Below are 57,671 nucleotides of genomic sequence, written 5' to 3' on the forward strand. Positions count from 1 at the left end.
TGGCCATCGTGGGCTCCTGCCGTTGATGGACGCGGACTTTACTGACTCCCGACGCTTGCTGGGTTCAAATGAGTTTCAGATGATTTCGTACAGAGCCTAAAAATTCTTCGGATCAACCTTGCGGAACAAACCCCTGTTTACTAGTCTGAAATTCGCACATGGCATGTTGCTACTAAACAACCCAATGGAAGGCCAAGGATGAGCACATTCGTACGTTCCCTTACCATCGAAATCTTCAATGCAAGCGGCGCTGACATCACCGTCAACTACGGCCTCCTGACTGGCGGAGAGTGGGCGTCGGCGCCGGTTCCCGGCACGGTGATTGAAGCAACTACCCAGCAATCCTACGTTAACGGTGTACCCAACACCCTGACGGCTCTCGGAGGCCAGCTCTTACTGACTCCAGCCGCTGGGGGCACCATCACTCCAACCTGGAACTGGCCGTCGGGCTCCCCAGTCTCCGGTAGCGTGAGCAACACGGCGACTGATCTGGCTGTCAGTAATCAGATCATCAACGCCCAGACCAATAATCCCACTCTTCAAGTGATCATCTCCAATGCAAGTACGAGCGCCAGGATCGTAGCAGCAGTCAAGAGCGGCGATTTCTGATCGTCTCTGAAGAGGAGAGGGCCGACACTGAAGTGTCGCCCTCTCTGCGCTGTGGGGAGGATCAGGATCATGCCGATTGAGCAAGCGGACGGCGTTTATGTCGTTCAAGTCGCGATACAAAATTCAAGTGACACCGCCTTAACGCTGACCTTTGGAATGCTGACGTACGGAAGCTGGGTTCCTCAGGAGGGGAATGGCATACCTCTACCGGGCACGATTCTCGCGCCAGCAGGAGCGCTTACTTACTTCAACGCGGCAGTAAATGCCTTGTCCTCCGTGGGTGGAAGTATTTCCTTCTTGCCCGCCAATGGTGGATCGCTGGTTGTTTCTTGGGAGCGAGAGCAGGGGGCTGCCTTGACCGTAAACGTATCGATCACCAGCGATACCCTCACGGCGCAATGTAGCAGCATCAATGTCGGGACACTGAGCCCAACCGCTCAATACCTCGTCACTAATATCAGCAGTTGAGCAGGGAAAGGTACGCGAATGGCTACCAGCTCTTACAGTTTTTCGAACGCACTACCCCCCACTACATCCACTGGGACCGAGGGGCCGTTCCTGATTCCACCTATAACCGTGGGAACGCCGGATTATACCAAGCCGCTATTAATCTACGTCATCTCGGTGTGTGCACAGAACACCACGACGGCAACACCGGGCATCACCAGTTCACAGAACTCGGTGTTCACGCTCTCGTTTGTTCAATCGAGTTACTCGAGTACGACGTTTCTTGCCTTGGTCAGCGTGACCGCTGCGTCGGTATATAGCCAGGATCCAGCCACCAGAACCCAGATGCTGGCGGCCTTCAAACAGTTTCGCCAGCAAGTTGAAGTGCTTGAAGTTTCTGCTGCATCGGCAAGTGGCGGACTTCTGCCGGGCGCAGCTGTGACGCTACTCAATCGTGTGGCATTGTCCATGCCTCTAAGGATCGATGAGGTGCTCCCATACCTCTACAGTTTCGATCCGGTCAATCAGCTTGTCGACCTCGCCCCAGGAATGAACTTGCGAGTTGAATGGGCAGGGTATCAATACTGCGATCCACCTGGCGGACCAGGCTATGGATTCAACGCCTTCGCCAACACCGGTATGAGCCGGCTTCGTGTGGTCCAGAGACCCGATCTTTCTCTCTCGTTGGATGCGTTTGCTGGCGCCTTCGCCCCGGGATACGGGACTAATCCAGCGGCGACCTGCCCGATATTGGCGGCCGGTCCGCTCGATCTGTGCCTGGGTGGCAATACCCGCCGCCATCTGAGAGTGATCCTCCCGACGATAATCACCGGTTCGGCCTCACTGGATAATAGCGGCTCGCAGCAGCAGCTCAGTTCATGGTTGATCGGAGCCGACACATTTGCCGATCTCGAAGCCGCCACGACCGACATTATGAAGGGGGGGACCGGCTGCGGCAGGCAAGCGAGCGGAAACCCGATTGTAAGCATCAGTTTTACCGGCAGAGTGATGCTGGTCCCCGAGATTACCGTGCTGCTGAACGGCAATCCGATGTCCGTGCCATTGGGGACCACGATAAAAAACCTGGTTGCAGAATATGCAGACCCGACATCGGCCCAGTACCGGAGCAGCAACAATATCAATTCCGACTTGAATCTTGGAATGAACCGGCGACTGCAGAATACCGGGGCGCCGAGCGCGGCGGCGACCACCAAGTATTATCAAGCCAACTTTATCTTTCTTCCGACTAATTCGGCACAGCCTCCGGTCTATTTGGGCAAAGCCGGGGATCAGTATGACTCGCCACTTCTCAAGGGCGACTCTATAAATATCACCTGAAGGGGTGGAATTATGCTTCGGCAGTTGAGCGTTTCCCTCTCGGCCTGGGTTGTTGCGCTGTTTCTGATCGCCAACGCACATGCAGCTGATCTGACGGTAGGCTCTTTGAATGCGCTGCATCTTGGATGGGGAGCGACGGCAACCACAAAGAGCAAATGCGATCAAATAAAAGTGCTAATGGCTACAGTGGATATATTGTTTTTACAGGAGACAATGCAGACGTCCGTACCCTGTACTGGGCTGGGTACCGGAGTTCAGCAAGATTGCTCTGGGATGAAGGGGGCCAGCTCTTATAAGGAGGCTTATTGCTATGTTTACAAATCCAGCAAAATAACAGTAGTAGCCTATATCAACGCGCCAAGCGCTTCGTTCAGTCGCCCTCCCTACGCGATACTCACAAAAATAAAGGTGACGGGTAAGGCAGATAAATATGCATGGTTTGCCAATATCCATTCTGTTTTCGGTAAAACGGTGAAACCACGTCAGGACGAGGCCACGGCAGCGGGTGCGTTTTTCAAGAGCCTCACCACGACGACCTACGGAACAATAACGGTTCCGCCCAAAGGCTTTCCAGTGATCATCGGCGGCGACTGGAACCTCGCGGTGACCAGCAAGAAAAACGTCTATCAGACAGGCTTTAAATGGGTTGACCCAGTCGCGAATCCAACCACCGCTCCGCAGGCTTGCCCGGATAATGATCCGACCAGCCTGACCACCAAGGGGGCTCCGTCCAGTCCTTATGATCACCTCATAATCACCGGCGTCTCCCTGACGGGTGATCCCTCTTGCTACCTCACCACCAATAGCCTGTCCGGGCTCGGTTGGCGGCAAAATGTATCCGATCATATGGCGATATATTGGGGGGTGACATTCAAATGAACCGCTGCCTTGCATTATTAACCATTGCTTTCATATTTCTGTCACCTCGACTGTACGCGGATACAGACTTCATTATTCCGGAACAATGTATTCAGGGCGCAACTGGAGCAGCTTCCGACGATTTGGCAACAGGAGGGGACCAGCCGATCGTGGAAGTTTACAGGTTGTTCACGTCAACACCAGACAAATACGCGACGGTAACCAATGTATACGCAGACGGCAGTAAGAACTGGTACGTTGAATTCGACGCCCCGCAATATGACCTTTATGCCATCAAAACATCATACACCCCGTTCTTAACCACTTATCAGTCGGCTTCTTATTATCAGGGGGCGTCTGGCAAGGTCGCCCTTGCTCTGCCTGTAGGCAATGCGCTGAGTCGTATCTGGGAGTATTACAATATAAAACTCGGAAGCGCTTTGGGCGGCGCTTTTATCGAATTTGCGCCAGACGTTGTCGCGGATGATCCATTTACCATGCAGGTAGATGCTGACGGCGACATCACGGTGTATTGCTATCAAGAAGTTTTCGGCGGTCAGGCCGTAACGGTTTATGACAAAGATCACGAGTTTTATGGCACTGGAATTATACAAAGCGACGGCTCTATCCGTTGGGACCAGTCACAGCAATAGTCCTATTACGAGGCAAGAAAATGTCAGCCCTTTGTCAATATCCGTCGCAGACCAGCTTATATGTGCCAGACACCTTATCGCCAGGTGATAGCGTGTGGATGGCGTACCTGCTGCCGGCGGGTGTGACGGGGCCGCAAACGTTGAGCTTGTCCGATGCCATCTCCTCAGGGGGTTGGTTCATCGTTGTCCCTGGACTGGTACCGGCTCAAATAGACAGTTTTGTTGCAGCCGCTCAAGTCTATTTTGCCAACAGCGCCAGAGCGGGCGCGTTCGCCGCGTGGTTTCAAAACATTGAAAATCCTGCGGTCGGGCTAAGTGGAATGGTGGTCTATGCGACCCGCTCCAGCGCGCAGGCTGTCGTAATCCGGTCGGCGCAGATTCAGGGGGCGAATTTATCCATCAATATCGACAGTGGTTCCATTTTTGCCGTTTCCGAAGATGGATTGAGCTTGTCCATCTCCGGAAACGGCAATAGCTGGTCGGTGACGCCATTCGGCTCTCGCCAGCCTTATCAATTGCCCTGGCTGAGCGGCGGAGCTATCAATGTGCTTGGTCCAAGTCCCACCTCGGGTTGCTTTCAGTTCTCGGTGTCCGTCACAGAGGCCGCAGCCGAACAGTTGGATATCGGTCTGCGTTCCTATACCGCGCCGGTTGGCGGCGGTTACGCTCAAAGCGCGAGCCACAGGTTTCTGGTTTTCGGCACCTCTGGCCTCTCACTGGACATGACGCTCGACCCATTGGCACCGCTCGACCATCTGCGCAGTTTCGCAGGGTTTATCTCCAGTCAGTCGCCACTGGCCTCAACCTACCGCACAGCCGTTGGCGAAACGGTCAACCTTGCACCCGCAGCCAATGCCTCGTTGGTATTCACAGATCGCCTCCTTGCGGTTGATGCCAGCGGCAACCCTGTCGTTCTGGCAGGCAACAAGACTGTCGCCATGACGCCCAGCGGGGATTTCACGGTATCGCTGTCTGCGACCGGGAAGGCGTCGCTGCCCGGTTCCGCACCCGATCTCAGCGCAACACTGATGTGTGGCTTATCGGCGGTGGAGTACTTGGGTGTCAACGCGTCAGCGACGCTGAATTTTGTTCCGGATCAACCGGCGTTCGCAGCGACGCTCAGAGCCGCCACCGGCACCGGAGCCAGTGACACGAGGCGCGTCTTTGGGCCACTCACTGGAGCAGGCCGGACTTCATGGGCCTACCTGTCCGTAGACGATGGCTCGACCTACTTCGCGCAACCCGACAGCTCGGTGTTGCACAATGGACCGGGGGACGCGTCCTCTCCATTCTTGAACTATCTGCCAGTGGAACTCGGGGCCCTTGCACCTTCAGCGCTCCGCGCCAACGCGCTTGAAGATGAGCAGGGTAGTTATCCGCTATTGCCTTACGCCGGTGTGACGGTCGGTGTCGGCTTGACCACCGAAGACCTCTCACAGTTCGAAATGCAAGCCTGGGCGCCCAAGCGCAAGGCGCTGATCCAGCAGATGATCAATCTCAGCACGAGCGGCTTCACCGCATCCACGGCAACGCTGCCCTCACCGCCGTTTGGTACGACCCCCCAAGGTCTGCTGCTCGAGTTCAACCAGGCCGGGAGCGAATTGGGTTGGGCGCACCTGACGCTCGGTAACTCTCCTTCAGTCGTGCCGATGTATCGCAGTAACACCGTCGTGCTCAGTTCCGTCGATGGCCCATTGAAGGACGCGCTGCAAACAAACCAGTTGGCGCTCATCATGTCCGCGGGTGATCGCTTCGCGGCCTGTGGCAGCTTCCCCTATGTCCTGACGCAGGAACGCTATCTGACCCTGACAAATGTCATCACGGATTCGGCAGTGACGACGGCGATCGCCCCTTTGGTGGTGGGCGTCAGCCCCGGTTCTGGCATGTGGCCGGATGAAGCCGCGCTGAACATTTCGCTGCAAGGTGTCCTGACGGCCGCTCAGTACGACACCTGGGCCCAGACAATCCGTTCCTATACCGGCGATTTAAGCCTCTTCGTCGCGGATTGGGAGTTTGACTTGTCCCCATGGCGCTGGGCGGATCACAACTCCATCGTCATTTTTAAGTTCTGCAATAAGCAGTTGGTACAAATCGTTGCAGATACCGCCCAATGGACTGAGGGCGACGCCTTCAATACGTCGACGGCGGCGACCCAAAAGATCATCTCAGACATTTTCGATGAGGCGATAACCCGGCTGGAAGCAGGCGATACCGACCTCAGCTATTTCGTCAATACGGTGATGCTGAGCGCCAACTGGAACGGCATACTTGTGTTGAATGGAGAGGTTCCCCTTTCCGGACTGCCGCCGCAGTTGGAAGGTCTTGCCGCAGGCATCGACGCGTCAAAGTTCCAGGCCCACCATTTAGGCATCACCGTCACTCCGGTCGTCACCGGTGCCGCGGAGTACGTGACGACAGCGAGCTCAGCGTTCGGCCTTATCGACTATAACTCGCTTGAGCCTTTGACCAGCACCCAGGCCTATGACTACAAGGTGCTGTCACTGAAGGTCGGGATCGCCAATTCAGAAATCATTTCGTTTTCCAGTTCGATCGAACTGATGATCAATGAACTCTTCGGCGAACAATCGACCCAGGAAAACGCGTCCGATAACAATCTGGTCTTGTACGGTACTTACCAGAAGAGCGGTGGGGTAGGGACCTACTCCTTCACCAGCAATGGTTCCACATCCTATAGCATGTCGAGCAGCACGCTCTACATGGTCAACATTCAGACCGCGTCCTTCATCACCGTTACCAGTGATGACGATGATCCAGGCGACACCACGGTCAACTCTCTTTTCCAGCTAAGCGGGTCGGTTTCGTTCCTGCCGCAGACCGGATTCGATCTTTTCTCCTATGGTCCAGAGCAGGCTGTCATCGATCTCGGCGGAGTAGGGGGCGGCCTGGTCTATTCGGCGTTGTCGATAGACATGACCTTCGATCAAGCGTCGCCCACTTATCGAACGTTTGTGTTCGATGCGACAAAAATCTTGCTCGACCAGGGCGCCAGCGAAGTTCGAGTACTCAGTCTGGCCGCCCATTTTCCGATGAGACTCACGGGGTTGGTTCAGGGGACAGGGCAGGCGACGCCAGACTCGATGGGCTTCATGCCTGTTGATTCTCCGATTCAGGGCAGCGTGCTCACGGCCCCATGGTTCGGCCTGGAGTTCGAGCTCGATCTCGGTTCTCTGGGCGCTCTCGCTGCGCAGGCGGGTTTTACCGCATCGCTGATGCTGGGATGGGCGCCCAATGTGAACGGCGTTAGCAACTATGTAGGCCTCAGCATGCCTGGCGTCAGCGGCGGTGATCGGGCGATCTCGCTGCAAGGTGTGCTCAAGTTGGCGTTCGGTGATGTTTCGTTCCTGGTCCAGCCACCGACCTACATTCTTCAGCTCAAAGACATCGCGTTGAAGTTCTTGAGTCTCAGTTTCCCGCCGAACGGGCAGATCAACATGCTGATGTTCGGCAATCCGGACGCCCCGACCAGCGGCGCCCTGGGCTGGTACGCCGCGTACCTGAAAAACGGCGCGGGTGGTAACGCTGGCACAGGCAACAATGCTGCCAGCCGTCTCAAGGCCACCAGGCACGGAAATACGGTGCTGATCGCGCCGCAACACGAGATCAAAAGGCAGGGAGCCAAGCAATGAACATCCAGGATCTTTGGACCAGCCTCCACACCAATGACTACCTGAACGCTTCAAATACGAGACTGGCGCTTCCGGCCAACAATGAGCTGGGATCGGCACCGGTCACAGCGCTGCTCAGTGATACCACGCTGTTTCCAGGCGCCAGTCTCGAAATGGCGCTCTCAAGTGCAACGCCGCCGGGCGAGGTCATCACACTGGCTGGCACGCTGGCCGGAACCTTCATGGGATTCGCGATGCCGGCCGCCACCGCAGTGTTCAGTGTCGACAGCAATGGCGTGGCGCAGCTATCCCTCGCGGTCACGTTGGGTGACGGGCAGGTGCTGGGTATCGCATTCCCCAAGATCGCCAATGATGTTCCGGGCCAATATGATTTCACAGGGGCCAGCCTGACTGCGGCGTCAGCCGCATCGGGCAGCACGCTGACTTTTTCAGGCGTGCCGGTTCCTCCAAAGACCTATGCCAAACTCTGGAGCGGTGCCATTTCCCCGGTGACCGGCTCCATCACAAGCTGGGCGGACCCCAGCACGGCATGTCCCGTTTTCTCGCTCTCAAACAAGCTGGCCACCACCGCCGCGCAGGCCGGGCTGCTCACTTTCAAGGCGCAAATTTCGCTGACGAGTTCGTCTTCCGGTGGCGCGGGCCAATTGGTGGGTGAGATCCCTGCCGGGCAATTGGCAGTGAGTGCCGTACCGATGTCGAGCGTCTTGCCTGTCAACGATGGGACCGGTCCGGTTTTCGGCACCTCGGATGGCTGGAAGCTCGGTATTCCGGATCTTTCGAGCCTTGCGGCGCTGTTCGTCGGTACACAGCTCGCCGCTTATGTCCCGCCACGTTTTCCCCTCGGAAGCGCACTCAACGTTACCCGCATTTCGTTGTCGCTGACCTATGGCGGAGCCACATCGTCGGTCATGACGACGAAAGTGGTCGAGGACACGTCTGTCTCGCTATTGCCCCTCAATGCGGCGAACCTCGATAGCATCGAGTTCTCGTTCTCCATGGTGCTCTCCAATGTATTGAGCTTGAGCATTGGCGTCGGAGGCAATTTCCATTTCTTCGGTAACGTGGCCCTTAGCTTCTACGCAGGTGTATCCGTCCCCTCATTGATCGGCCGGTTCTACAACAACAACGTTATCGATGTTTCCGACCTGCTTTCGGTTGTCGGTATAACGGGCATCCCGCAAAGCGGCTGTGTGTTCGAGACGCTCAGCGCTACGGTGGATGTCAACAACGGCTACTACGCGTTCAATGGTCAAGCGCTCTTTACCGGGGCTGATTGGTCAATCAATCTGGGTAGCGGGCTGACACTGATCGAGATTGACAGTCTTGGCCTGGCGATCGACAAGTCGGCGGCGAAAACAACCGCTCAACTCTCGACTTCATTTGTGTTCCTGGGCTCTGAGTTTTACGCAACGGCCTATAACAGCTCCGGTTCGGCAGGGTGGGTGCTAACCGGTACGATGTCGCCAGACACACCGATGAAGATCGCCGATGTCGCTCGTCAGCTCCTGCCCTGGATCGCCGACGCCGTACCGGACATCGCCATCAACTACCTGCAATGCCAGTTCGACACCAGCAACAACACCTACATGGTCAACGTTCAGGTGATGTGGAAACTGGATATTTTGCCAGTGTCCATCACGGCCGAATTCATGCTGCGATCCAGCCGCGTGACCTCCACTGATCCGGCACAGTATTCCGGTTATGTGCGGGGCATCGTCGATATCAATGGCATGCTCCTGGGTGTGGCATACGTCTTCGATCCCACCACCACTGACATCATCTTCAGCTACAAGAGTCTGTCGGTCACTTATCACAAAGACAACAACGTCGCCGCCAACACCTACGTTGCAGTCAGTTTGAATAACAGCACTGTCGGCGACCTGTTCAGCTTCCTGCTGGAGTTCGCCGATCCCGGTCGGAACATCTCGCTCTCTTCGCCTTGGGACGTGCTGGAAAAGATCGGCTTGCCGAACCTGACGGTCAAGGTCTATCTCCAGACCAAAAACATTGAAGTCGATATGGATCTCAGCGTTGATCTGGGCTTCATGAAACTCACTAAATTTGTCCTGAAGTACACCAAGCAGTATGGCAAGTCGAAGTTCGACCTTCAGCTCAGTGGAAACTTCCTGGGGCAGGATTACGGCCAGAACGGTGCCGCACCACTCAGTTGGGACCCCCTGAACCAGGCACCGCCGGTTGTGCCCGGCGCCGGCACCCAAAGCTTCGATCTGGAATACCTTGGCCTTGGTCAGCGCATGGCGCTGCGCGGGACACCACCGGCAACCATGGATGGCGTCATCAAGGCCCTTGAGAAAGCGTTGGTTCCCACGGGCAACCCACAGCAAAATCCGGCCACACAATTACCGGGGCTGTCGTATGACGCGGGCTCCAACTGGCTGATCGGAACCCGTTTTACCGCGATGTCGACGGTACAACTCAGCGTCGTCTTCAACGACCCCAATCTCTATGGTCTGCTGATCCAGCTTTCCGGCACCCGGGCGGGTTCATTGGCCGGCCTTCGCTTCGAAATCCTGTACCGCAAGATCAGCGACACCATCGGCGTCTACCACATCGAACTGACGCTGCCCGATGCCATGCGACACATCGAAATGGGCGAAGTCTCGATTACATTGCCCATCGTCACCCTGGATATCTATACCAACGGAAACTTCCGTGTAGACGTTGGTTTTCCGCCAAGCCTCACTGATTTTTCCAGATCCGGCTCGGTCCAGGTTTTCCCGTTCATCGGCTACGGTGGCTTTTACTTTGCCGTGCTCAACGGGACGACCTCGACCAATGTGCCGGTTATCTCGAACGGCAATTTCTCGCCGGTGCTCGAATTCGGCCTGGCACTCCAGATCGGTGTCGGAAAAACCATCTCACTGGGCATTCTGTCCGGTGGCATCAGTATTACCGTCGGTGGTCAGCTTCAGGGGGTACTTGCCTGGTTCAATCCGACCTCGCCCAGTCTGTCGCCGGAGCGTTACCTCCATCTGCGCGGAACAGTGGCGGTGGTCGGTATTGTCTATGCGACCGTCGACTTCGGAATCATCCAGGCCAGTGTCAACCTGACCGTCTATGCCTCTGTTTCTCTGAACATGGAAAGCTACAAGGCCATCCTGCTTGAGATCAGTGCGGGTGTACGCGTCAGTGTCTCGATCAAGATCGTCTTTATCCGCATTCGTTTTTCCTTCTCGGCGACAATCACCGAGAGCTTCACCCTAGGCTCAGACTCCAGCACTCCCTGGCTTATCGCCTCGAGCTCAAATCCTCAGAACGTCCTGCGTGGTTCCTACCGGCCCCAGGCGCTTGTGCCGCGCCAGCGGCCCTACGCGAAGCTTCGCAGCCGACCCGCACGCAGCCTCCAAAAGCGCGGGATGCTGCTGCGCCGCTCCGCACTCAACCTGATGGCGACAACGACGGTCAACCTGACGGCGATCCCGTTGATTTCCCAGGCATTGCCCAGCGACTTCAGTTTCCCGGGTGCACCGACTTTTCCTGGCACCAGCATGAACCCGGTCCTAGCCCTGTTGCTGGGCATGGAGACGTCGACGGATCCCCGTTCGGGTACCAACCAGTTCCTGACATTCGTCACCGAATGGATCACTGATTCTATCGGTCACACTCACGAGACCCTTTCGGCTGCGCTGATCGATGAAATTCTGGACGCTCTCTCCCTGAACGATGTGGCGTCCACGATCTTTACCTACAGCGCATTGGAGACGTTGTTCACCAGCAACAACATCCAGTTTTCGATCGCGGCCCGGCCGACCACGGATCCCGGCACAGAGATCCCCATGGCCTTGATGGCCATGATTCCCGAACTGACGATGTCGACCCCTGATTTCTCCATCAACTTCTTGTCTGACCGAGTGCCGGAAGGCGACTACGAACAGACGATCCAACAGTATTTTGCCGACCTGGCCGCTCAGTTCGCGGCCCGTGATACAGGCTCAACCCTGCGAGCCGCGGAGTTGATGGAAACGCCGGACTCCATGGCGACCATCATATTCCGCTACTACTTCCAGATGCTGACCAAGGGCCTGATGCAGCAGGCCAAGAGTCTGCTGGCCGATTTTGACCTGAAACTCGACGAGTCCCAGACCGCAACCGCCTTGCTGACATCGATCGCCAACCGCTTTACCAACAACTACACGGTACGTCCCGGCGATACGCTGGCCTCGATAGGCAACCTGTTTGGCGTGAGCGGAGCGGATCTCAGGGCAGCCAACCCGGACTACCAGAACGCTGAACCGACTGTCGGCCAGACTGTGTTCATCCCGACGACTACGGTCACGTACACCAGTCAGACCCGCGATACGCTGGCTGGGCTCGCGGCATGCTTTGGCGTCTCCGAGGCCGATCTTCAGGCCGCCAATCCTGGTGTGGATTTCAATAATCTACAGGTCGGAACCGCACTCACGATTCCGGCGATGCGCATCCTGCACACGGTCATTGCCGACGAAGGCGGGGCATCGGTCGCCGCGGATTTCGGCATCGACCTCGGCACGCTGAAAGCTGCCAACCCAGGCGTCAATTTCAATCCACTGGCCGCCGGGACAGAGTTGTTGATACCCCTTCAGGTGACTCCTTACATGGTCGCGACCAGTAATCAGTCCGCACAGAACGTCCTCAACACCGCGGTGACGCTGGCCCTCGGCGACATCACCTTCACGGCCAAATCCACGGACAGCATCACCTCGCTGGCGGCGCAATTCGGCGTCACCGCCGAGCAATTGGTGACAACAAACGCCGAGAGCCTGACCGTGATAAACCCGGGCCAGTCAATTTCGCTCGGCGATCTGACCACAGTTACCCGAGCAGGGGAGAGCTACAACTCAATCATTGGCTACTGGTACGACCGTATCGTTGATTTCGATCCAACGACGCTGACCACGGCCAACCCGGCCCTGACTTTAACAGCCGGTCAGAAGCTCTCGATCCCACAGACCACCACCCACGACACGATCTACACGGTCCAGAGTGGAGACACCTTTGCCAAAGTGGCGGCGGCCTACCCAGGCCTCACGCTCTCCCAACTGCTTGGCAACAACGCCGCAATCGGCCTTGATATCGGCCAAACCGTTAGTCTGCCGGCCGTCGCTGTCCCGACCAGCAGCAGTTTCATCCTGCCCTATGCGGCCACGACGGGCGATACACTGGCCTCTATTGCCGGAGCGTTCTTTGCGGCCGATGAGCGAACCCAGGCGGCGGCGATCCAGAGCCTGCAGCAGTGGAATGGTACCCAGGTCGCAACGGCCCCGTTGGCTGTCGGTCAGATCATCAACATCCCGTATGCCAGCAGCTTCGGGAACATCCAGCGCCAGTATAAAGTCTCCGCGAAGCGGATCGCCGATAGCACGGCCTCAGGAATGGCATCGCTCCTGGCAGCCCGGGCATCGCTGACAGCGCCAAATGTGAGCCATTCGATAGCGGCCACTGACACGCTGAGTAGCATCTCTGCAGCCTATGATCTGTCCCTCGAACAACTGACAGATTGCATTGCCTTGGTCTCCGGCCTCTTTCAGGTCGATGCCACGTCGAAGATCTTGACCTTGTCTGTCGTTGCGATCCCCGGCATGCGCCTGTCGGTACTTACCGATAACCTGGCGTCCATGGGGATGTTCACCGATGCGCTGAACATGACCAGCCGTTTCATGATGAGCGGCCTGAGAGCCCCGGCGCCGAAGTTCCCTGGGCAGCCAGCCCCCTCGGCAACATTGGCGTATCCGCTCTATGCCCTGGTTGGTCAGGAATACCCGCTGGGCGCGGTTGCCACTGGCTACGACATCGACATTGGCAGCTCAGGTGCGTCGTGGGTGTCCGTCGACGCCAGCGCTGCGGTCATGCCGCTGGTCCAGCCAGAAATCGATCAGATCAACAGCTTCAGGACGCTTACGTTCCAACCCAGCGTCTCCCAGACCATTGCGTTGCCGCAGTTTACCTACGTGGCCGATTGCCAGTCCGTGGGGACGATCAACCTCTGGGTGACCCCGCAAGTGCCGGCGCAGATCATCCCTAGTGGTCAGAAAGTGGTGCAGCCGTCGATGTGGACGCTGCCCGATGCAATGATATCGGCACTTGCCGCCAGCCCCTCGGGTACGCTGCTGTACCAGCCAAAATCCGGCACCACGACGTCCGATGGCAGCATCCAGAGCGTTGTCCTCGAAAACACCTGCTACGCGACCTCGATCAGCATCGATATCCAGACGATCCCCAACGCGCCCGACGGCATCTATATGGTCGCCGGCGCCGATCAGGCGGGGATGCAACGGCTGTTGGCGCTGTGGGAATTCCTGACCAGCAACGGCGAGACCGCAACCCTCTATATCGCCTATCCGGATCAGAGCTCGTCCAGCACGAGCGGTGTTCTGGTCTCTGACGCGCTGAGCCGGACCGACAGCTTTATGCTGAAAACGAACCTCAGTACCGAAAGCCATGGCGCACCGCAACTCACGCTGCGCAAAACGCCGATCCGCATGCTCAATACCGGTCTGCTGGAAACGCCGCTGGCCGATCTCGAACCCGATAATTCGCTCAATTTCCTGCAGCTGCTGTGGGAATGCAGTGTGGTCAAATCCGGTGGCTACTATTTGCGCTATGTTACGACGGATGGAACGGTGGGGCTGCCTCAAACCCTCTTTACCGGCGGAACCCAGGCGACCATTCAGATCATTGTGGTCGCCGACAATCAAGCAGCGGGTAGCCCGGTGGCGTACTCCTTCAACAACGTGGCGCTGATCGGTGACAACGTCGATACCGGCACGCATAACATCTTCTTCGAGGCGCTGACCCATGAGGTCACGAGCTTAGACACCCTTGCCAGTGTGGCGCAACTCTATGCCTCTTATGTCAGCCTCGATGCCGTCTCGTTGGCTGAACTTAACCAGACCGTTGTCGGAACCATGGTGCCGGGTACCACCGTTACGGGGGCGTTGGGACAAGTCACAGTGCTGGCGACTGATAGTTTCCTCAGTCTGGCGCAGCGTGCTGGCGTGACGGTTGCCGCGATTGCCACGCAGAAAGCCCAGGTGACTGGCTGGCTTCAGCCCGGCAGTGAGCTTCAGTTCTCCGGTAACCCGGTCCAGCTCGTCGCACCCGGCGAGACCCTGGCATCCATCTCGCAGGAATATGACTTCCTTGATCCGGAGGCGCTGGCCGCGCTCAATCTCAACACGGTTGACCTGCTCTTGGTCGGGGCGACACTCACGATCCCGGCGAAGGCGGACTACGTCATTCAGGCCGGTGACACGTTTGGCAGCATCGCGTCTGCCCAGGCCACCGATCTGTCCCTGATTGCCGATGCGAACCAAGATGGGCAGATCCTGACGGCCGGCCAACCCATCATTGTCGGGGGCGGTACGCTTAACCTCACCGCCACCTTGCCGCAAGGGCATATCGGTTTCGACGTTACCCGGGCGAACCCACAGCCCGTCGATCCTGCGGATGAAACCGATCAACAGGCGCTGAACACGCTCTTCAACCTGCTCGGTTTCCAGATCACGGAAACGGCGGCCCTCAAAGCCAGCAACGAGGGGCTGCCGGCCGGTCCCACGACGCAAAATGATGATGATCCGTGGGACTACCAGCAGGTCATGTCGGTGCTTGCTTTTGCGAAGGTCAACCATGCTATCGATAGCGCTCCATTGCCGCCACCGGCGTTGAACCCCTATGCCGGTATCAGCGCTAATGCGATGTCCGAGGTCGCTCTTGCGTTCCAGGACGTACTCGGCAACCGCACCAACGGCTCGGTGATGAGCCCCATCGATCAGCCGCTGGGCTACACCGACCAGATGATTCCGGTCGGGGCATGGCCCTCGGCGACGGCGGCTTATCGCTTTTCTTCCCCAGCGTCGGGGGACAACAATCTGGCGGTCACCGTTTCGATTTCGCCAACGCAGTTCCTGCCGGACAACGCTCCGCTGCAGATGGTGGGGGGCGCGCCAAGTGCCGCGCTGTCAACAGCACCGGCTGTTCGCGCCAGCGGTGCCTTGGCCACCTATCAAACCGTTTCGTACCAATTGCAGCAGCCCGATGTGACCGGTTGGCTGAGCACGACACTTGGCACGCTCGATGATGCGCAAAACGTTGGCGAAACGGCGCGCATTCGTCTCCTCGGCCTGGCGAACTCCGCCTATGTCTTCTTGACCGGTGCACAGGACCTGGTCGTCGATCCGGTTACGCTGGGACCCAATGGCTACAAGGACATTGGCGCGTTGTTGAACCTCGCACTGTCGCAGAGCTCCACCGGCTACGCGGTGTCAGTCTCCAACCTGGGACAATACAACGCGGTTGCCCGGGCCGATCTGCTGTGGGGGCAGGGGACCCAACTCGCGGTTCCGGACAATTATCTGGTGCTGTCCGGTGATACGCCTCAAGCCATCGTCACCCGCCTGGACGGCGCCATCGACCTGGCTACGCTGGCGAACAACAACGCCGCAGTAAAAGTGGCCCAGGATGCAATGGTTCACACGGCCGTACGGTCTGCCACGGTCGGTTCGGCCGGGTTGTCTCTCAGTGCGATCGGGCTTCAGGTCGGAACGCTGGTGGTCGATGGCCCGGGTAACGTCCCGGGGTTGGTGACGCCAAACGCGGCGGTACCACTTAACGCAAACCTTACGCTGACCTATTCCGACACAACGGGTCAGTACAGCTACCAGACAACGGCCAGCGTGACGCTGGAGGACGCCGCGGCCAGTTTCACCAAGCAGGTCCGCGAGAACAGCGGTGATCAGGAGGCCGTCGTCACCGTGCTTGAAGTCGCCGGGGCCAATGAGTTTCTGGATGACATCTGGCCGATCGGCACGGTGCTCACGATCTCTAGTGTGCTTGCCAACTCAAACGATACCTTGACCTCGTTGGTCACCGACTTCGGCGCGCCAAGCGGCGCAACGGGCACACCTGAAGCCCAGTTTCTTGCGGGCAACGCTGAGGTACCCGGCATTTGGGCGGTTAACACCGCGCTGTTCATCAAGACGGTGCCGGTCTCCATTGCCGAGGGCGAGACGCTGGCGGATATCGCCGGCATGTACGCCAGCGATGTGGGTTCCATACTTGATCAGAACCGCACGGTGCCATTCCTGGACTCGGCCCTGCTTGCCATCCCATACCTGGCGAACAATACCGGCATCCGCGCCAGCGTCTACGGCGCAACGGGCGCCGAGACGTTTTCCGGGATTGTCTCCAAGTACTCGGGCTGGAGCCTGAACGGGGTCGCTCAATACAACGGTGACGTGCCCGGTCTGTTCGCCGCGGTGGCGATTAACCTCAATGGTCGGACGATCACGCCGACCGTGACATCGACGATCAACGAGCTGGCGCTGGCATTCGGTCTCAGCGTCAACGACTTCATGGCCCAAGTCAGCGCGCTCGCCGGTATCATCGCGGCCGGGGCCGCCATTGTCGCTCCGGCCATGACTTCGCTCAGCGGCGACACCCTCCATGACGTGGCGTCGCGCTACAACCTCGATGAAGGCAGCCTTGCTTCAGCGTGTGCTTCGTTGCCAGGTTTGCTGCCCGCCAACCAGACGATTGTCATTGAAGGCACTCGCTACCAGACGTATGCCAACGACACCTTTGGCCTGCTGACGGCGCGTGTCAACGCCGACCGAGTGGCCCTGAACTTGACACAGCTCAGTGTGGCCGATGTCGCCGCTGCGGCTTCCGGTGTTTCGGTCAGTGCCCGTACACTGTTGGCGCCACCGCTGACCGGTTCGGTATTGGCGGCGGTTACCCCGGCCAAAACCAAGGCGATCCTTAGTCTCGGCGTGTCCCTGACGATGAGCCGCGATCCGGCCCTGCTGGCGCCGGCCTTCGCCGGGGCGCCCCATGTCGTTTCAGCCCGGACCGATATACCGGCCCAGCCGTTTGCCGGCTTGACGGCGGCAGACCAGGGCTCGCTCCAGCAGTTCGCGATTGATTTCGAGACCGCGTTCCCAGGGCTGAAGATTGCAACCGGCCCTGCATCGACCCAGACCCAGGGCATCACACAGATCAAGAAACCTTCGTTGAAGCTGGCAGCCAGTGCAAACCCCGCGTCATCGACAGGTGGAAAGACGCTGTGGGTGGTCAACTTCTCGGACTCCGGCGTAGGCATCACCTACGAGGTCAACCCATCCGGGGTTCGCTATTTTGGCGTGACGCCGCTCTCGACCGTCGCCTGGAACAACACCGTCGAGGTGCCGACCTATTCCGCCGATAAGGGGTTGCTCTGGACCGGTAAGCAGCAGGCTTTCCGTGCGGCGGATCCGGATCAATGGAACCAGCAGTTCCTGGCCGCCATCGATCTGCTTCTATCGCCGTCATATGCCGTACCGGGATCCTCGGACAGTAAGGTTGCCGCCGACATTGCCAGCGTGATTGCCGCTAAAGGTGGTATCGCCAGCGGTATGTCCAGGATCGTCGCGCCCATTATCGGGACTGACAGCACTGGGCTCGATGAAGCGCAGACCACGCTGAAGCAACAGTTGCTGACAACCTTGAGCTCTGCGTACTCGGTACAGACGCTGGTCCAGATCGATCTCGATGTCCAAGGCGTAGGGGCGGGCAATGATCCAACCACGGCGCCACAGCTCTCCGGCAATCTGGTGGCCGGGGTCATCCGGACGCCGGATGACGCGGTCGCGGTCACCGATCCGAACCAACCGTTCGCACCTCTGGCCGCCCAGACACAGGTTTCCCAGAGTTTCCTCGCGGAGACCATTTTTTATGTCCCGAACATTATTCGTCCGGGGTTGACGGTGAGCTATGCCGGCGTCCCTGATACCTACACGACCACGGGCTCCGATTCGCTCAGTACGATTGCCGCGTTCTTCAACGTCGAACTGCCCGGGAATCTACCTTCCGGGATGACGCTGGCCGCCACCGATGAACCGCTGTTCCTGGGCTCCACGGCGATCAACGTGACGTCCTATGTGGTGCCTGCCTCGCTTGCCACGATCACGGACGTGGCCGCATGGATGAGCGTCGAGATTTCGGATGTGGTCAACGCCAACTCCGAGCGCACGAGGTTCTTCGCCGTGGGCAGTACTGTGACCATCGACGGCACCGCGTACACGCCGAGCACGACAGATACGCTGGAAATGATCGCCGTCCATTTCGGTGGTCAAGATCAGTTCTCGGATAGCCTGGCCGATATTGATGCCGGGACATTGCCTGGCAGCTACACGTTGAACAGCCTGGCACCTGCGCGTGGCATTCAGAACGTACCGCAAATGAGCATCGCCACGGCAAAGGGTGCGCTTGCCACCAGCGGATCGCGAATTACCACGCTGTTCGGGGTCAAGGACCCGGCCATTCAGAAGTCGGTCGTACTCAATCTCGACTATCAGGTCAGCCAGATGGAGTTCGATCTTCATTCGGTGGACGGTATCCAGGGATACAAGAGTTCGTCCTGGCTCAACTTCATCATTCCCATCGTCAACGGTGCGAACACTGATGGGCATGTCGGCCAGATCCAGGTACCGGTACCGCTACGGGGTTACCCGGGGCCGGCGATCATCTCGGATCAGTCTGCGAGCAACGCGACGCTGACCCCGGAACCGGCCAAAGTGCTGGCCCAGTGGGACTACGGCTTCACGACGAAGCGGCAGTATGCGGCTCAAGACCAAATGACGCTGGAAGTTCGTTTCAATCAGACCAGTGACGACAGTGCGGACGCCCTGAGCTACGCGAGTGCGCCAAAATACGAGAGTGTCATTGAGGTGTTGGCGGCTTTCTCGGCGGTCTGGCCCGCTATATCGGCTGACCTTGCGCAACTGCCGGATACGGAGGCAGATACCGTCAGCCCGGCCGCAGCCAACGCGGTAGCGGCGCTCGCCGACTTGGCGGCCAGGCTCCAGAATGCGTGGAGCGGCGTGCAGGCCATGAGGCTGTTCGCAGGCCTGCCTGAAAAGACGTTCAATTACTTGATGTCGACGTTGATCCGCGGGATACCCGCCCAGATCAGCGGCGTCACTCTGGATCGCATCGGTCAGATGACGGATTTTTCGGTAGACCCTGACGATTTCCTGTTTGCGACCAATGCAGGCTATCAGGCCGATCTAAACAACGGGGTCGTTCCGGCTGCGTTAGCGGTCGAGTTCGATGGATATGGCTTCAAGCTGAGCGGCCAGCAGACGATCAAGCCTGCGGTTGCCGGGGGCGGTAATACAGACTGGCTGGTCGTCGATCCGGCGGGCACGCAAACAGTGGTCGACGGGCAACACAATTCCCAGGTCTTTACTGCACCACAGACCTACAGGTTGACGTTGTCGGGGACGGGGACATCAGCGGTGATCCAGGTATACCGCCAGATACTGTGGCCGGGCCTGAAGTACGTACCTCCCGGCAATGGGGTTGATAGAGAGGGGACTTGGCTGAATGGCTCTCAGGCAGGGACCCGTTTGGCCTTTGCGCTGGAGGAACAGCAAGCGCTGATCTCAGACCAGTTGGAACTCGATTACGACTTCTACCGGCTCAATCTGCTGTTGCTGCAGAACGCCAGCGGCGGAACGTCGATTTCGCGCAACGCCAACTTGATTGCCGGTGCCCAGATAAATCCGCTGTTCATCTACAAGACACCAGTGGTGAAATTTCCGACACGGATCACGCCGCTGCTCAGTCATGTCGAAACGGTGTCTATGACGGGGCCAGACTTGACCTCGGCACTCAGCAACTTTTTCGAGACGCTCGTCGCTTCGCAAACCCAGGCCTTGCCGGGAACGATACGCCAGATGCGCATCGGCGCCGCCTATTGGCAGTCGGTGGATGGCAAGACCGATCCGACAACGCCGGGCAGTCTTTCTATCCGTAATCCCTTGGTATTGGCACCGACCGTCCAGTTCAACGTCGACACTGACTGGAAAGCCTCGGGTCTTGTGGGAACACTGGCTTCAGCCATGACAAACAGCGCGGAGCAAATGGGCATTACGGCCGCAGCGCCAGGGCAGTGGGTACTCGATGTACTGGTCTACAGCTATGTTGAGGGTGCCGATAAACTCACCGGGATTCTGGATATTCAAAATCAGATCTACCCTGCCTGAGTTAGCGCGCGGTTCAGGTGCAGCAGCTTTGTTTCACTTGCTGGTGAGCCGTCAGGCAGTAAATGAAGGGCCTTTCAGGGCCCTCGACTGCTTGATGATCAGATGACGCAACATGCGGATCACCCATGAAAGGAAGGATCGAAAATGGCAACTTCGGACACCGTATTTGGAGTGGTATACAGCCCGACGTGGACGACCTGGTCTCCACCCTATTCCAACTCTGGGGCACAAGCGCAGTTCTCTGATTCTGACTTCTTTAACGACAGCTTCCAGGCGCTATGGAATACCGGGCAGGACACAAGCGGCAACGCCTACCGAAACGATATTGGAGTGATCGGCAGCTTCGGCTTTAACCTGGTTCGCCTCTATGATTGGGGCGCAACACGCGGTTGGAACGGAACGTATGGCACCGCGCATATCAACTTTCTGGACTATGCGCATCAAAATGGCGTCAAGGTTGTGGTGCCCATATCCAATTATTTCCTGTCTGACGACACTTATGCGTGGAACGGTAACGACCCTGACGCCTCGTACAGCTTCGACAGCGCGCCGTCCGACATACAGAGCGCACTGAAGCAATTTGTCAGTAGCGTGGTGGTCAGCGGCAATATCCATCCGGCCGTCCATAGTTTCTCCGTTGGCAACGAGATCGATATCAATACGTTTGTCGGTCAGGGAAGCAGTGGGGCGGTTGCTCCGGGATCACGCCTGGCCAGGGTGATTTGGTGGATCGTTAACCTGCAACTGCAGATCAGTACCGCGAAATATCGCTACGTGTTACTGACCAGCCCCATCTCGAACGCAGACCAGGGCAATCCATCGTCGGGTAATCCGCCGTTGAGCTACTGGTTTCAGGCTTTCCTCAATGGAGTGACGACCAACACTAATCTGCCGGAGGGCACCACGGGCGGCGATGGCGCGACTTTCTCAGCCACTTGGGCCGGCATCGGCGATATCATCGGTTATAACAACCTCTGGTACTTCAACAGCGTCAATATCTATCAAGTCGGAGAGGGCTTGACCACGACGTTGGGGCAATACGACAGCTGGGCCAGCAACGCGACGACCAACAGCCTGAACTGGCCCGGTCAGCAATTCAGTGTTCCCCTGCTGCTCAGTGAAATAGGGGTAACGCGGTCGGACAATGGAGCCAGCGGACAGCAAGCACAGTTCACCACGGTTACCCTGGACATCGTACAGACCATTGTGAGCTATCTTGCCACCAATACCGGTAGCTACCTGATGGGCTTCTGTCTCTATGAGTTCAACGACGAGGTGACACTGAGTGCCAATTGGGGGCTCTACATGGTGGAGCCGACGACTTACCCCAGTGGTAACGTGTTATTTAGCGATATGACCGGCGAGACGGCCGTCAGTTACGGAAAGTTTCCTAGCGTTAGCTATGCCGTGGACCAGCTTTTTCCCGTGCAAGATACGTCGGGTACCACGCTGATGGCGGCGCTTCAGAGCATCATTACCAAAACCAAATGATAAGACACGATGACACCTACGATTAAGCAGAGCCTAGTTGAATTTATAGAACTGGTCGCCACAGGCAGACAGGCTCGATGGGATCACCATAACTACTGTTATCTCAACTTCCAGATGTCAGTAAAAAATGCCGTTGAAATTCTCGACTCTTTCCAAAGGCTTCCAGTTGCATTTAGCTCCAAGCAAGAGCTTTTACTCTGGGCCGAGGCAAACAATCAGGGCGTGGAGACTATTGGCTTACCGACTGACCACGCGATCATCACCCATGGCGAATTGGATGGGACGCCGGCCCTGGTAGGCGCTTCTTTTATTTGGGTTCTAGCCACTTCTCTCAGGTACAGGGAGGCGATTATTTTCTGGCTGAACAAACTCCGGGATGATAGAGATCTGCGATCTGTGCAAAAGCGAGCTTCAGAGGTTTACGAGCGGGTCGCGGAGTCTTTAGAAAGTGGGGTGATTCGCAAGCGGATGACGTCTGCCCAGCGGGCCGCGCAAGTCAAAGAACTCAAGATTTTGTCCCGACGGTGCAGGGCCGCTTCTTCAACCGAAGAGAAGGCACGGCGTTACATTAGGCTACTTGAAGCACTGGATACCACGCTCGATGCAGATCACGTCATCAACAAAAAATCACTCACGATGATGCCCGATGCATGGGTAATGCTGGCTCCGGTAATCGCTAGTTCGAATCGCAGTTTCGGTCGAGTGGTCGAGAAGTATGCGACCAAGTTCACTCCGCGTACGGGCGCTATTGGTTTGGACGCAACGACTGCATTCAAACTGTTTGCGTCAACCGTTCCCGCAACGTACTCGCTAATGCCGGAGCATGTGGAACGGTTCACTCGCCAGTTTGTGGGCAAGCAGGCTGGGCTGGAGCATGAGCTGCAGGCAGTCTCGAAGATCCTGAATGGCTTCGTTAGCAGGACCAGTAAATCATTCACGCGGTGAGTCGGACATGGAAACGTACGATGAAACCTTACCCGACTCCTGATGGTGAGGTTATTCGTTCGATCTGTGCGGATTGATGACGCTTGCCAACGCAGTGCTGCGACATGAGATTGCGTCGAAACGGCTGCCTTAGGCACTTCACGTTTGCGGTGCCTAGGACATAAATTCAAGTCCAAGCTGGCGTTAGTTCCCTGTGATCCTCTCACCGCTGGCATGATGATCGTTCGTTCACGGCCCTTGATGCAACCCAAAAACAAGTCCAGAATCAAGTCTTTTCCTGCTCCGGCAAGAAAAGAAACCCCTTAGATTTCAATGGGTCGGACACCAGATACGAGTCTCGTTTCCCGCTCCAGACATGGCGCTGAAGAGGTTTTAAAACTACTTCAGCCAAAGAAAAAAGGACCTTCGGGTCCTTTTTTCGTTTTTCACAAACCGCGACTCAGTTGTTCGCGACGTGTGGCTTTTCGGTCTGTCGCATGAACTGCTCCAATTCCTTCGTGTAGAACTTTGCCATGCTCGTAGTGCCGTGGCCTCGGGTTTCGGCGCTGGCGGGAATCAGCAGCAGCCTTGCATTCTTCACCTCTCGTAACGAGGCTTCGAGCAGTCCGGTTTCCGGTGGATTGCGTTCGTCGTCCGCTGCGTTTATGGCCAGTACCGGTGCCTGGATTTTGTTCAAGCCCTTCGACGCGTCGTAATCGGCCGAGGACTGCCATTGATAAATGAAATCGTTGGCGTCAGAGGTCTGCGGCGAGTTGAGCCGGTCCTCCACGTACTTGTCCGCCAGCGCCCGGGACGGTGCCGCTGCCTGATAGGCCAGATTGCCGCCGCTGGTGCCGATGCTGAACATTGCGTTGGCCAGACGCAGGGAAGGCGGCTGTGTGGTGTAGTTGCCGTTATTCCAGGCTGGGTCCTGCTTGATCGACTCCACGAGCAGTCGGCGCATCATCCAGTTGCGCGATGACATCGGAGTGGGTTGCGAGGCCATCGGCACGAGCGCGTCCATCATCTGCGGCCAGTTCTGGCCCCACATCCAGGTTTGCATGCCACCCATAGAGTTGCCGATGACCAATCGCAGGTGCTTGACACCAAGTCCTTCGGTCACCAGTCGATACTGTGCCTGAACCATGTCGGCGTAGTTATATTCCGGGAAGCGGGCGCGCAGGCCGTCCGAGGGCTTGGTCGATTGCCCCATGCCAGTGCCGTCGGTAGAAATGATGTAGTACTTGCTCGCACTCAGCGGCTGGCCTTCGCCGAATAACTCACCACCGAAATCCTTGGCCAGAACGTCGCTGCCGGGCCGGTAGGTGCCGTGCAGGAAAAGAATCGCAGGGTTCTTCGGGTCGCCGAGGGTGATGTAGTGCAGTTTCAGGTTGGCGAGTTTTTCACCCGTGTGAAAGGTGAACTCCGGGGCGACCCAGTCGCCTTCTTTCGCAACCGGAAGGGGCGCAGCATTGATGCCGGACGCGAGGAAAAGCAGGAACATCAGCCCTGTGGCAGGGCGCAAAGCGAAGCGCTGCATGAACGGTATCCTGTCTGATTTTTTATTGTCAGGTCGTAGGTGTGCCGGACGAATATTCCTCCTGTGATCGTATTTTGTGAAGTTGTTTTTTAGTTAACACCCATTAACACCGGGCAACACAAAAGGGCCTCAGGCCCTTTTGTGTTTGCGAGACAAACCACCACAGGTGATCAGGCTGCGAGCAGGCTATTTGTAACGCTGTTCGAATGTCGTCAGATTTTCCGGCGTGATCAATTGAAAGGGCACCCACACGTCCGCCGTGACTGTCTCACCCCTGATCATTTTGACCGCCGACTGCATCGCACTGGCAGCCTGAGCCTTGGGGTCCTGAAAAACCGATGCAACCAGCATCCCGCGTTTGATTGCTGCGAGCCCGTCAGGCAGGCCGTCAATGCCGACAATCGCAACCTCGCCCTTTGTCTTGCCTGCCTGCTGCAGAGCCATGGCTGCGCCGATGGCCATTTCGTCATTGTTGGCGATGATCGCATCGAAGTGGCTGCCAGCGAGCAGCCAGTTGCTGGTCAGGTCCATGCCCTTGTTACGTTGCCACTCGGCACTCTGCTGTTCAACCACCTTAATGTCCGGGTAGTCCTTGAGGACCTGTTTGACGCCTTCGGTACGATCATGCGTGGCGTTTTGCGCCAGGTCGCCCATGATGATCGCGAGCGTGCCTTTGCCGCCCAGCTTTTCAGCCAGATAACGCATTTGCAGTTGTCCGGCCTCGATATCGTTGGACGCGACCGTGACCACACCCGGGGGCAGCTTGCGTTCATCCGGATGACGATTGACGTACACCAGCGGTATTTTTGCTGCCACCGCAGCGCGGGTCATGCTTGCTGTGGCGGACGTGTCTGCGGGCAGGACGATGACTGCATCGACCTTTTGATTGAGAAATCCCTGAACCTGATTGAGCTGGCGAACCACATCGCCCTGTGCGTCCTCGAACTGTATCTGGACGTTCTCTTGCCTGGCGGCGTCTTCCAGGCCGTTGCGCACGTAGGTCATGAAGTTATCGTCGACTCTGGCGATGCTGACTCCGATGCGGTAATTGGCGGCGGCCCATTGGCTGAACAGGGTCAGTAGCGCAGCGAACAGCAGTGTGTAGATACGCATGACGGTTTTCCTTTTTGTTATTGTGTGACCTTCATTGAGGAAGGTGTTCAATGACACCTTCAGTCAAGGGTAAAAGCGCGCCGAAAGCGCTCAAGCGCCAGCTCGCTGTCGCCGCTGGCCCAGCCCTCCAGTCCGACAACACCTTTGTAGCCGATGTTGAACAACGCTCTGGCGATGGCCGGGTAGTGAATCTCGCCGGTACCGGGCTCCATGCGGCCAGGCACATCCGCGACCTGAATTTCGCCGATGGCCTTGCCAGCGCGCTGGATCAGCTCGATCAGGTTTCCCTCCCCGATTTGTGCGTGATACAGGTCCAGGTTCATTTTCAGGTGCGGGCTGTCCACGGCTTCGATGAGTGCCAGGGTGTCGTCGGCGCGGGCGAAAGGCGTGCCGGGGTGATCCACTTCGGTATTCAGGTTTTCCAGCAGAAACACCCGGCCGGCGTCTTCTCCCAGGCGCGCAATTTTCTCCAGCGTCTTGCAGGCGTTCAGCCACATGCGACCCGTGGTGTGCGCGACCGGTTTGACGGGCAGGCCTTCAGCATCCAGTCCGGTACCATGCAGGTTCAGGCTTGGACAATTCAGTTGCTCGGCGACGGCCAGTGATTCGCGTGCGGATTCGAGCAATCGACCGATATCATCCGGGTCGGTCAGGTTGCCCGAGATGTAGCCGGTCATGGAGGTGAAGTCTGCGCCGGTGGCGACAAGGGCTGCAATGTCCTTGGTGGTCCAGTTCCATATTTCGGCACTGAAGCCCAGCGCATGAATACGTTCGACGCGTTCGGTGAAAGGCAGATCGATGAACACCATCTCGGCGCTGATCGCCAGTGTGAAGGGCATGGTACTCATGAAGCGACTCCTTGCACGCGTACCGCCTTGCCTTGCTCAAAGGATTCGATACAGGCGCGGGCAATGGCCAGGGCTGCCCGGGCATCTTCGCCGCTGGCCAAGGGTTTTTCACCGCTGCGCATACAGTCGACGAAATGGTTGAGTTCGGCGATGTAAGCATCCCGTAGCAGGTCGGTGTCCATTCTCTGGGTATCAGCCTGCACGCCGGTCGCCAGATAGCGAAGCAGGTCGGACTCGTTGACACTGCCCATACTCAGCATGCCGGCGCTGCCAAAGACTTCCCCGCGAACGTCGTAGCCATAGACTGCCTGGAAATTCGCCTCGGCAACGGCAATTGCGCCGTTACCGAAGCGGACGGTGACCACGGCAGTATCGAGAAAACCGTTGGCCTTGAATTCCGGTGCGATCAGGGCGTCTGCCATGACAAACACCTCGATCGCTTCCGCGCCGGGGTTGAGATAGCGCAGGGTGTCGAAATCATGGATCAGGGTTTCCAGAAAGATCACCCACTGAGGCGATGTGGCTGGATTATTCAAGGCCGGATCTCGAGTCAGTGATCGCAGCAACTGCGGCGTTCCGATCCGGCCTGCAACAACATCCAGGTGGGCTGTGCGAAAGCTCTTCGCGAAACGCCGGTTGAAACCGACCTGCAAGGTCACCTGAGCATCGGCAGCCGCCGCGATAGCGCGGTCAGCTTCGTCCAGGGTGATCGCCATCGGTTTTTCACAGAAGATGCTTTTTCCGGCGCGGGCAGCTTTTATCACCAGTTCGGCATGGCTGCGGGCGGGCGCTGCGATCAAAACACCATCGATGTCCGGGTCGTCCAGCAACTGCTGAGGGTCTGTATAAACCTTTTGCACGCCAAGCGCAGATGCAAGGCGGGTAGCCTGGGTGTGAGAGGGATCGGCAATGGCGGTCAGGCTTGCTCCGGGAATATGCCGGGCGGCGGTGAGGCCGTGAAAACTGCCCATGCGTCCGGCTCCGATAAGCCCCAGGCGGATCGTTTGCGATGTACTCATGATGTCTCCTTTTTATTGTTGTTCGATGCACCGGCAGCCGGGGCAGGCCGGTATGACATCAATAGCAATCGCTGTGCCAATCCATAAATAGCTGATAAATAAGAGAATTATTTTAAACGCTCAATAGTTGTGTCTATTTAAAAGACATGTCTAGACTGACATGTCAAATATATGAACATGACGGGTAGGGCGATGACTCCACAGCCAATGATCCTCAGCACGGAGGACCGTGATTACCTTACGACGCTCGGTCCGGCCTCATTGAACGCAGGGCCGGGTGAAGCGCTCAATGAGGCCTGGAAAGCTTGCCTGGAGGGATGCACTGAAAGGCCTGCCGGAATCAGGCAGATCATTTGGGATTCGTGGTTACGCAGCATAGAGGCCGGTATTGACCCCGGTGATGGCCAATACCGCTTCGTCACGCCCGAGGAACTGACCGCGGCATTGACGGCAAATCGTGCCTTGATCGCCGCTGCGGCTCAGGTCATGAGCGGCTTGCTGGCTTATAACCCCAAGGGGCATATCAATCTTACTGATGCACAAGGCACGACCCTGTATTTCTGCGGGCTGGATCTCACTCCGGTAGGCAGTCGACTGCTGGAGTCGGTACAGGGAACCAACTGCACCGGCATGGCGCTTGCCGAAGATCGACTGGTCTATGTGCTGGCTGAAGAGAACTTCGGTTCGGGCCTGCGAGAAAGGGGCATGCACTGCGCCGCTGCACCCATCAGGGATGGCCAGGGCCGCATGCTGGCGATGTTGACCCTGACGGCAGAGCCGGGCTGGTTCCATTTCCACACGTTGGGCACTGTGCAGGCTGCAGCCGAGGCGGTGTCGCGGCAAATGGCCTTGCAGGCACTGCTGGAAGAACAGCAGGCGGTGCTTGAAGTGCTCAACGAAGGCTTGGTGGTATTGAACGGGCAAGGCTGCATAAAAGCGCTCAATCGTTACGCCCGACAGCTGTTTCGCGTCGGGCTCGAGGTGCTGGGCAGTCCTTTCCAGCGGCTTGGTCAGAGCGAGCTGACTGATGGAATCCTGCAGCGTGGCGGGGAAGGGGTGCGTGACCTGGACTGCACCTTTGAGTTGCAGGACCGCAGCCATCTGGCATGCCTGGTTTCGATCTGCCCGTTGGAACAGGGCGGGCTGATTGTTTCCTTGCGCGAGAAAAGACGGATCCGGGACATCACCCGCAAGATCATCGGCAGCCAGGCCAGCTACACCTTCGACATCATTCAGGGCAGTTCACGTGCGATTCAGGATGCGCTGCACTTGGGCCGGGTCGCCAGCCGGAGTGATTCGACGACATTGATTCTGGGCGAAAGCGGGACCGGCAAGGAGTTGTTTGCCCAAGCGATCCACAACGCCAGCGAACGATGCGGCGGACCTTTTGTGGCGGTCAACTGCGGGGCCATTCCGCGGGACCTGGTCCAGAGTGAACTGTTCGGTCATGCGGAAGGCGCTTTTACCGGTTCGGCCCGCGGTGGTGCTGCCGGGAAATTTGAACTGGCGGATGGCGGGACGATTTTTCTCGACGAGATCGGAGACATGTCCTTCGATGCTCAGGTCAGTCTGCTGCGCGTTCTGCAGGAAGGCGAAGTGACCCGTGTGGGTGCGAAGAAATCACAGCGTGTGAATGTGCGCATCATCGCCGCGACTCATCGCAATCTCAGCCAGGCAGTGGCTGACGGAGCCTTTCGTGAGGACCTTTATTACCGTCTCAACGTGCTCAACCTGACCGTGCCTCCCTTGCGAATGCGGCGCGACGATGTGCCTTTGCTGGCGCGCCACTTCCTTGCTCGCTGCGCCCGCTCGCTGCGCAAACCTGTGCGCGATTTTGCGCAGGACGCATTGGACATCTTGTGCGGCTATCACTGGCCGGGCAACGTGCGCGAGCTTGAAAATATCATTGAGCGCGCGACCAATCTGGCAATGAACGAGCTTGTTCAAGTCCATGATCTGCCGCTGGAAATCAGGCAAGGTCCGGGTTCCCTGGGATCGGGCGTTGTGTCCGGGAGTCGAACGACGCCGGATCTTGGCGCTCATGAAATGAACGCCATCGCTGCTGCTCTCGAAGAAACGCGCGGAAATATTCGTCAGGCTGCCCAGAGGCTGAAGGTTTCGCGCGGCGGTCTGTACAACAAGATGGAACGCTACGGACTCAAGGCCGAGGCGTTTCGATCGTGACCGGCTGCGCGCAACCTTTTCACTTCATCTGTGTACCGAGGTCAAACGCACCGGCACCGACTTCGCCGCTGGCACCTTGCTGCGCTCGGCATGGTGCCATAGAGGCACCAGTGGGTTGCATTCCGGGTAATAGGCTGCCGCGCATCCCTCTGGAATGTCGTAGGCGATGATTTCGAACGGCCCGACCTGACGCTTGATCTCAGGCTCCACGGCAGTGGTTAGCAGGACGCGCTCACCGACCTTGAAGCCCAGCCGCTCGATGTCGTTGCTGTGCATGAAGATCACCTCGCGGGTTCCGCTCACGCCGCGAAAACGGTCGTCATAGCCGTAGATGGTGGTGTTGAACTGGTCGTTGCTGCGCAGCGTCATCAGTTGCAACACGTCGCGGGTGGATTCCGCAAGCGCGATATCGTCGTTTTCGACCAGCGTGTCAGGCGTAATGAATTGTGCCCTGCCACTTTCGGTGTTCCATTTGCGCTGCGCGGCGGCCAGCGGGCGGTGAAAACCTCCCGGCTCGGCCATGCGGGCTTCCATATCGTGGAATATTTCCGGGTAAATGGTGCTAATCGCTGTCCTGATCCGTGAGTAGTCATTGCTCCATGCCTGCCAGTCAATCGACTGGCCATCGGGCAGGGTCGCCGTGGCCAGACCTGCAACGATAACGGTCTCTGCTCGAACATGCGGCCCGACCGGCTCGGCGCTGCCTTTCCAGCCATGTATACAGCCCGTGCTGTCCTCGGCGGTATAGGTTTGCGCGACGCCATTTTGCCGATCGATCTCGATCCGCCCAAGGCATGGAAGCAGCCAGGCGTTGTGTGCTGGCACCAGATGCGTGCGGTTGAGTTTGGTCGCGATCTGGACACTCAGCTCCAGTCCATGCCAGGCCGGTTCCATCCGGAAGGTGTCAGGGATAGCCCGCAGGAAGTTACCGCCCAGACCGATGAAACCTTTTACGCGACCATCGAGTATGCCTTCGCACGCGTCCACCGTTGCCATGCCTTTTTGTTCGGGGACCTTGAAGCCAAAGTGCTGTTCTATCAGTTCTACAGGGACTTTTTTTGGATCCTCGGTGATGCCGACGGTTCGCTGGCCCTGCACGTTGGAGTGGCCGCGTACCGGGCAGATGCCTGCGCCCGGCTTGCCGATGTTGCCGCGCATCAGCATCAGGTTTACCAGCATCTGCACGTTGGTCACCCCACGTCGATGCTGGGTGAGCCCCATGCCATAGACGAACATCACGCTCTGGCTGCGGGCGTAAACATTCGCTGCCGCTTCCAATGCCCCTCGGGTCAGGCCGCTCTGACGCTCAAGTTCTGGCCAGGTGCTGTGGCGCACATAATCCGCGAACGCGTCGAAACCTTCGGTATGACTGGCGATGAACGCGTGATCGAGTACAGGTGCCGTGCCATTTGCGCTAGCCTGATCCTCCAGCGCGAGCAGTGCCTTGGCGATGCCGGTAATGGCGGCCGTGTCGCCACCGGTTGCCACCTGATGATATTGCGTACTGATGACGGTCGAGCCGGGGATCAGCATTTCGCCGGGGGATTGCGGATTGACGAAGCGCTCCAGGCCACGCTCGCGCAATGGATTGAAGGTGATGATGGGCACATCGCGCTGACGCGCCTCCTGCAACTGATGAAGCATGCGCGGGCTGTTACTGCCGACGTTCTGGCCAAAGAAAAACAGGCAATCGGTGTGCTCGAAATCGTCCAGGGTCACGGTGCCGACGGGCACGCCGATGCTTTCCTGCAAACCAACCGAGGTGCTTTCGTGGCACATGTTGGAACTGTCAGGCAGGTTGTTGGTGCCATAGGCACGGGCAAACAGCTGGTACATGAACGATGTTTCCAGCGAAGCCCGTCCCGAGGCATAAAAAACCACGCTGTCAGGCGCCATGCTCTTGAGTTGCGCGCCGATCTCCCGATAGGCCTCTCCCCAGGATGTTTCCCGATAGCGGTCACTCTGGGCGTCGTAGCGCATCGGGTGGGTGAGGCGACCCTGTTGCTCCAGATCGTAATCGCGCCACTGGCGTAACTCACTGAGCGTGTGCCTCGCAAAGAAAGCCGGATCGGTTTTCAGCGACGTCAGTTCCCAGGCGGTGGCTTTGGCGCCGTTTTCACAGAATTCCAGCGCACGCGGATGGCCGGGCTTGGCCCAGGCACAACTGACGCAGGCGAAACCGTCCGGCTTGTTCTGTTTCAACAATGCCGCAGGAGCCTTGGCCAGTGCGTGCTCCCGCCACAGAATCTGCGCCACCGATTTTGCCGACCCCCAGCCGCCGCTGGCGTGGGTGTAGGGTTTGAAACGGGTCTTGGGGTAAATCAGCATCGGTGGCTCCCGGGCATTCAGCAGGCTGCTTGATAAGGCTGGGACGAGGCCGACTGTAGAAAGGTTCAGCAGATTTAGAGGCGGGGGAGTCTGCGAGCAATGCTCAAGGGCTTCAGTTGGATGAACAACTGGCGGGCAGGCCTGCGCGGCAGTCGCAAACACCTCGGCAGGCCCTGGCTGAGCCTGCGTTGGATGCAAAAATCCTACTTCGCCGTAAAAAAGCTCAAACCCTTGCCGACCGCGCAGTCATAACTCACGGCCTGCCCGGTCTGCTGGTAACCGGGAACACTGAGCGTGGTCATGCTGAAATCCGCTTTGCCGTCGGGCTTCACGCGGTAGCGGATGAATTGCTCGATGGGCTTATTGTCGCGATCAAGTGTGAAATGTGTGTCCGAGAACGCCAGCATCCCGTCGGCGGTAATCCGGTAGGCGTCGATGCGTTTGCCTCCTTGAGTCTTTGACGGCTCGGCACCTTTGATCGACGACGTGCACTGTCCAAGGTCAATCACCACCGAAACCGATTCTCCGGTGTTCAGGGCTTTGATGATTGAAGGCTGGTCGCGAAGGGCATCGCCGGCGCACGCGAAGGCGGGCAGTGACAGGGCGACGAATGCAGCGCAGTAACGTTTCATGATTGACTCTCCAGCAATGCAGACCGGCCATTTCGTCACCCTTCCAAAAGGGTTTTTGAGGTGACAGAGACCGGTCAAGTCCGGGGTTATTGGGCAGCGCGAACCCTACCATAAGGCTTTTTCCCAGTGGGCCTCCTGTTGCGGTGGCCTGCATGAAAGTTTGTCCGATCATCCTTTTCAGACATCTGCCGATACAAATGATGGTGGCAATATGGTCGCCATATTTGAGGAAGAGGATTCGAAATGCTGAGACAGCTGAAAATCGCAGTCAGAACCGCCGTCTGTTTTACGCTGATGGTAGTCCTCGTCATCGGGCTCGGTGTTTTCAGCCTCCAGCAACTGCGCAGCATTCGCGAACAGTCCCTGGAGATCGAGAACGACTCGCTGCCGGGGATTGCGTTGGGCGACGACATCGCGCTGGCGTTTGAGAAAACCCGTACCACGGCAATGAAAATACTGTCGACGCGCACGGCTCAGCAGGTTGATCAGGTTCATGCGGAATTGCTGGAAAAAAAGGCCGGCTTTCAGAAGGCGATCCAGGCCTATACGCCGTTGATTACCTCCGAGGACGAGCGGGCTCTGATCAATCAGCTCGGTGCGGGTTATCAGTCTTATGCCGAGGGGGCCGAGCGGGTCTACCAACGGGTCAAGGACAATCAGCTCGAGGCCGGCCAGCAGTTGGCCTGGGTCGAGATGAAAGGCATCGCTGAAAGCATGGAAGCACTGGTCGGCAAGCTGGAAAAGCTCAATGACGCCTCTGAAAATGAGTCGAGCGCCGACGCCACCAGCGTCTATGACCACGCATTCTCGGTCACCTTTGCGGTCATGCTGCTGGCCGTATTGCTGACCGTGCTGCTTGCCTGGCGCCTGTCGCGCAGCCTTTCTGTGCCTATCAGTCAGGCGCTGCTGACCTCGGAAACCATAGCCTCGGGCGATTTGCGGCCTACTGGCGTGAACCGTGATGGCGCTGATGAAGCCGCGCTTTTGCTGCAATCGATGGAGCAGATGCGTTTGAGTCTGAGCAAGACCCTGACCCATGTGGGCGATGCGGCGAACCAGCTGGCCTCGGCAACCGAAGAGATGAACGCACTTATTGTCGACAGCAACAATGATCTGGTGGCGCAGAACAGCGAAATCGAAATGGCCGCAACGGCGGTGACCGAGATGAGTCAGGCCGTGGACGAGGTGGCACGCAATGCGGTGGCTACTTCGCAGGAGTCCAAGGCGTCTTCGTTATCGGCACGTCAGGGTCAGGAAGAGCTCAATCACACCGTCAAATCGATTCAAGAGCTGACGCAAAACGTTGGCACTGCGTCTCACGAAGCCAAGTCACTGGCGACCCGGACGCTGGACATCACCAAGGTGCTGGACGTCATTCGCGCCGTGTCGGAGCAGACCAACCTGCTGGCGCTCAACGCAGCTATCGAGGCCGCTCGCGCCGGAGATGCGGGGCGTGGCTTCGCAGTGGTTGCCGATGAAGTACGCGCGCTGGCGCATCGCACCAGTGAGTCGACCCGCGAGATCGAAACCATGATCGGTCATATCCAGCAGGGCACTCAAAGCACGTTGACAGCCCTTGAGGTCAGTACCGAACAGGCGCAAAGGACCCGGCAGCAGGCCGAGTCGGCCAACGCGGCGCTGGCGTTGATTGCGACCTCGGTTGCGGTCATCGACGAGCGCAACACCCTGATTGCCACCGCTTCTGAGCAGCAGGCAGAGGTCGCACGTGAAGTGGACCGCAACCTGGTGCGCATTCGTGACCTGTCCGCGCACTCGGCGGTCCGCACCGGGCAGACCGGCAGTGCCAGTCAGTCTCTGGCAGAGCTGGCCAATGGTTTGAATGCCACGCTGGGTCAATTCACGTTGCGTTGAGGCCGGGCAAGGGCAGGATGCATGCCCACGCGGAGCGATGGGCGCTCGGCAGCGTCGAGGCAGGCTGTTGTCCCTGCAACAGCAGATCGGCAATTTGCGTGGCGCTGTTGGCTGTTCTTCAGCCCGCAATCACATTACGTGGCATCAGGCTAAAGCCCTGAAAGCACGTGGAACCGTGCCTCGTAGCGATGTTCAACCCTCAGCGCCTCGCTCGGGCACGACCTGTGCACTGCTCCTCGGATTCCTGTCCTGAATCTGCGGAGCTACCCCGATGCCCGATGCCCTTTTTCCGACTTTCAATCGCTTTGGCAAACGCTGGTCCGCGCTGGCGCTGACATTAATGGCTGCCTGCATGGGCACCTCTGCACAGGCCGATGACAGCGACGTTCCATCGCTGGCGGGCAAGCGCATCGCGATCAGCATGACCGGCACCAGCCATTACTTCGATATCAAGGCGTTTCAGGCGCAGGTGGATGAGGTTAAGCGTCTGGGCGGCACACCCATCACCCTGGATGCAGGGCGTAACGACAAGAATCTGGTGAACCAGTTGCAGACCGTGATTACCCAGAAGCCGGATGCGGTCATCCAGACGCTTGGTACGCTGAGCGTCATCGATCCCTGGCTCAAGCGCATCAGCAAGGCGGGCATTCCGCTGTTCACCATCGACGCGCCATCGCAGTACAGCCTCAACAACACCACCTCCGACAATGTTGCCACCGGCAGGGCGCTGGCCGGGCAACTGATCAAGGACGCCGGTGGCAAGGGCAACATTCTGGTGTTCAACGGCTTTTACGGCGTGCCGGTCTGCGCGATTCGCTACGACCAGCTCAAGCTGGCGCTCAAGGACCACCCCGAGCTGAAGGTCATCGAGCCCGAGCTGCGCGATGTCATCCCCAATACCGTTCAAGACGCTTACTCGCAGGTCTCGGCCTTGCTCAACAAATACCCCAAGGGCAGCGTCTCGGCCATCTGGTCGGCCTGGGACATTCCTCAGTTGGGTGCGAGCAAGGCGCTGATCGATGCCGGACGAACCGAGATCAAGACTTATGGCGTGGACGGCACGCCGGAAGTGCTCGAGCTGCTGGGTCGTAGCGACTCACCCATCGGCGCTGTGGTGGCGCAACAGCCGGTATTGATTGGCAAGACCGCCGTGCAGAACGTGGCGCGTTATCTGGCCGGTCAGCGTGATCTGCCGAAGGAAACCCAGGTGCCTACCTTGCTCACCACCGCAGGCAATCTCCCCGAAGTGCGACAGCTTCGCGGCGACAATTGAACAGGAGTTGACCATGACTTCAGTGACGTCACCGCCTGCCTTGCACCTGCAGGGCATCTGCAAACGCTTCGGCGCGACCCAGGCGCTGGACGGGGTCAGTCTGCGCGTCGAACCGGGCACCATCCATGGTCTGGTCGGTGAAAACGGCGCAGGCAAATCGACCCTGATCAAGGTGCTGGCCGGCATTCACAAGGCCGACAAGGGCAGCCTGAGCGTTCATGGCGAGTCTTTCGATGTTTTCACGCCGCGTCAGGTCGAAACGCTGGGCGTGCAGTTCATTCATCAGGAGCGCTTGCTGCCTGGAAGCTTCACGGTGGGTGAGGCGCTGTTCTTCGGTCAGGAGATCAGGCGCGGCCTGTGGGTGGATCGTCGTGCTCAGGAGCGTGAGGCCGCTCGGCTGATCCACGATTACTTCGCCATGGCGTTTCCGAAAGGGGCTCTGATTCGTGATCTGGACAGTGCCCAACGGCAGATTGTGCAGATCATCCGCGCACTGATCGCAAAGCCGAAAATACTGGTGTTCGACGAGCCGAGCGTATCGCTGGTGAAGCGGGAAGTGGACCGGTTGCTGTCCATCGTGCGCCGCCTGCGTCATGAAGGGCTGACGATTCTTTACATCTCGCATTACCTGCAGGAAATCGAATCGCTGTGTGATCAGGTGACCGTGCTGCGTAACGGGCGCGATGTGGCAGTGGTGGACCCGGCTGTCACCAGTACTGCGCAGATCGCCCGGCTGATGGTCAACCGCGATGTCGGTGAGCTGTATCCCCGGGCCCGGACGACCCCTGGGCCGCCAGTGCTTGAGCTGAAAGGACTCGGCGCGGACCAGGCTTACGAAGGCATCGACCTCACGGTAGGACGCGGCGAGGTGGTCGGTCTGACCGGACTGGTCGGTTCCGGCGCCAAGGAGTTGCTCAAGAGTCTGTTCGGGCTGGTTAAACCCTCTCAGGGCGAACTGCTCCTCAAGGGTAAGCCGCTTCGGTTGAAGTCACCACGCGACGCAGTTCGCCATGGCATTGCATTGGTGCCGGAAGAGCGTCGCAGCCACGGCATCGCGCCAGCGCTATCGGTGCTTGAAAACATCACGCTGGCCAGTCTGGGCCGGTTCAGCCGCTGGGGCCTGCTGGACAGCAAGGCACAGGTTCGCGAGAGCGAGCGGCTGATCCATGAGTTGGCGATAAAGACCTCGGGGCAGGGCAGCGCAGTGCAATCGCTCAGCGGTGGCAATCAGCAGAAAGTTGCGCTGGCCAAATGGCTCAGCCGACAGTCGTCGTTGTATTTGCTCGACGAGCCGAGTGTGGGTGTCGATATCGGCGCCAAGACCGAAATCTATCGGCTGATCGCCAGGCTGGCCGAGGGCGGTGCTGCGGTTCTGGTGCTGTCGTCGGACCTGCCGGAGCTGATCGGGATCACGCAGCGCATCGTAGTGCTGCACCGGGGCCGCACCGCGGGTGAATTCGACGCGCGCACCACCGACAGCGATGAGTTGCTGGCCTGCGCCACCGGGGCCAGCGAGCGCGAAACAGTCATTGATCAAGCCCATGAGGAGCGCAAACATGTACGGGCTTGAAATATCCATTCGTGACCCATCCGGTCCGTCTTCAGGGTGGCTGCTGCGTCTTGCGCAGCGCGGCTCCCTGCTGGTGTTTCTGATCATTCTGCTGGGGTTTGCCCTGAGTGCGCCGAACTTCCTGAGCGTCGGCAACCTAAGCAACGTGTTTGCCCAATCTGCGGTACTGGGCATTCTCGCGCTGGGGCTGACCTGCGTGGTGATCGGCGGCGGCTCCAACGTGGTTCGCGGCGGGCTGGACCTGTCGCTCGCGGCCAATCTGGGGTTATGCGCGGCGGTCTACAGCAGCTTGAACAACGCGGGTCTGGAAACCTGGCAAGCGTTAGCGCTCACGCTGGGCTGCGGTCTGCTGGTTGGTACATTGAATGGGGTGGCGGTCGTGTTTCTCCGTTTGCCGCCGTTGCTGGCAACCCTGGCAAGCATGAACCTGGTCGCAGGGCTGGAACTGGTGCTGACCCAGAATACCGTGCTGGCCACTGACTCTGCGTTGCTGGACGTGTTGGCTTCGGGTGAATGGCTGGGCGTACCGGCCCTGGCCTGGATGCTGTTGAGCGTGGCTGCCGTGTTGCATGTGGTCATTCAGCGCAGCGCCTACGGCCTGCGCCTTTACGCCATTGGAGAATACCCGCTGGCAGCGATAGCGGCGGGTTTGAATCCCCATGGTTATGTGTTCTCCACGTACCTGATCGCCGGAACCTGCGCGGCCTTGGCTGCATTCTGTTCCGCCGCGGTGTTCAGCGGCAGCACGACCGGTTCTGGCGACCTGCTGCTGTCGGTGGTGGCGATTGCCTTTCTCGGTTCGGTGTTTTCCAGACGCCTGACTGCCAACATTCCCGGGACCCTGCTGGCGACCCTGCTGCTGGGTTTTCTCATCAATGGCTTCCAGTTGCTGAACATTTCCAGCTTCTGGGTCAACGGCGTTCAAGGCGTGCTGATTCTGCTGGTGGTGGCCTTTTCCGGCGCCGTCGGCCAACCGGAGGGTGAACAATGAGTACGCTGACCCTGACTGCTTCATCGGCACGAAACAGCTTTTTGCCGCGTCTGCTGACGGCCACGTTACCGATACTGGTCCTTGTCATTCTGGTGTTCTTTGCGCTGGAGGCACCGGGTTTCCTGAGCTGGGGCAACCTGTCGAGTCTGATCCTGAACAACTTCGTGTTGCTGGCAATCGTCGCGGTTGGCATGACCTGGGCAGTGGCGGCGGGTGGAATCGACCTGTCGGTGGGTACCGCCGTGGACTTTGCCAGCCTGGCATTTGTGGTCGCGCTCAATGGCGGCTACGGGCTGGGCGCTGCGGTGGTCGTCGCGTTGTTGGCGGGCGGCGCGGCCGGGGCGTTCAACGCGCTGTTGATTGCCGGTCTGCGCATTTCGCCGTTTCTGGCGACGCTGGGCACGCTGTTCATTGGCACCAGCGTGCAGCAGTTGCTGTCGGATGGCGGGCAGCCGATCTATATCGCTCAGGGGGTGTTACCTGGCATAACCGGTCTGGTGATTCTGGGGTTGCCGTTGCCAGTCTGGCTGGTCGCGTCAATGGCAGGCGGTTACGGTCTGGTGCTGGCGCGCGGGCGTCTGGGGCGCGAGATTCTGGCGGTGGGTACGCAGCCACAACTGGCGTATTACTCGGGTCTGTCGCTCCGGCGCATTGCCGTTCAGGTGTTTGTCGGCAGCGCACTGGCCTGCGCGGTGGCGGGCATTCTGCTTGGCTCGACGGTCAACGCCTACGTGCCGATGTCGGGCAATGCCTACCTGATCAGCGCGATTGGCGCAGTATTCATGGGCACCACCTTGAGTCGTCAGGGACGGCCCAACATCGTCGGAACGTTATTGGGCGTGCTGTTCATCAACGTGATTGCCAATGGGTTGTTGCTGATCGGCTGGAATTTCTATTGGCAACAGGTGGCGACCGGAGCGCTGATCTTCCTGGTGCTGGCCTTCAGTTTTGCCAGTCGCCACCTGCTACGGGATGCTCACTGACACAACGGCTCAGTCCTTGCCCGAGCCGTTGCCAATCTGCCAGACATAAGGCGGCTCTGTGCCGTTGATGCGCCAGTCGCCGACGATGCGTGCCTTGTAGATCAGCGGATTGTGCGACGCCGCCGTGCGTGCGTTGCGCCAGTGGCGGTCCAGCGCCTTGTTGACGCTGACCCCCGATGCGCCGAGTGCGTTGAACAGGTCGGTCGCTGCGCGCAATACCAGTTCCGACACGATTACCTGCGCTTTCGCGGTCTCGATTTCAGCGGCGATGTTGGCGTCCTTCTCTTGTTGCGCATCGTTGCCAAACCGAGCCAGGTAAGCGCGCTGCAGAGGTTCTGCCGAACGCAGGGTAGCCGCCTCCGCCGCGTAGACCTGCGCTGCAATCTGCCCGACCACCTGTTGCACCTGGGCGTCCTGGCTCACGCTGTCGGCGTTGCCGGTGCTGAAAACGCGCTTGCGATCCCGCACTTCCTGGGCGATATCCCGCTCGACGGCCCGACCAATGCCTGCCAGCACGGCCAGCAATACCAACTGATAAAAAGCCGTCTGATATTTGAAACGCTGCTCGAACGGGATCACGTGTTCGGCGGGCAGCGGCACGTTCTCGTAGACGGACGTGCCGCTGCCGGTGGTGCGCTGGCCGAATCCATCCCAGTCATCGCTGTGGCGCACGCCGGCATGGTGCGCATCGACCACAGCGATCACGTCGGCGCCGTTGTCGGCGCGCTGGGCGTACACATCGATCCAGTCCGCGAAGATGCTGCCGGTGCTGTAGAACTTGCGGCCGTTGAGCACAAAACCGTCACCCCGGGCACTGACCTTGGTGATCACGTCGCCAATCTTCACTGCGCCGACTTCGGTCCAGCCGTTGCCGACCAGATCACCTGCAACGAAACGCGCAAACCATTCGTCCCGGTCGGGGCTGGCGGGCGCATTCAGGCGGTCTTCGACAAAGGCGAAGTGCGCGCGCAACGCTTGTGGAATGTTCGAATCCGCTTCGGCCAGCTCGATGAGCAACTGAAACAGTTGGCCCACCGAAGCACCGCCGCCGCCGTATGCCTTCGGCACGCGGACTGCGCCAAAGCCTGCCTGCCTGAGCCAGGCAATGGGTTCGAAGGGCAGGGCTCGGCCTTTTTCACGCTCCACCGCACCGGCGCCGATCTCACGAAAGATCGGGCGGAAGCGGTTGGCGAGGGCTTCATAGTCGGTTCCAAGGGACAGCGGGTTGGCGTCGGTCGATAAAGTCATGCAGTGCTCCTGAGCGCTGGAAGATTGGCACTCGGCCAATGAGAGGTCGCTCAGGTCACTGCATAGTCTGTGCCTGAATCCAATCTATTGATTTAAAAGGCTATTTGTTTTTCGGGCAGTTGCAGATGTTGGCCCCGCAACAGCGCCTCAACAGCTTGGCTGTAAACCGAACACCGACCGTTATGCATCAGGCTTCGCAACGTGTTGATCTGCATGGTTTTTACGGTATGGCACGTTCGCTGCTATGGCACCTTCGATCCTCTTTTCGACGGAAGCCTTCATGCCTCATTCATTGCCTCAGGCGCTGCTGGTTCAGGCTCGGACCCGTAACAGACAGATCGCCCTGCGTTACAAGCAGCTCGGCATCTGGCTAACCCGTACCTGGGGCGAGGTGGCGCAGGACGTTGACCATCTGGCGGGTGCATTGCAGCTCAAAGGGTTCAAGGCGACGGACCGTCTGGTGATCATCAGTGAGGCCCATGCCGAGGCGTTATTGCTGACGCTGGCGGCGCAGGCGCTGGGCGGGAGCGTCAGCCTGATCGAGCCTTCGGTGGATCATCGACGCTGGCTGGCGACATTCAAGCCTCGCTATGCGGTTGTGCAGGATCTGGAGCGTGTCGCTCAGGTACTCGATACAGCGCCTGACGTGGTGATCGTGCTCGACAAGCGCGGCCTGCACAACGCGAATGATCCGCGCCTGATCGACTATGCCCAGTTGCTGAATCACACCGACTCCGGAAACCCGAGGCTCTGGATCGACGCCGCAGCCTGTGCGTTTGTCTTTGAGACGCCTGAGGGCGAGCGGCAACTGACCCATGCCGAGCTGCTTGACGATGCACGGAAGCTGATCGAAGCCCAGGCCATTACCGACCGCGATCAGGCATTGGCGGCCCGTGTATTTGCCGCCAGCGGCCAGGCCCGTTACCTGTTGGCGCCCTGGCTGGTCGCCGGTTTCTGTCTGAATTTTCCTGAGGCGCTGAGTACGCGCGATAACGACCGGCGCGAATTGGGACCAACGCTGGTACTGGGTACGCGTGAGTCCTATGCGCGGTTGGAACTCTGGGCGCGGGAACGCTTGCCATTGCCTGGCTCATTCGCCCACGCGTTGTATCAGTGGGCAATGGCGCCCGCCAAAGGCGTGATCAGACGCCAGCTCGGCTACTGGCTGATCCGTCGTCCGCTGCTGGATGTGCTGGGCATGAGTCGTCTGAGCACACCGCTGCTGGCAGGTGAGTCGCTGACGCCTCAGAGTCGGGCGTTCTTCGCTGCGCTGGGGGTTCTGCCTCGCCCGTTGGATACGCCAACACAGGTCAAGCCAAGGCTTGAAGCCGCCATTGATGAATATCGGCTACCGGCTCTGCCGGGAGTGTCTTCATGAGCGCAAGCCTGTCTGCATCGCTTCTGGCGTTGGACGATATTTCCTTGTCTTTCAAGGGCGTCAAGGCAGTGACCTCAATCAGTTTCTCAGTGGCGACAGGTGAAATCTGCGCATTGATCGGCCCCAATGGCGCGGGCAAAAGCTCGCTGCTTAACGTGATCAATGGCGTGTACCAGGCGCAGAGCGGTTCCGTTCAATACGCCGGCACGACGCATACACACATGCGTCCGCATCAGGCTGCCGAAAGCGGTATTGCCCGAACGTTTCAGAACCTTGCGTTGTTCAAGGGCATGAGCGTCCTGGATAACGTGCTGACCGGTCGCAACCTCAAGCGTCGCAGTACATGGCTTGAGCAGGTACTGCGGGTGGGTCGGGCGCCTGCCGAGGACGATGAACAGCGTGCCCACGCCGAGCGGGTGATTCAGTTCCTGCGCATTCATCCCTGGCGCCACGCGCTGGTTGGCAAGCTTTCCTATGGCCTGCAAAAGCGCGTCGAGCTGGCGCGTGCGCTGGCTGCTGAGCCGCGTCTGTTGCTGCTGGACGAGCCGATGGCGGGCATGAACGCGGAAGAGAAGGTTGAGATGAGCCAGTTCATTCGCGACATCAACCGCGAACTCGGTACCACGGTCGTGCTGATCGAGCATGACATCGGCGTCGTGATGGGCCTCAGCGATCACGTGGTGGTGCTGGATTACGGCCGCAAGATCGGTGACGGAACGCCGGAGCAGGTACGCAACGACCCGCAGGTAATCGCCGCTTATCTCGGCACCCGTCGTTCTTCTTCGACGTAGCGCTGTCGCGCAGCGAACACCGAAACGCGGGAGACGCCTACTACAGAAAAATCGCGTTTCCTCGATGGTCTACAGGTCGTTTGATAAGAGGTAGCTGAGCCGTGGAGTTTTTCTTTGAAGTTCTGATTGGCGGGCTGTTGGCCGGGGTGATGTATTCGCTGGTAGCGATCGGTTTCGTGCTGATCTACAAGGCGTCGGGCGTTTTCAATTTTGCCCAGGGCGCGATGGTGCTGTTCGCCGCTCTGACATTCGTCAGTCTGCTGGAGCGCGGCCTGCCGTTCGGCTGGGCGTTTCTGGCAACGCTGACAAGCATGGTGGTGCTGGCTTTGCTGATCGAGCGCGTGATATTGCGGCCGTTGGTCAATCGCCCGCCGATCATCCTGTTCATGGCCACATTGGGTCTGTCGTACATGATCGAAGGTCTGGCGCAGGCGTTGTGGGGCGCCCAGGTTCACGGGCTGGACCTGGGCATCCCTGACGAACCGCTGGAGATTCGCGGCATGCTGCTTTCGCAGTTCGACCTGTTCGCCGCAGGTACTGCGGCGGCGCTGGTCATCGCGCTGTCCATCCTGTTCAACCGTACTCGCATTGGTCTTTCCCTGCGTGCCGTGGCCGACGATCCCCTGGCCGCACAGGCGGTGGGCATCCGTCTGCCGCGCATCTGGGCGGTGGTCTGGGCCGTGGCCGGGTTTGTCGGTCTGGTGGCGGGATTACTTTGGGGCGCGCGGCTAGGCGTGCAGTTCTCCCTGTCGCTGGTGGTGCTCAAGGCCTTGCCGGTGCTGATTATCGGCGGCTTCTCGTCCATTGGCGGCGCCATCGTCGGCGGCCTGATCATCGGGGCGGCCGAGAAACTCGCGGAAATCTACATCGGCCCGATCATCGGCAGCGGCATCGAAAACTGGGTGCCGTACGTGCTGGCGCTGTTGTTTCTGCTGGTGCGTCCCGCTGGCCTGTTCGGCGAGCGAGCCATCGAGCGCGTCTGACTCTCAACAAGGATCATTGCCATGCTTTATCGAGAAGCCGGACAACTGGCAGGCTCCTATGCCGCCGAGCGTCGCCTGTTTCGTTTGCGCCAGGACCGGATCGGGCTGCTGGCCTTGCTGGGATTTGCCTTTGTCATCGTGCCACTGGCCGGCAATGACTACTGGTTCAGCGCGATTCTGGTGCCGTTTCTGGTGCTTTCGCTGGCAGGTCTGGGCCTGAACCTGCTGACCGGTTACGCCGGACAACTGTCGCTGGGTTCTGCCGCGTTCATGGCCGTCGGCGCGTTTGCCACCTACAACCTGCAACTGCGCGTACCGGGCACGCCATTGTTGCTGGGTTTTGTTTTCGGTGGACTGGTCGCGGCGGCTGTGGCGCTGCTGTTCGGGCTGCCCAGCCTGCGCATCAAGGGCTTCTACCTGTTGGTGTCGACCCTGGCCGCGCAGTTTGTGGTCGAGTGGGTGTTGACCCGGTTCAGCTGGTTCACCCATGACAATGCATCGGGCGTGATTACCTCGCCACCGCTGATCGTCGCCGGACTGGATTTCAGCTCGCCGCAAGGCCGCTATCTGTTGACCCTGACGCTGGTAGTGGTGCTGTTCTGGCTGGCCAACAACCTGATCCGCAGTGAACTGGGTCGCACCTGGATGGCGGTGCGGGATATGGACACCGCCGCAGCGGTGATCGGCATCCGGTTGTTCAAGGCCAAGCTGCTGGCGTTCGCAATCAGCGGTTTCTATCTGGGGGTCGCCGGTTCACTGTGGGCGTTTGCCTATCTGGGTACGGTCGAGCCGCATGGTTTCGACCTGAACCGCTCATTTCAGGTGCTGTTCATCATCATTATCGGCGGGCTGGGCAGCGTCTCCGGTAACTTCCTCGGCGCAGCCTTCATTGTGCTGTTGCCCATCCTGCTGGGCCATACCAGCGCCTTGCTGCCGGTCGGCCTGATCGACTCCGGACAACTGGAAAACATTCAGAAAATACTCTTTGGTGCCTTGATCATCGCCTTCCTGATCAAGGAGCCCGAAGGGTTGGCGCGCCTGTGGCGGCGCTTTCGACAGCGTGCGCGGATCTGGCCGCTGCGCTATTGAGCGATCGTTTGCAGACCCGCATTTCTCTCACCCCGACAACAACCTCAACCTTCAAGGATCTGCCCATGAAACCCCGAACATCCTTACTGCGCCTGATGCTGGGTCTGGCCTTGCTGGCTGGCGGACTGGCGGCAACCGCTCAAGCTGCCAGCGAACAGTATTTTCCACTGCAAAGTTATCGGGTCGGGCCTTATGCGGCTGGCGGCACCGGTTTCTTCGCAGGCTTCATCGATTACCTGCAATACGTCAACGCCAATGGCGGGGTCAACGGCGTCAAGCTGACATGGTCGGAATGTGAAACCGAATACGTGGTGGAGAAGGGCGTCGAATGCTATGAACGTCTGAAGGGCGGCCTTAATGGCGCTCCGGCGGCAGCGACCAATCCATTGTCGGTCGGCATTGCCTACGCCACGCTCGAGCGCTCTACGGCCGACAAGCTGCCGCTGATCACCATCAACCACGGACGCACCGACTCCACCGACGGCAGCGTGTTTCCGTATGTGTTCCCGCTGCAGCTGAACCCTTATTCCGAAGTGTCGGCCATCGTCAATTACATTGGTCAGCGTGAAGGCGGTCCTGAGTCCCTGAAAGGCAAGAAGATCGCGGTGCTTTACCACGGCTCTCCTTATGGCAAGGAAACCAACGGCGTACTGGAAACCCTGGCCAGACACTACGGCTTCGAACTGACGACGCTGGAAGTGCCGCATCCCGGTAACGAGCAGCAATCGCAGTGGCTGAATATCCGTCGCCTCAAGCCTGACTGGGTCATCCTGCGCGGCTGGGGCGTGATGAACCCGGTGGCGCTGAAGTCGGCGCAGAAGGTCGGGTTTGCGGTGGATCACATCATCGGCAATATCTGGAGCAACTCCGAAGAGGACGTGATTCCCGCAGGTGCCGCCGCCAAGGGTTTCATCTCTATCACTACGCACCCGTCCGGCACTGATTTCCCGGTGCTGCAAGGCATCAAGAGCGCGGTGCTCGACAAGGGACAGGGCAATCTGGCCGACCCCAAGCGTTTCGGTACGGTGTATTACAACCTGGGCGTAGTGAACGGCATTCTCAATGTCGAGGCGCTGCGCATCGCTCAAACCCGATTCGGTAACCAGCCGCTGACCGGCGAGCAGGTGCGCTGGGGCTTCGAGCATCTGAATATCGACGATGCGCGCTTGCAGGCGTTGGGTGCCAAGGGTCTGGTACAGCCCTTGAAGCTTTCCTGTACAGACCATGAAGGTGGCGGTGCGGTGCGTTTTCAACAGTGGGACGGGCAGCGCTGGAACCTGATCAGCGACTGGGTACAGGCCGACCGCGCCTTGCTGCGGCCAATCATCGAAGCCTCTGCTGCACAGTACGCCAAGGAAAAAGGCATTACGCCGCGCAACTGCAGCCAGGAGCAATAAGGCCCATGAGTTCGATCCCGCATGCCAGTCTGTCTGCCGATGTTCTGTTGTCAGTGGAGCAGGTCGAGGTGTTCTACGAGCACTCCATCCTTGCCCTGCGCGGGATCAGCCTGCAAGTCCGGCAGGGGCAGATGGTTGCGCTGCTGGGTGCCAACGGGGCGGGCAAAAGCACGACCCTCAAGGCGATTTCCAGTCTGGTGCGCGCCGAGCGTGGCGAGGTGGTCAGCGGCAGGATTCAGTATCAGGGCCAGACGATCACCGCCAGTGATCCTTCCCTGCTGGTGCGTAATGGATTGGCGCAGGTGCTGGAAGGCAGGCACTGCTTCACGCACCTGAGCGTTGAGCAGAACCTGCTGATCGGCGCATTTATCGCCAGACCGTCGCGGACCGAGCTCAAGGCGCGACTGGAAAGAGTCTACGGCTACTTTCCCCGGCTCAAGCTGCTGCGCAAACGCCTGACAGGCTATACCTCGGGCGGCGAGCAGCAGATGGTCGCCATCGGGCGGGCGTTGATGTCCGGGCCTCGACTACTGCTGCTGGACGAACCGTCCATGGGGTTGGCGCCGCAAGTGGTTGAGGAAATCTTCGACATTCTCGGGGCGTTGAACCGGGACGAAGGGCTGAGTCTGCTGGTTGCCGAGCAGAACATCAGCCTTGCGCTGGACCATGCGCACTATGCGTATATATTGGAAAACGGGCGAGTGGTCGAGTCCGGCATGGCCGCAGAGCTGGCCGGGCGCGAGGACATTCATCATCACTATCTGGGCGCGGCAGCGCGGTGAACACACCGCTGTTCTCTCAGCAACAGCGTTTGAACAATCTGTTCATGTAGATGCTTACGCTGCTTTAAGAATGTTCTGCAACTACCTGTATTCAAAAGAAACTCATGATCAGGCATGGCCTGTGCAATACCTGAATCATGCGTGTTGAGCCGTTTTCAACCTGTTATCGATGATCAGGAACCTGCCCCATGAACCACCCTGTTAAAAGCCTGCCGAGGGCCCATGTCATCACCTCGGATGCCGAGGCCATCGAGGTCGCCAGAGCGCTTGCCGTGCGTTTTGCCGAAGAGGCCTCGGTCCGTGATCGCGAGCGCCGTCTGCCCATTGCGGAACTGGATGAATTCTCCGCCAGCGGCCTGTGGGCGATCACTGTGCCGAAAGCCTACGGCGGCGCCGGCGTGTCTTATGTGACGGTCGCCGAGGTGATCAGGATCATCTCGGCAGCCGACCCTTCGTTGGGACAGATCCCCCAGAATCATCTGGGTATTCTCGACATCCTGTTACAGACCGGAACCGAAGAGCAGAAGCGCCATTACTTTGCCAAGGCGCTGGCGGGCTATCGCTTCGGCAACGCCTTTTCGGAGTCGAAAAGCAAGAACGCCGGTACTTTCCAGACCCGCATCCGCTTTGATGGCGAACGGGCCGTGGTGGACGGTGAGAAGTTTTACTGCACCGGAGCGCTGTTCGCTCACATCGTGCCTGTGGTGGGCGTGGACGAGCAGGACAACGCGTTTATCGCGTTTGTGGAGCGCGACAGTCCCGGCCTGACCATCATCGATAGCTGGGATGGGTTCGGCCAGCGCACCACGGCCAGCGGTGGCGCTGTTCTGAGGGCCGTGACGGTGCCCAGAAGTGCAGTGATTCCAGCGCATCGGGCGTTTGACGAACCCACGGCGCATGGTCCGATTTCGCAAATCATTCAGGCGGCTGTCGATACTGGCATTGCCCACGGCGCGTTCGAGGAAACCCTCAGGCATGCGCGACTGGCGCGGCCGTGGATCGACAGCAAACAGGACTTCGGCTGGCAAGACCCGTTCAGCATCGCGACCATCGGCGATCTGCAATGGCGACTGCACGGCACCGACGCAATCCTGGCCAGGGCCGGGCAGGCTATCGACCAGGCGCTGGCCGAACCCAGTGAAGCCAGCGTTGCGCATGCGTCGGTGGTTGTCGCTCAAGCAAAGGTGCTGTCGGCGCAGATTGCCTTGCTGATCAGCAGCAAGCTGTTCGAACTCGCCGGCACCCGCTCGGTATTGGGCTCGCTGAATCTGGATCGCCATTGGCGCAACGCCAGAACCCACACGCTGCACGATCCCGCTCGCTGGAAATACCACCTGATCGGCAATCGCGTACTCAACGGTGTCGCGCCGCCGCGCCATGCCTGGAACTGATCAAGGAGCAGTCATTTGTCTCATTCAACTATCGACACCCAACTGGCGGTTGCTGCTGAAGACCTGAACGACGCACGGCGAGGCTTGCAGCAGACCCTCGATTATTTGCGTGAACAGGGTCAGCCCTGGGCGTTCAGCGATGTGCAGCGCATCGTCGAGGATCCTTACGTGATCGGCAAGATTGGCTATCTGCAGATCCGCATTGACTTGGCGGCGGCACTGCTGGAGCGGGCACAGACGCTTGAAGGCTCTCCCGAGCCGCGCCTGATCGCCAGCACTGAAGCGGTCATTGCCAGTGCCGATGCGTTGCTGGCGGTGGACAACGTGCAGTACGAACTGACCGGCCAGCGTCAGTCCCTGCCGCCGCAGACCGGTCGTGAACCGCTGCGCTGGCACTATCAGGTGCTGGGCAACCATCGCCTCAACGGCGTTGCGCCGCCTCAGCTTCAGGAGTGACTGCATGTCCCGTCAAATTCGCCTCAATGCCTTCGACATGAACTGCGTGGGGCATCAATCACCGGGCCTGTGGGCCCATCCGCGTGACCGGTCCTGGCAATACAAGGACCTGGAGTACTGGACCGATCTGGCCAGGATTCTGGAACGCGGCAAGTTCGATGGCCTGTTCATCGCAGATGTGCTGGGTATTTACGACGTCTATCGCGGCAACGGCGAGGCGGCGATACGCCAGGCCACGCAGGTGCCGGTCAATGATCCGCTGCAGTTGATTCCGCCGATGGCGCTGGTTACCGAGCATCTGGGCTTCGGACTCACTGCGTCGCTGTCGTTCGAGCACCCGTACCCGTTCGCCCGACGTCTGTCGACCCTTGATCACCTGACCAAGGGCCGGGCAGGGTGGAACATCGTGACGTCCTACCTGGAAAGCGGGGCGAAGAATCTGGGCCAGAAAACCTTGACCGAACACGATGCCCGCTATGACTTCGCCGAGGAATACCTTGAGGTCTGCTACAAGCTCTGGGAAGGCAGTTGGGAAGAGGGCGCAATTCTGCGTGACCGGGAGCGACGCGTGTTCAGCGACCCGAGCAAAATTCATGAGATTCGTCATGTCGGCAAGCACTTTCAGGTGCCCGGTATCCATCTGTGCGAGCCCTCGCCACAGCGCACGCCCGTGTTGTATCAGGCCGGTGCGTCCAGCCGGGGCAAGCAGTTCGCCGCCGAGCATGCCGAATGCGTGTTTGTCGCCTCGCCGTCGAAAGTGCTGCTGAAGAAAACGGTTGCCGACATCCGCCGGCGCACGGCCGAGGCGGGGCGGGATCCGTCCAGCGTGTTGATCTTCAACCTGCAGACCGTAATTCTGGGCGAGACGGATGCCAAGGCGAAGGCCAGGTTCGAGGAGTACAAAAGCTGGGTCAGCTATGAGGGCGCAATGGCGCTGATTTCCGGCTGGACCGGCATCGATTTCAGCCAGTTCAGACCCGATGAACCCCTCAGGCACGTGCACACCAATGCCATTCAGTCGGCCGTGGAAACGTTCTCCACCGCCGACCCCGATACAATCTGGACCCCGCAGGCACTGGCCGACTGGGTTGGCATCGGTGGTTTCGGTCCGCTGTTTGTCGGCAGCCCGGAAACAGTGGCCGATCTGTTGCAGGAATGGGTCGAAGACACCGATGTCGATGGCTTCAATCTGGCGTACGCACTGACGCACGAAACCTTCATCGATGCGGTCGAGTTGCTGGTGCCGGAGTTGCAGAAGCGCGGTGTGTACAAGACCGAATACGCTCAGGGCACATTACGCGAGAAGCTGTTCGACAACGGACCACGTTTGCAGGCCTCTCATCCGGGCGCGGCGTTTCGTGATCTGGCGGCGTTGAATCGTCAGCGAGAGCCGCAGAGCGCCTGAAGCTTCGGATCTTTCACTCATACCTTAGACAGGACCAGGCCAGCCCGGTGTGCCGATCAAGCTGCCTGGTTCGGCCAGGGCTGGCTTCAGCCTTGATGCCAGATCCGCCAGTCAGGCCCCGGCCCGTTCGGACCAGGTCCTGAGCCCCGCCAGACAGCCTCCCTCCTGATGTCGCCAGCCTGCATGCCCCGTCGCTGAGCCGTCGTGTCACCGTTTACAAGGTCATGGGTGATGGTCGGAATCTGTAATCATCTCTGCGGCTAATCTTTGAATCGAGAGACGCCCCAAACGTTTTACCTGCACCTGCCGCGTAGTCGGGCGTCATCGCCTCGCGTTGCAGTCTCGTTCCATCATGAACAGGAGTTCTCATGAAACCGACGATGCCGAGTCGTTCCAGCGTGTTTGCGCTATTGGTCATCTCCCTATTTCCGCTGACCCCGGCGCTGGCCAGAACGCCGTCTTCGAATGTGGCCGATAACCTCGCCCAACTGCCGGTTGTGACGCCGGTCACTGCCTGCGCTGCGCTGACCCAGACCGATCTGAGTGAGATTGGCGGGGCCGGCAGCCGTGTGGTGTCAGCCAGCGAATCCAGCCGTGATGGCGTGGCGGTGTGCGCCGTGGAAGGCCTGCTCGCACCGCAAATTGGTTTCAAGCTGGAACTGCCGACTACCACTTGGGCGCAGCGTTATCTGCAAGTCGGCTGCGGCGGCTTTTGTGGCCACAGTGATTCAAGGCCGGGTGTCGCCGACAGTTGCAAACCGCTCAAGACGGGCGCGTTCGCCGTGGCGTCCACCGACATGGGGCACAAGACGGTAGACACCACGTTTGGTGACGATCCGCAGAAGCGTGCAGACTTCGCTCATCGCGGCGTGCATCTCACGGCGCTGGCCTCGAAGAAGCTGATCCATGCGTTCTATGGCCGCAAGGCCGAGTACGCGTATTTCACCGGCTGTTCGGACGGTGGCCGTGAGGCGCTGATCGAAGCTCAGCGTTACCCGGAAGACTTCAACGGCATCATTGCGGGCGCCGCTGCGCTGAATTTTCAGGTGCAGAAAGTGTTTTTTCATGGATGGATGGCGCGCGCCAACACAGGTCCTGATGGCAAACCGATCATCCTCGCGTCTCGCCTGCCGATTCTGCACAAGGCTATGCTGACCCAGTGCGATGTGCTGGATGGACAGATCGATGGTCTGATCTCCGACCCCAGGCTCTGCCGTTTCGACCCCTCGGTGGTGCAGTGCAAAGTGTCTGCCGACACCGCCAAGTGCCTCACAGCGCAGGAAGTGGAGGCCGCACGGCGCATTTACGACGGCCCGAAAGATCCGGTCAGCGGAGACCGGCTGATCGTGGGCGGTCCGCAACCCGGATCGGAACTGGCCTGGGCGGGACTGTTTGTACCTGTTTCTGCCGATCAGCCTAACGTCAGCCAACAGATCGCCGAACAGTCCATTCGCAGTATGGTTTTCGAAAACAACCCTGCGGCGGACTTCAAGCTGGTCGATCTAGACTTCGACAAAAGCACCTTCGAACGCCTGCGCCCGTTGCACGCGCTGTATGACGCGACCAATCCCGATCTTGCGCCTTTCGCCAGCCGTGGTGGCAAGCTCATTCTCTGGCACGGCTGGGCTGATCCGCAGGTCTCGCCCCTGAACACACTGGCCTACCACGAGGCGGTCGAGGCACACATGGGCAAGGCCCGCACCGAATCCTTCACCCGGCTGTACATGCTGCCCGGTGTCTACCATTGCGGTCGTGGAGAAGGGCCGAGCGAGGTGGACCTGCTGACGCCGATCATGGCCTGGGTGGAAAAAGGTCGGGCGCCAGATGCCATCGTTGCCCGTCAATATCAGCCGGTGCCGGTTGATAAGGTCGTTGCGGCCAGCCTGCCGACGTTCATGACCAGGGAAGACATTTCCAACCGCGGCCGCACACGCAAGGTGTTCCCGTATCCGTACATGGCCGAGTACGACCACAAGGGCTATTCGAAACGCGCCAACAGTTACCAGCGCTCGGAACCCATGACCGCTGAAAAGACACCGAAATGGGTAGGCAGCGGCTTCTTCCAACCTTACGAGCCGTTGCAGCGCTGATGAAGCAGGGCATGGGCACGACCAGGTGCATACGGGTCGCGTCCATGCTCCGTGCACCGACGAAACGCATGTTCTGCCAGGCAATAAAAAACCCCGTCAGTCGAAACTGACGGGGTTTTCAAGAGTGGAGGCCGAGGTCGGAATCGAACCGGCGTAGGCGGATTTGCAATCCGCTGCATAACCATTTTGCTACTCGGCCTCAAACATCCGATACGTTACCGCTGCATCAAACGTCGTAAACTTTTCGGAAGAACATTTTCTTTGTCTTCCAACCCATTGAATCTAAAGGGTTTTTTTCAATTCCCCAGTCGGGAATGGACGCAATTCTGTACTGGTTCGAATGGCATGTCAAGAACGGGGCGAAAATAATTCATCGGGTGCCTCAACGACGGTGCGTTCTATCAGACTTTTGATATTGACTTTGGTCAGACAGCGTCCCGGCCCTGACTCAACCCGCCACCCGCATCCGACGCTCTTCGCGCAGTTGCTCAAGTTCCGAGGGCGTGCGGGCCAGAAGCCTCAAGGCGAAATCATGAGGGGTCGTATCGCGTTCCTGTGCTGCCCGCAGGAACGCAGAGCGTGCGTGTTCGGCACGACGTTCGCTGATGAACAGGCCGCCGGGATGACGATTGAAGTTGGCCAGTTCCTGCTGAAGCTGTTCATTGCGACGGATGAAGATTTCGAGTGCCTGGCTGATCTGGGTGTCCGTGAAAAGCATGTGTTTCTCTCCTTGAAAATATCGACCGATACCTCTATCGGCGGACTTGAAAAAATAGTGTGCGCAGTTCGTCGGCGAATGCTTACCCACGCAAGCAGTCAGCGCCGGACGTCTGGTGCCCACCAGGGTTCAGGCTCAGAGTGAACAGGTGTTCGTCTGGCTCTGAATGCCTTCATGGATGGCCGCGATGGTGTGCGGTGGCATTTGCTCGATGGCAAGAAATGTCGGCGCTTCAAACACCTGTAAAACCGGTGTACAGGGCGCGTTCAATCGAGCCGATTCAGCTTCCAGTGCCGATAAGTGCCTCGCGTGGTTCGCTGCGATTTCACTGAGAGTTGACACGGTGCATCTCCTGATAACTGATCGGCGTTCCAAGGGGGGGCTGACACGTCAGAAATACATCATTCCGGCGCCGTCAAAGTCTTCATTGCAAGCCGCGAGCCATGCAGCGCAACGGTCTGCGTCAAATCTGACGAGCGGATCCGAGTCATGAACCCCGCGCCGTTCTCGTTCCGCTTGTCCGCTTTCAGACACTTCCGGCTGTGCGATTCTCTCATCTGTCACGCAGATAACTGCGCCCACGGATTTGAGGAACTGAAATGCTATTTACGACTGTTTACGGGCCTCAGCCATCTTGCGTGTCATGGCTTGGTTGAATAGATCTTCAAGTGCTTCGATATCCTGCCCCGGCGATGCGTCGATGCAGGCCAGGCCCATCAAAAAACCTTCGCCCACACCACCTGCCGTCGCCAGTTCCAGCAAGCCGTCAGCGAATTCGATTCGTTGCACTATTTCTGCCGCCTGGACTTTTATGGCTGGCGCGATAGCCATCTCGTCGAGTTTCATCGTTGCGTACCTCATGAGCTGAGGGCAAACAAGCCGTTCGTCACGCCATCATTGCACGATTCGAAGCGACCACTTGCTCGCGTGTAAGTTGGCCCCTGGAGGCCGTGAACCGGTTAAACCGAGGGCAGGATCAGTGCTGAACGACCCTGAGCGGATGATGGGCATCGCTCTCGGGCTCGGCACAGTCTGAAGGGTTCTCTGCCCATTTTTCAGGGCTGATATTGGCAGCGCGGAGCAACTGCCTGTGATGGTCGATAACGCGTTCAAGCGAATCGATCCGACCCCACGAGTCAGAGGCACCTCTCAACAGGTCGGCTATCCGGCTGTCTGCCGCCCTGAGTTTCGTCGAAAGCTTTTCCCGCTCGGCCGAGACAGTGTTATGCATGTCGATCATCTTGGCCAGATGCTGGCGATATCGGCTTACTTCGGCGCGTAATAATCGGTTTTCCTCATTCACGATATGGGCACGCTGCCGGATCATTTGTTCTTCAGTCGGGTTGTAAGCCCAATCGTCGGCGATATCGGTGTCCATGACTTTACTCTCGGTGTCTGTATGGATATACAGTAATCGAGTATCTCTGTTTTGGGGAGTGGTGTTCGTCGGCAGGACGCCGGGGAAGGGGGTAAATGAGGCATTGAGGCCCAATGTCGTTTTTGCGGACCCAAAAAAACAAGGGCCTACCGAGCAGATTGCCCTGTAAGCCCTTGTTTTATATGTGGTGCCCCGAGCCGGGGTCGAACCGGCACGTCCAGAGGACGAGGGATTTTAAGTCCCTTGCGTCTACCAATTTCGCCATCGGGGCGGTAGCGCCAAGAGCGGGGAATATATACATCTCGCCATCGCTAAGCAAGCTCGCACACGCTTCGAAGGGTACAGGATGTGACGCGGATGTCTAAAAAAATCCTTCGATAAATCAGGGGGCTACGAAATCCTGCCTACGTACCGGGTGTCAGGGCGGCCTGGGCTGCAGTCGCCCAAGCGCTACCGGGCATCAACTGGCCGTGCGGGACTGACGTATCTTTCGATACTTTTGTCTGTTTGCCGATGTCGATCCGATAAGCGCCAGTTGAAATCTTCAAGGTGATATAGGAAAAAAGTCTGTGCGTGATCAGAGGAGAGGCGTGAGCCCGAAGGCGATTCCCCTTCGGTGACGAGTAAATCCGGTTGGGCAGCCCCGGGCGATCTATGAACAATTCGATTTGAGAACTGATTTTCACAGCGAGCATGGACGGTCAGGGTCATGAGCGATATAGGCACGAGATTGAAGCAGGAGCGCAGGCGTCTGGGGCTTTTACAGCGTGAACTCGGACACTTCGGAGGCGTTGCTGCCAATGCACAGGGGAAGTATGAAAGTGGTGAGCGTGTACCCAGGGCCGATTATCTGGCTGCGATTGCCAATGTGGGGGTGGATGTTCTGTATGTGTTGACTGGCAGGCGCGGGGCTGGCGTCGAACTGGAGAGCATTGTTCAGCGGATGAGCTGCGCGGCAGGCTCGTCTGATGCCATCTTTGTAGAGGTTCAGCATGCGGTGCGCCACCTTGTGGCAACGATCGAAGAGCTGTCCCATGCCTACGACACTGGGGATAGACAGGCGCAGGCCAGTATTGTGGAGTTGCCGGTCACAGCAGAGCAGTGACCGATATAGCCGAGTGGTCTCAAAAAGCAATCAGGCTTTGACCTTGTCGGCCTGGGCCTCGATGCGGTCCGCCAGCGTGCGCAGGTAGCTGGCCAATGCGACTTCTTCCAGCCTCAGTCCCTTGCGCTGCCTGAGGCGTGGCAGTCTGGCCAGATTGCCGAGCAAAAAGCCCTCGAGCACCGCTGGATGGATGTAGCACTTGCGGCAGATGGCGGGGGTGTTGCCCAGCTGTTTCGAAACGGCCTTGACCATGTCGACGATGTGCTTTTTCGCGTCGGCTTCCGGCTCCCAATGCAGTTTCTGAAGGGTAGCCAACGCCAGCGCGCTTGCGGCCCAGGTTCTATAGTCCTTGGCGGTGAAGTCCGATCCCGTGAGGCTTTGCAGGTAAGCGTTGATGTCCGAAGACGTGACCGTATGGCGCACGCCATCATCGTCCAGGTACTGAAACAGATTCTGGCCGGGCAGTTCCATGCAGCGTTTGATCACGTTGGCCAGGCGCCGGTCTTTTACCGTGACACTGTGTTCGACGCCACTCTTGCCGCGAAACTCGAACATGATTTGCCCGCCTTTCACTTCGACGTGCTTGTTGCGCAGTGTGGTCAGGCCATAGGAGCGATTTTCCTTGGCGTACTGGCTGTTGCCAATGCGGATCAGCGTGGCATCGAGCAAAGAAACCACTGTCGCCATGACCTTTTCCCTGCCCATGCCGGGCTGGGCGAGCTGTGCTTCGATCTGCTTGCGAACCTTGGGCAAGGCATGGCCGAACTCGATCATGCGCGAATACTTGTCCTGATCGCGGATCTCGCGCCAGCGCGGGTGATAGCGGTACTGCTTGCGGCCGCGCGCGTCACGTCCTGTTGCTTGCAGGTGGCCATTGGGGTCGGCGCAGATCCAGACGTCGGTGTAGGCGGGCGGCACGGCCAGCGCATTGATGCGCTTGATCTCCGACTCATCCTTGATGCGTTCGCCTTTTGTGTCGAAGTAGGCAAACTTGCCGCGCAGGACCTTGCGCGAGAACCCCGGCTGGCTGTCGTCTACATAATGCAGGTCGCTGGCGAGTGGACTGATGATGGTCGAGTCAGGCATGGCAGAATTCCAGAGGCAGTTAAAAGCACTGACCGCGACGTTTTGCGGTGGTGCCGTTTATTTGCATCTGGTGTGCGACCGATCGCCATTACGCGAGGACGGCCACGGCCTTGATCTGCGCCCAAAGCGATTGCCCGCGATGCAGCTTTAGATGATCGCTGGAATAACGGGTGATACGGGCCAGCAATGGCGTCCCGCCTGCGTCCAGCCGGACCAGCACGTGGGCCGAATTGTCGGCAACCATTTCTTCTACGACTGTCACCGGTAATCGGTTCAGGATGCTGCTCTGATCGTCCGGCTGCAGATTGAGGCTGATATCACGGGCCTGCACCTTGATGCGCAGCGGCGTGCCTGGCGGCATGTCGGCATGTGCTACGCGCATCGAGAGCTTGCTGTCGGGCAGGGTGATGGTCAGCAGTTGGTAGTGAGGATCGTAGGCGCTTACCGTGCCATTGATCACGACACCTGCGTCATCGCCCATGGCCAGCGGTAGATCAAGGCGCGCCAGGGTTTCCCGGATGGGCCCGCTGGCCAGCACGCTGCCAGCCTCAAGCACTACCAGATGATCGGCCAGACGCGCCACTTCGTCCTGAGCATGGCTGACATAGAGCATCGGAATATCCAGCGCCCTGTGCAGACGTTCCAGGTAGGGCAGGATTTCGCTTTTACGGCGACTGTCCAGTGCTGACAGCGGTTCATCCAGTAGCATCAGGCGCGGACTGGTCAGCAGCGCACGGGCGATGCCGACACGCTGACGCTCACCGCCGGAAAGCTTGTCGGGGCGTCGTTCGAGCAAGTGGTCGATACCCAGCAACTCAGTAGCCTGCTGTAACTGAATGCTGCGCAGATTGCGGGCAATCCGTTTGAAACCGAACTCTAGATTGTCCCTGACGGACAGGTGCGCAAACAGGCTTGCTTCCTGAAACACATAGCCTATGGAGCGTTTGTGAGGTGCCAGAAAGATGTTCTTGCTGGTGTCCTGCCAGACTTCGTCGTTGACCCGGATAACGCCTTCGGGCGACTTTTCCAGAC

Annotated in this window: 39 protein-coding genes, 2 tRNA genes and 1 pseudogene (1 of these 42 running past the window's edge); 27 read left to right on the forward strand and 15 right to left on the reverse strand. The window is 58.8% G+C overall.

Annotation, left to right across the window (positions count from 1 at the left end):
* Window positions 1-198 precede the first annotated feature (198 nt).
* The 9 genes from KDX39_RS24580 (at window position 199) to KDX39_RS24620 (ending at window position 23,010) form a co-directional block, all read left to right on the forward strand.
* The gene (locus tag KDX39_RS24580) at window positions 199-609 is read left to right on the forward strand and encodes a hypothetical protein (RefSeq protein ID WP_231662144.1); all 411 of its coding nucleotides are present in this window, start codon (window positions 199-201) and stop codon (window positions 607-609) included.
* A gap of 69 nt (window positions 610-678) precedes the next feature.
* Window positions 679-1,077 (forward strand): hypothetical protein, encoded by a 399-nt coding sequence (locus KDX39_RS24585; RefSeq protein WP_231662145.1) that lies wholly within the window; start codon window positions 679-681, stop codon window positions 1,075-1,077.
* Between the two features lie 18 nt (window positions 1,078-1,095).
* Window positions 1,096-2,394: a hypothetical protein gene (locus KDX39_RS24590; protein WP_231662146.1), complete on the forward strand. Its 1,299-nt coding sequence runs from the start codon at window positions 1,096-1,098 to the stop codon at window positions 2,392-2,394.
* 12 nt (window positions 2,395-2,406) lie between these two features.
* Window positions 2,407-3,273, forward strand: a complete 867-nt coding sequence (locus tag KDX39_RS24595) for a deoxyribonuclease (protein ID WP_231662147.1) — start codon at window positions 2,407-2,409, stop codon at window positions 3,271-3,273.
* Window positions 3,270-3,905, forward strand: a complete 636-nt coding sequence (locus tag KDX39_RS24600) for a hypothetical protein (protein WP_231662148.1) — start codon at window positions 3,270-3,272, stop codon at window positions 3,903-3,905. The genes KDX39_RS24595 and KDX39_RS24600 overlap by 4 nt, the downstream gene beginning before the upstream one ends.
* Before the next feature lie 98 nt (window positions 3,906-4,003).
* Window positions 4,004-7,552 carry a hemagglutinin gene (locus KDX39_RS24605; RefSeq protein WP_231662149.1) on the forward strand — a complete coding sequence of 1,183 codons (3,549 nt, stop codon included), beginning with the start codon at window positions 4,004-4,006 and terminating at the stop codon, window positions 7,550-7,552.
* Window positions 7,549-20,574 carry a LysM peptidoglycan-binding domain-containing protein gene (locus KDX39_RS24610; RefSeq protein WP_231662150.1) on the forward strand — a complete coding sequence of 4,342 codons (13,026 nt, stop codon included), beginning with the start codon at window positions 7,549-7,551 and terminating at the stop codon, window positions 20,572-20,574. The genes KDX39_RS24605 and KDX39_RS24610 overlap by 4 nt, the downstream gene beginning before the upstream one ends.
* Before the next feature lie 144 nt (window positions 20,575-20,718).
* Window positions 20,719-22,065: a hypothetical protein gene (locus KDX39_RS24615; RefSeq protein WP_231662151.1), complete on the forward strand. Its 1,347-nt coding sequence runs from the start codon at window positions 20,719-20,721 to the stop codon at window positions 22,063-22,065.
* A 9-nt stretch (window positions 22,066-22,074) separates the two neighbouring features.
* Complete coding sequence (locus KDX39_RS24620; RefSeq protein WP_231662152.1) at window positions 22,075-23,010, forward strand: hypothetical protein; 936 nt, start codon at window positions 22,075-22,077, stop codon at window positions 23,008-23,010.
* A gap of 439 nt (window positions 23,011-23,449) precedes the next feature.
* Here the strand turns inward: KDX39_RS24620 and KDX39_RS24625 are convergent, their stop codons facing one another.
* The 4 genes from KDX39_RS24625 to KDX39_RS24640 form a co-directional block, all read right to left on the reverse strand.
* Window positions 23,450-24,529, reverse strand: a complete 1,080-nt coding sequence (locus tag KDX39_RS24625; RefSeq protein WP_231662153.1) for an alpha/beta fold hydrolase — start codon at window positions 24,527-24,529, stop codon at window positions 23,450-23,452.
* 186 nt (window positions 24,530-24,715) lie between these two features.
* A complete protein-coding gene (locus KDX39_RS24630; protein ID WP_099227711.1) occupies window positions 24,716-25,642 on the reverse strand; it encodes a sugar ABC transporter substrate-binding protein in 927 nt (308 codons plus the stop codon).
* 59 nt (window positions 25,643-25,701) lie between these two features.
* Entirely contained in the window at window positions 25,702-26,490 is a 789-nt protein-coding gene (locus KDX39_RS24635; RefSeq protein WP_231662154.1) for a TIM barrel protein, read from the reverse strand.
* Window positions 26,487-27,509 carry a Gfo/Idh/MocA family oxidoreductase gene (locus tag KDX39_RS24640; RefSeq protein ID WP_231662155.1) on the reverse strand — a complete coding sequence of 341 codons (1,023 nt, stop codon included), beginning with the start codon at window positions 27,507-27,509 and terminating at the stop codon, window positions 26,487-26,489. Before KDX39_RS24640 ends, KDX39_RS24635 begins: the two co-directional genes overlap by 4 nt.
* Window positions 27,510-27,701: 192 nt before the next feature.
* Here KDX39_RS24640 and KDX39_RS24645 point away from each other — a divergent pair, with 192 nt between their 5' ends.
* Window positions 27,702-29,693: a sigma 54-interacting transcriptional regulator gene (locus tag KDX39_RS24645; RefSeq protein ID WP_231662156.1), complete on the forward strand. Its 1,992-nt coding sequence runs from the start codon at window positions 27,702-27,704 to the stop codon at window positions 29,691-29,693.
* 24 nt (window positions 29,694-29,717) lie between these two features.
* Here the strand turns inward: KDX39_RS24645 and KDX39_RS24650 are convergent, their stop codons facing one another.
* Entirely contained in the window at window positions 29,718-32,021 is a 2,304-nt protein-coding gene (locus KDX39_RS24650; protein ID WP_231662157.1) for an FdhF/YdeP family oxidoreductase, read from the reverse strand.
* Window positions 32,022-32,224: 203 nt separating this feature from the next.
* Window positions 32,225-32,653 (reverse strand): VirK family protein, encoded by a 429-nt coding sequence (locus KDX39_RS24655; protein WP_231662158.1) that lies wholly within the window; start codon window positions 32,651-32,653, stop codon window positions 32,225-32,227.
* Between the two features lie 243 nt (window positions 32,654-32,896).
* On the opposite strand from KDX39_RS24655, the pseudogene KDX39_RS26710 reads away from it, so the two are divergent.
* The 6 genes and pseudogenes from KDX39_RS26710 to KDX39_RS24680 all read left to right on the forward strand — a co-directional run.
* Window positions 32,897-33,418: pseudogene (locus tag KDX39_RS26710) on the forward strand (MCP four helix bundle domain-containing protein); the annotation flags it as partial.
* A 399-nt stretch (window positions 33,419-33,817) separates the two neighbouring features.
* Entirely contained in the window at window positions 33,818-34,525 is a 708-nt protein-coding gene (locus KDX39_RS26715) for a methyl-accepting chemotaxis protein (RefSeq protein ID WP_442964584.1), read from the forward strand.
* A gap of 271 nt (window positions 34,526-34,796) precedes the next feature.
* Window positions 34,797-35,798: a sugar ABC transporter substrate-binding protein gene (locus KDX39_RS24665; protein ID WP_231662160.1), complete on the forward strand. Its 1,002-nt coding sequence runs from the start codon at window positions 34,797-34,799 to the stop codon at window positions 35,796-35,798.
* A gap of 13 nt (window positions 35,799-35,811) precedes the next feature.
* The gene (locus KDX39_RS24670) at window positions 35,812-37,368 is read left to right on the forward strand and encodes a sugar ABC transporter ATP-binding protein (protein WP_231662161.1); all 1,557 of its coding nucleotides are present in this window, start codon (window positions 35,812-35,814) and stop codon (window positions 37,366-37,368) included.
* Window positions 37,355-38,359, forward strand: a complete 1,005-nt coding sequence (locus tag KDX39_RS24675; RefSeq protein ID WP_231662162.1) for an ABC transporter permease — start codon at window positions 37,355-37,357, stop codon at window positions 38,357-38,359. Before KDX39_RS24670 ends, KDX39_RS24675 begins: the two co-directional genes overlap by 14 nt.
* The gene (locus KDX39_RS24680; protein ID WP_231662163.1) at window positions 38,356-39,342 is read left to right on the forward strand and encodes an ABC transporter permease; all 987 of its coding nucleotides are present in this window, start codon (window positions 38,356-38,358) and stop codon (window positions 39,340-39,342) included. Before KDX39_RS24675 ends, KDX39_RS24680 begins: the two co-directional genes overlap by 4 nt.
* Before the next feature lie 9 nt (window positions 39,343-39,351).
* On the opposite strand, the gene KDX39_RS24685 is transcribed toward KDX39_RS24680, so the two are convergent.
* Window positions 39,352-40,590: an acyl-CoA dehydrogenase family protein gene (locus KDX39_RS24685; protein WP_231662164.1), complete on the reverse strand. Its 1,239-nt coding sequence runs from the start codon at window positions 40,588-40,590 to the stop codon at window positions 39,352-39,354.
* A gap of 280 nt (window positions 40,591-40,870) precedes the next feature.
* Between KDX39_RS24685 and KDX39_RS24690 the strand changes: the two genes are divergently transcribed.
* From KDX39_RS24690 to KDX39_RS24735, 10 genes are all read left to right on the forward strand, one after another.
* Complete coding sequence (locus tag KDX39_RS24690; protein WP_231662165.1) at window positions 40,871-41,968, forward strand: AMP-binding protein; 1,098 nt, start codon at window positions 40,871-40,873, stop codon at window positions 41,966-41,968.
* Window positions 41,965-42,759 carry an ABC transporter ATP-binding protein gene (locus tag KDX39_RS24695; protein WP_231662166.1) on the forward strand — a complete coding sequence of 265 codons (795 nt, stop codon included), beginning with the start codon at window positions 41,965-41,967 and terminating at the stop codon, window positions 42,757-42,759. The genes KDX39_RS24690 and KDX39_RS24695 overlap by 4 nt, the downstream gene beginning before the upstream one ends.
* 101 nt (window positions 42,760-42,860) lie before the next feature.
* Window positions 42,861-43,742: a branched-chain amino acid ABC transporter permease gene (locus tag KDX39_RS24700; protein ID WP_231662167.1), complete on the forward strand. Its 882-nt coding sequence runs from the start codon at window positions 42,861-42,863 to the stop codon at window positions 43,740-43,742.
* Window positions 43,743-43,763: 21 nt separating this feature from the next.
* The gene (locus tag KDX39_RS24705; RefSeq protein WP_231662168.1) at window positions 43,764-44,831 is read left to right on the forward strand and encodes a branched-chain amino acid ABC transporter permease; all 1,068 of its coding nucleotides are present in this window, start codon (window positions 43,764-43,766) and stop codon (window positions 44,829-44,831) included.
* Between the two features lie 65 nt (window positions 44,832-44,896).
* Complete coding sequence (locus tag KDX39_RS24710; protein WP_231662169.1) at window positions 44,897-46,228, forward strand: ABC transporter substrate-binding protein; 1,332 nt, start codon at window positions 44,897-44,899, stop codon at window positions 46,226-46,228.
* A gap of 5 nt (window positions 46,229-46,233) precedes the next feature.
* Window positions 46,234-47,010, forward strand: coding sequence for an ABC transporter ATP-binding protein (locus tag KDX39_RS24715; protein ID WP_231662170.1), 777 nt, complete (start codon window positions 46,234-46,236; stop codon window positions 47,008-47,010).
* Window positions 47,011-47,198: 188 nt separating this feature from the next.
* Window positions 47,199-48,401, forward strand: a complete 1,203-nt coding sequence (locus KDX39_RS24720) for an SfnB family sulfur acquisition oxidoreductase (protein WP_231662171.1) — start codon at window positions 47,199-47,201, stop codon at window positions 48,399-48,401.
* 15 nt (window positions 48,402-48,416) lie between these two features.
* Complete coding sequence (locus KDX39_RS24725) at window positions 48,417-48,857, forward strand: acyl-CoA dehydrogenase (protein WP_231662172.1); 441 nt, start codon at window positions 48,417-48,419, stop codon at window positions 48,855-48,857.
* Between the two features lie 4 nt (window positions 48,858-48,861).
* Window positions 48,862-50,262 carry an LLM class flavin-dependent oxidoreductase gene (locus KDX39_RS24730; protein ID WP_231662173.1) on the forward strand — a complete coding sequence of 467 codons (1,401 nt, stop codon included), beginning with the start codon at window positions 48,862-48,864 and terminating at the stop codon, window positions 50,260-50,262.
* A 368-nt stretch (window positions 50,263-50,630) separates the two neighbouring features.
* The gene (locus KDX39_RS24735; protein WP_231662174.1) at window positions 50,631-52,352 is read left to right on the forward strand and encodes a tannase/feruloyl esterase family alpha/beta hydrolase; all 1,722 of its coding nucleotides are present in this window, start codon (window positions 50,631-50,633) and stop codon (window positions 52,350-52,352) included.
* A gap of 125 nt (window positions 52,353-52,477) precedes the next feature.
* On the opposite strand, the gene KDX39_RS24740 is transcribed toward KDX39_RS24735, so the two are convergent.
* From KDX39_RS24740 to KDX39_RS24765, 6 genes are all read right to left on the reverse strand, one after another.
* Window positions 52,478-52,551, reverse strand: a tRNA-Cys gene (locus KDX39_RS24740).
* A 249-nt stretch (window positions 52,552-52,800) separates the two neighbouring features.
* Window positions 52,801-53,070, reverse strand: coding sequence for a DUF6388 family protein (locus KDX39_RS24745; RefSeq protein WP_099227696.1), 270 nt, complete (start codon window positions 53,068-53,070; stop codon window positions 52,801-52,803).
* A gap of 135 nt (window positions 53,071-53,205) precedes the next feature.
* Window positions 53,206-53,412 (reverse strand): hypothetical protein, encoded by a 207-nt coding sequence (locus KDX39_RS24750; RefSeq protein WP_231662175.1) that lies wholly within the window; start codon window positions 53,410-53,412, stop codon window positions 53,206-53,208.
* 264 nt (window positions 53,413-53,676) lie between these two features.
* On the reverse strand, window positions 53,677-53,916 hold the full coding sequence (locus KDX39_RS24755; RefSeq protein ID WP_231662176.1) for a hypothetical protein: 240 nt from the start codon (window positions 53,914-53,916) through the stop codon (window positions 53,677-53,679).
* Window positions 53,917-54,046: 130 nt separating this feature from the next.
* Complete coding sequence (locus KDX39_RS24760) at window positions 54,047-54,562, reverse strand: hypothetical protein (RefSeq protein ID WP_442964580.1); 516 nt, start codon at window positions 54,560-54,562, stop codon at window positions 54,047-54,049.
* A gap of 71 nt (window positions 54,563-54,633) precedes the next feature.
* A tRNA-Leu gene (locus KDX39_RS24765) sits at window positions 54,634-54,719 on the reverse strand.
* Between the two features lie 438 nt (window positions 54,720-55,157).
* Between KDX39_RS24765 and KDX39_RS24770 the strand changes: the two genes are divergently transcribed.
* The gene (locus KDX39_RS24770) at window positions 55,158-55,553 is read left to right on the forward strand and encodes a helix-turn-helix domain-containing protein (protein ID WP_231662177.1); all 396 of its coding nucleotides are present in this window, start codon (window positions 55,158-55,160) and stop codon (window positions 55,551-55,553) included.
* Window positions 55,554-55,583: 30 nt separating this feature from the next.
* Here the strand turns inward: KDX39_RS24770 and KDX39_RS24775 are convergent, their stop codons facing one another.
* Together KDX39_RS24775 and modC are read right to left on the reverse strand one after the other, a co-directional pair.
* Window positions 55,584-56,639, reverse strand: coding sequence for a DNA topoisomerase IB (locus KDX39_RS24775; RefSeq protein ID WP_231662178.1), 1,056 nt, complete (start codon window positions 56,637-56,639; stop codon window positions 55,584-55,586).
* 88 nt (window positions 56,640-56,727) lie between these two features.
* On the reverse strand, window positions 56,728-57,671 hold the 3' portion of the coding sequence (gene modC / locus KDX39_RS24780; protein WP_231662179.1) for a molybdenum ABC transporter ATP-binding protein. It continues 145 nt past the right edge of the window; the window shows 944 of its 1,089 coding nt (coding positions 146-1,089); its start codon lies off the right edge, out of view; the stop codon is at window positions 56,728-56,730.

Source organism: Pseudomonas sp. CDFA 610 (genome assembly GCF_021147865.1).
Taxonomy (GTDB): Bacteria; Pseudomonadota; Gammaproteobacteria; order Pseudomonadales; family Pseudomonadaceae; genus Aquipseudomonas; species Aquipseudomonas alliivorans.

Bases quoted from the DNA above. Each gene is read 5' to 3' on its own strand.
- KDX39_RS24580 (WP_231662144.1), top strand. From the start codon at position 199: ATGAGCACATTCGTACGTTCCCTTACCATCGAAATCTTCAATGCAAGC.
- KDX39_RS24585 (WP_231662145.1), top strand. From the start codon at position 679: ATGCCGATTGAGCAAGCGGACGGCGTTTATGTCGTTCAAGTCGCGATA.
- KDX39_RS24590 (WP_231662146.1), top strand. From the start codon at position 1,096: ATGGCTACCAGCTCTTACAGTTTTTCGAACGCACTACCCCCCACTACA.
- KDX39_RS24595 (WP_231662147.1), top strand. From the start codon at position 2,407: ATGCTTCGGCAGTTGAGCGTTTCCCTCTCGGCCTGGGTTGTTGCGCTG.
- KDX39_RS24600 (WP_231662148.1), top strand. From the start codon at position 3,270: ATGAACCGCTGCCTTGCATTATTAACCATTGCTTTCATATTTCTGTCA.
- KDX39_RS24605 (WP_231662149.1), top strand. From the start codon at position 4,004: ATGGCGTACCTGCTGCCGGCGGGTGTGACGGGGCCGCAAACGTTGAGC.
- KDX39_RS24610 (WP_231662150.1), top strand. From the start codon at position 7,549: ATGAACATCCAGGATCTTTGGACCAGCCTCCACACCAATGACTACCTG.
- KDX39_RS24615 (WP_231662151.1), top strand. From the start codon at position 20,719: ATGGCAACTTCGGACACCGTATTTGGAGTGGTATACAGCCCGACGTGG.
- KDX39_RS24620 (WP_231662152.1), top strand. From the start codon at position 22,075: ATGACACCTACGATTAAGCAGAGCCTAGTTGAATTTATAGAACTGGTC.
- KDX39_RS24625 (WP_231662153.1), bottom strand. From the start codon at position 24,529: ATGCAGCGCTTCGCTTTGCGCCCTGCCACAGGGCTGATGTTCCTGCTT.
- KDX39_RS24630 (WP_099227711.1), bottom strand. From the start codon at position 25,642: ATGCGTATCTACACACTGCTGTTCGCTGCGCTACTGACCCTGTTCAGC.
- KDX39_RS24635 (WP_231662154.1), bottom strand. From the start codon at position 26,490: ATGAGTACCATGCCCTTCACACTGGCGATCAGCGCCGAGATGGTGTTC.
- KDX39_RS24640 (WP_231662155.1), bottom strand. From the start codon at position 27,509: ATGAGTACATCGCAAACGATCCGCCTGGGGCTTATCGGAGCCGGACGC.
- KDX39_RS24645 (WP_231662156.1), top strand. From the start codon at position 27,702: ATGACTCCACAGCCAATGATCCTCAGCACGGAGGACCGTGATTACCTT.
- KDX39_RS24650 (WP_231662157.1), bottom strand. From the start codon at position 32,021: ATGCTGATTTACCCCAAGACCCGTTTCAAACCCTACACCCACGCCAGC.
- KDX39_RS24655 (WP_231662158.1), bottom strand. From the start codon at position 32,653: ATGAAACGTTACTGCGCTGCATTCGTCGCCCTGTCACTGCCCGCCTTC.
- KDX39_RS26715 (WP_442964584.1), top strand. From the start codon at position 33,818: ATGAGTCAGGCCGTGGACGAGGTGGCACGCAATGCGGTGGCTACTTCG.
- KDX39_RS24665 (WP_231662160.1), top strand. From the start codon at position 34,797: ATGCCCGATGCCCTTTTTCCGACTTTCAATCGCTTTGGCAAACGCTGG.
- KDX39_RS24670 (WP_231662161.1), top strand. From the start codon at position 35,812: ATGACTTCAGTGACGTCACCGCCTGCCTTGCACCTGCAGGGCATCTGC.
- KDX39_RS24675 (WP_231662162.1), top strand. From the start codon at position 37,355: ATGTACGGGCTTGAAATATCCATTCGTGACCCATCCGGTCCGTCTTCA.
- KDX39_RS24680 (WP_231662163.1), top strand. From the start codon at position 38,356: ATGAGTACGCTGACCCTGACTGCTTCATCGGCACGAAACAGCTTTTTG.
- KDX39_RS24685 (WP_231662164.1), bottom strand. From the start codon at position 40,590: ATGACTTTATCGACCGACGCCAACCCGCTGTCCCTTGGAACCGACTAT.
- KDX39_RS24690 (WP_231662165.1), top strand. From the start codon at position 40,871: ATGCCTCATTCATTGCCTCAGGCGCTGCTGGTTCAGGCTCGGACCCGT.
- KDX39_RS24695 (WP_231662166.1), top strand. From the start codon at position 41,965: ATGAGCGCAAGCCTGTCTGCATCGCTTCTGGCGTTGGACGATATTTCC.
- KDX39_RS24705 (WP_231662168.1), top strand. From the start codon at position 43,764: ATGCTTTATCGAGAAGCCGGACAACTGGCAGGCTCCTATGCCGCCGAG.
- KDX39_RS24710 (WP_231662169.1), top strand. From the start codon at position 44,897: ATGAAACCCCGAACATCCTTACTGCGCCTGATGCTGGGTCTGGCCTTG.
- KDX39_RS24715 (WP_231662170.1), top strand. From the start codon at position 46,234: ATGAGTTCGATCCCGCATGCCAGTCTGTCTGCCGATGTTCTGTTGTCA.
- KDX39_RS24720 (WP_231662171.1), top strand. From the start codon at position 47,199: ATGAACCACCCTGTTAAAAGCCTGCCGAGGGCCCATGTCATCACCTCG.
- KDX39_RS24730 (WP_231662173.1), top strand. From the start codon at position 48,862: ATGTCCCGTCAAATTCGCCTCAATGCCTTCGACATGAACTGCGTGGGG.
- KDX39_RS24735 (WP_231662174.1), top strand. From the start codon at position 50,631: ATGAAACCGACGATGCCGAGTCGTTCCAGCGTGTTTGCGCTATTGGTC.
- KDX39_RS24745 (WP_099227696.1), bottom strand. From the start codon at position 53,070: ATGCTTTTCACGGACACCCAGATCAGCCAGGCACTCGAAATCTTCATC.
- KDX39_RS24755 (WP_231662176.1), bottom strand. From the start codon at position 53,916: ATGAAACTCGACGAGATGGCTATCGCGCCAGCCATAAAAGTCCAGGCG.
- KDX39_RS24770 (WP_231662177.1), top strand. From the start codon at position 55,158: ATGAGCGATATAGGCACGAGATTGAAGCAGGAGCGCAGGCGTCTGGGG.
- KDX39_RS24775 (WP_231662178.1), bottom strand. From the start codon at position 56,639: ATGCCTGACTCGACCATCATCAGTCCACTCGCCAGCGACCTGCATTAT.